Source organism: Marinomonas balearica (assembly GCF_004362145.1).
Lineage (GTDB): Bacteria > Pseudomonadota > Gammaproteobacteria > Pseudomonadales > Marinomonadaceae > Marinomonas > Marinomonas balearica.
This window is the reverse complement of sequence record NZ_SNXC01000012.1, coordinates 56,792-114,462: the sequence shown is the minus strand read 5'-3', so window position 1 is coordinate 114,462 and position 57,671 is coordinate 56,792. Positions and strand designations below refer to the sequence as shown.

Below are 57,671 nucleotides of genomic sequence, written 5' to 3'. Positions count from 1 at the left end.
TTGAATTTAGGTGTATTGATTCAGTGATGGGTGATAATCAGTTATAGCGCTAATTTACGTATATTTGAATTGTTTTTACTTCACTTGATTCTAAGGGACAAGGCGATAGAATGACGTCACGATGATTAGTTGGCCGCATGATGTATAAGCCTTGTTATACAAATACCACTTTAAAACACGCAAGCAGAGTGTTGTTTGTGTGGGTATTTGTTTTGATGGCGCCGCTTGTTATTCCCAGCACACCTGTAGTGCAAGATAACTACCTACTTGTGAGAGTGTGCAGTCTTTTAAGTGGTGTGCAGTATGTAAAACTGCCGATTGAGTCCTCTCCTGTTAGCGAGAATGCAGGCGACAGCCTGCTTACTGGCGATATCCAGAAAACGGTACCACAGAACCATCTCGATAAGATCCATGCAAATTGTAAGTGCGGTTTAAACGTAGATCATCTTTTGGTTTTGACTGCGCTGGCTGCATTTAACGATGCTAACGTTTCCGATATTTTTCTTGATGATCGTTCTATTGCTGATGCTCATCAGTCTTTTAGGTCGTATTTGTTTGGTCGTGCCCCTCCGTTGATTGTTTCGTAATTCAGCGAGACCTTTGCTCGTGACTTCGTGCAAAGGTCTCATAGCAAATATATTAATCTCATTAAGGGTATCGAAAATGTTTCGAATGATTTCTCGTGCAGTTGTACTTGTTGCGTCTGTGTTCTCTTCAATTGCTATGGCAGCGTCTTTAAATTTTGAACATCTGCAAGTGCGTGCGACGCCGCCGGGGGCGACGAACAGTGGTGGCTATATGATGGTAGAAAACTCATCTCATCATGAGCAGGCTTTAGTCGCAGTCGAAAGTGATATTGCAAAATCTATCGAGATTCACACACATGAAATGAAAGACGGTGTGATGAGTATGCGCCAAGTGGATGAAGTGATTGTGCCCGCAGGTGAAAGCGTCATGTTTCAACCTGGAGGAAATCACATCATGATCATGGGGTTACATCATGCGCTAAAAGCGGGGGATACGGTGAATTTTACTATGGTTTTGAAAAACGGTGAGAAAGTAAATGTTCAGGCTCCTATCGTTGCACCAGAAGACATTAAAAAACCAAAGCATGATATGGACATGCATAAAGACCATATGAAAATGAACGGTTCGAACGAACACAAACATCATTAAGGCTTATTAGTACTTTTCTGAGATGTTTTTAGGCAACAATAAATCGCACACTGGTGCTTATTGTTGCCTTGTTTTTTAAGGGTAAATTAAGATATATAGGGTTATTTATACAGTTTACTTATGTATACTACGCAACCAAATAATTTCTACGGAAAGAAATTGTCAATTGATAGGCGTGAATTGAAACACGGCTGATTGATAATAGTACAAAATAGGAAAGTGTCATTTTGCAGTATTACTCGTATTACCCTCGCCCTGTATTCAGTTTTAGCTCTCCAGCAACGCTTAGTTCTGAACGTGATCTGACCGCATTATTTCTTGCTGTGTATCTTAAATCTCCGTTATGGCTTCAGAGCATTCTTAGAGGATGGAATCTTTTTATGCGGTTGTTTGGTTGTCATAAATTGACATGCAGTGCCGATATTAATCTTAAGAAGTCCGCTTTGGATTATATTGAAGGAGACAGAGTGGGTCGTTTTAGAATCATACTGACTTCTACAAAAGAGATAGTACTTGAGCAAGATGAGCGCCATTTTAGTTTACGGGTCAGTCTGGTTAAGAAGCACTCTCAAACTCAAGATGAGACGAGGCAGGCTCAAGGCGCCTCGGATACACTCTTTCTTATTTCCGGCCGTGCTAAAACAAGGCTAGGAAAGCAATATCTTTCGATCACTCAGCCTTTTCTAATGTGGTTCCTTCGTCGCGCGATTTCTTCAATTCATTCTGAATCCTGTTCATCGAAATAAGGATTGAAACCTGTTTGTAAGGTATAATTCGTCTCGTTAGCGAAATCGTGATTTCGCTAACGAGACGAATTTCTGTCGGGCTGCTGAACATCGATCTGTGTCGAGATAGTAATGTGAGCCTGCTAATATAGAGACCTTTACACGAAGTCACGAGCAAAGGTCTCGCTTAACAGCTAGGGTAGAAAACGAGCGTGGTTTGTCGTCATTTCATTGTAGGCTATGGCAGCCTGATAAATTCTATAAGCCGTGCTCAAACGGGTGAATCAGGGAAAGTTTGGCCTGTAAAACTGACTGGTTATGAGCGACATTGGTCCGTGATGTCTCCCGAGTTTGGCATGAGCTCTGTCGCAGTCATAAATGCAGAGGGAAGCTGCTGTAATGGCGTATTAGTGGAAGTGCCAGAAGACCAATTTGAGTTGTTTGATGAACGAGAAAAAGGCTACCAACGCGTTCAAATTACACCAGAACGTCTTGAAGCTTACGGTGATACAGAGCTGCCAGATGGCATTTACTGGATATACGTCACGGATTGCGTCGTACTTCCTTCTCAACAATGCCCCATCGCATTGAGCTATGTTGATGTGATACTCACTGGCTGCTTTGAATTCGATGATGCCTTTCTTGAAGATCTTTTATCCTATACAAAAGGGTGGAGTGGCGTTGTGGTCAATGACCGACAGTCTCCCCGTTACCCCCGCGTTCAAACACAACTCGATACGACTTTGCTTACACCATATTTAAATCGAATTACCAAACTAACCTCTGAAGAGTTATCTGTTACCTATGAATCTTAATCCGCCAAGCCAATTACTTGAACGTTCCTTAGATCAACTAAACGGGAAGGTTTTGGTTGCGAACCCCGAAGATGACTTTCCTGTATTGCTGTCTCAACAAAGTGATGTTTTTGCATGGTGCCAGTCTCGCACTGTGTTTGATGGTCTTAGTCACCTAGGAATGAACGACGCGAAACTGCAATTTACGGCGCACTGGGTTCAACAGAATGAATCAGATCAGTTTGACCACATTATTATTTATCAGCCAAAGGCAAAAGAGCTTTTAACCTATTTGTTAGCTTGTGTATTGCCTACACTCAAAATCGGTGGTTTTGTTTGGTTGGTAGGCGACAATAAGAGCGGTGTGAAGTCGTCTGTGAAAAAGCTATCGGCGCCTCTTTCTGCCGTTGGCAAGCATGATGGTGCAAAGCACTGCTTACTGTATCAAGCGCAAAAAACAGAGGATGCAAAGGCCTTTGCCTTTGAGGATTGGATAACGCGTTGGGAACAAGACGTCGCTGGCTGTTCTTTTACTTTGTGCAGCATTCCTGGCGTCTTTGGGCATGGGAAGTTAGACAAAGGCACTGAGCTGTTACTGGACCAATTGTCTAAACACCGCTTTATGTCTGGCGTGAATCAGGCGCGTATCTTAGATTTCGGCTGTGGGGATGGGGTTATTTCAATGTGGCTTCATAAGCATACTGGAGCGAATGTAACCTCGTTGGATGACAGTGCGTTAGCGCTGAAAGCGACGCAGCTCACGTTTGAGGCGAATGGCGCAACAGAGGCTTTGACCGCGCTTGCTTCTAATGGCCTTAAAGAAGTGAAAGGACGCTTTAATTATGTGATTACAAACCCTCCATTCCATACAGGAATCAGTACAGATTACAGTGTTGCCGAGCGTTTCTTTATTGGCGTGAAGCAGCACTTAACGTTAAACGGTGAGCTTTTTGTTGTCGCTAATGATTTCTTACGGTATTCGCCTATGTTAGACGCTGCGTTGGGTGGTCACACGCGATTAGAGCGTGATAGAGGTTTCGCTGTTTATCATGCAAGGCAGCCCAAAAAATAACGGCTTCATTGACGCTGTGAGTGCAGATCTAAACAAAGCCATTTCGAGCAATCCGAAGTGGCTTTGTTTATTTCTCGTGATAGATTACTAGTGTTTGGTTGTGCTCGGATTCGGAATAAAATTGATCACGGTGGCTTCCGCTTCGGGTTGAGCAGAGTGTGGCTGATTGACTCGAGTAGGGATCTCTATTGATTGAGCTTGTACTTTTGTCGATTGCTCATCCTGATAACCGCATGCAACACACTCTCGGTATTGCTTTTCTTCTTCGTCATCTCTCCATGCGCGAATTTTATCCATTTCACTGCAGCGTGGGCAAACAGCGCCTGCAATAAAGCGTTTAGTCGTCATTGTGTACCTCGTACGCCTCTCTGAAAAAGTGCTTTTCAGAGAGGCCTGATGATTTATGCGGCGATGCCACTGTGTCTTAGAAGAGCGTCGACGCTTGGCTCACGGCCGCGGAAAGCTTTGAAAAGGTCTGCCGCAGGTTGAGAACCGCCATTTGCCAATATGGTATCACGGAAGTGAGCGCCTGTTTCAGTATTAAAAATACCGTCTTCTTCAAACTTCGAAAAGGCATCCGCCGACAAAACTTCTGCCCACTTGTAACTGTAATATCCCGCGGCATAACCTCCAGCAAAAATATGAGAGAAACTATTTTGAAAACGGTTAAACGCGGGCGGTGTTGTTACCGAAACAGTCGCTCTTACCTCGTTAATCACTGCTTGAACGTCGAGGCCTGTCTCATACTCTTTATGAATTTGGAAATCGAACAATGAGAACTCAAGTTGTCGCACCATTTGCATGGCAGATTGAAAGTTTTTCGCCGCTAACATTTTGTCTAACAAATCTTGTGGTAAAGGCTCACCCGTTTCGTGATGCGATGCAATGTAAGCGAGCGCTTCAGGCTCCCAGCACCAGTTTTCCATAAATTGGCTGGGTAACTCGACCGCATCCCATGCTACACCGTTTATACCCGAAACAGACGGCACCTCTACCTGAGTTAACATATGATGGATACCGTGGCCGAATTCGTGGAATAACGTGGTGACCTCATTGTGTGTCAGCAATGCAGGTTTATCCCCAATTGGTGGCGTAAAGTTACAGACTAAGTAAGCCACTGGGAGTTGCAACTGGTTGTCGCTTAAGCGGCGACGGACACGACATTCGTCCATCCATGCACCGCCACGTTTTCCTTCACGAGCGAATGGATCTAAATAGAAACGAGCGACATCTTGACCGTTCTTTGCAATGGTAAACATCTGAACGTCTTTATGATAAGTATCAAAGCCTGACTCTTCACGAATTTCGATATCAAACAAAGTCTCAGCGACGTGGAACAAACCACCTAGTACTTTGTTGATTGGGAAGTAGGGACGTAATGCTTCTTGAGAGATAGAGTATTTATGCTGACGTAATTTTTCTGAGTAATATCCCAAATCCCAAGCGTTTAAGTCCTCTAAACCGTGTTCTTCTTTTGCGTAGGTCTTGAGTTGATCAAGGTCGAGTTGAGCGGATGGCTTTGATTTTTCAGCGAGGTCATTAAGAAATGCTATGACTTGGTCACCACTGTCGGCCATCTTTGTGGCTACAGATAGTTCGCCGTAGTTCTCGAATCCAAGAATATGGGCTTTTTCATGACGTAGAGAAAGGATTTCGTCAATTAAAGGGCTGTTATCGAATTTACCCTCATTGCTCAATTTAGACGCTCGTGTCGCGTAAGCCGTATACATTTCTTCTCGAAGTGCGGCATTATCAGAGTAACTTAACACGGGCATATAAGATGGGAAATCCAAAGTGAACAGCCACCCTTCGTCATGACCTTTTGCTTCGGCCATTTGTTTCGCTTGCGCCAGAGCGGAGTCCGGAAGCCCAGCGAGTTTGCCCTCATCGGTGATCAATTTCGTCCAAGCTTGAGTCGCATCCAATACGTTCTCTCCAAACTTGGTTGTAAGTTCAGATAGGCGCTGGCAGATGTCTCCGTAACGTTCTTTTTTCTCGCCATCTAAACCGACACCTGATAGCTCAAGCCCTCGGATGGCTTGTTTTAATGATTCTTTTTGAGCCTGAGAATGGGTCGCTGCTGAGTCGCTCACTTCAAGGGCTTTATAAGCATCGTACAAGGCACGGTTTTGACCAATTTCCGTATAGTATTGAGTGAGTTTAGGAATGCATGCATTGTAAGCCTCTCGAATTTCAGGCGTATTCTGCACTGAATTAAGGTGGCTGACAGGAGACCAGAACTGACTGAGTTCATCATCCTGTTCATCCAATACCATGATCAAGTTATCCCAACTCGGTTTGTCTATGTTTTCTAGACACTCGGCGAGAGCTGATCGATTCTTTTCTAAAATAGCATCAAGTTGCGATTCGATTTTAGAGGGATCGACTTTTGTAAACTGAGGCAGGGTAGTCGCGCTCCAGACGGACTCAGACATAACATGGTATCCTTTTTAAATAGTTCGACAGGCGCATCGTCAGCGCAGATCTGTGTAGGTTGGCGTTGATCATATTAGAAAACTGAAAGTGGCGTACTGTCGTTGTTGGCCAAATATACATCGGCTGAATAACACAGATAACAATCAATGATCATATGTATCACAGGTTATGTTTAATAACATATGTGGTCTTGTGGTAATTTCAATGTCTGAAATGTAATTGATCTAATAAAAAAGCAGGAGTTGAAGATGGTAATGAAAGCATTCCGAGGTCATACACCTACTCTAGGAGCGCGTGTATGGGTTGATGACAGTGCCGTAGTTATAGGCGATGTGGAAATTGGCGAAGACAGCTCAGTGTGGCCTTTGGTTGCGATACGAGGCGATATGCATCGCATCCGTATCGGCAAGCGTACCAGTATTCAGGACAACTCTTGTTTACACATAACTCATGGCAGCACGTACAACCCTGATGGTTTCCCTTTAGAGATCGGAGATGATGTCACTGTGGGTCATATGGCCATGCTTCATGGTTGTACGATTGGCAACAAAGTATTGGTGGGTATGGGTTCTACTATATTAGACGGCGCCGTAATTGAAGACGAGGTCATAGTCGGGGCGGGCTCTTTAGTTCCCCCAGGCAAGCGTCTTGAATCAGGGTACTTATATTTAGGATCGCCAGCAAAGCAAGCCCGCGCTTTAACTGAAAAAGAAATAGAATACTTTAGATACAGTGGCCTTAACTACGTCAAATTAAAAGATGAATACCTTGCCGAAGCCGCGTCATCGGACTAAAAGCGACGGAACCAATTTGATCTAGCGCGCTCTAAATAGGTAATTGATAGGTGTTATTACATAAAAAATTATTATTTTGTAATAACTTCTCAAATGCTTCGTCTAATCTTTGAATAAAACGACAGGCCGAGATTTACTATGGAATCAGCGTTATCCAAAAATGAAGGGGAATTTTCCTCTGTTGGTACTTTTAGTGACCCTATTTATATGCAGGAACTGCGCAATCAGATGATTAAGTTTGCGCGCCTGCAAGTGAGGGACGAAGGACTAGCTGAAGACGCAGTGCAAGAAGCTATGCTTGCGGCCTACCAACACATCGATCGTTTTACGGGAAAAGCGGCGTTCAAAACATGGGTTTTCTCAATATTGAAAAACAAACTCATTGATCTGCTAAGAAAAGAAAAACGACATACTGCAGCGAGCCAGCTTGAAGAAGGCGAAAACCTAAACGGCGATGCGTTAATGGATGTGCTGTTTGCAAAAAATGGACATTGGAATAAAAGCGAACGCCCTCAAAAGTGGGATGACCCTGACCATGGTGTGGAAAACAACCATTTTTGGCGCGTGTTCGACGCTTGCCTAAACGAACTACCAGAGCGATACAGCCGCTTATTTATGATGCGAGAATTTCTTGAAATGGAAACGCCAGAAATTTGCGCAAATGAAGAAGTGACTGTTAGCCACCTTAATGTGACGTTATATCGAGCGCGTTTGCGACTACGCGAATGTCTTGAAGATTGCTGGTATCAGTCGGAGGCAAAACAATGATGATGAAGTGTACAGAAGCCACTCAGATGCTATCCGAGCGCCTTGACCGTAAACTCTCCACTAAGGAAAAGCTGTCGTTAGGTATGCATACGGCAATGTGTTCTCCTTGTCGTCAATTTGGCGATCAGATGAAGGAGCTGCGCGAAATAACCAAAGTCTATAAAGACCTGAATAACGTCGAAACCAAAGAATAACCAGTTCAAGTGCTCAGCCGGAGGCTGTAGAGAGTTATCTCTACTTTTTTGGTAATTTCCGGCTGAGACTGCTTTCAGAAATATTGAGGGCTTTTGCGACTTCCTTCTGTGTATCAAAGTACTGATTGGCATTCTTCACAACCAACTCTTCTACTTCTTTTAGCGCTTCTTTTATATTGACACTTTCGCCTGTAGCAGGAAGAGACAGTTTTTTAGACAGTGATTTAAGCTTTAAGTAAAACGCACGTTCACTGGAAAAGGGGATGTATTTCATTGTTCTAAATACATCGTGTTCGTCGTAGTTTCCTCGAAATATCAAAAGCATAAAGCAAATTGTAACGGATAAAATGACTGCCATGTTTATTTGAAAGCCCATTTCCATCAGGCACATCACGACAACAGCAGCTACGATTGCCGGACAAAGTGCAATTAGTACGATGATACATCTTTTTCTTGCAATGGTTTCTCTCTGCTCAACGGTACTTTTTATTAAAATTGCCAAAGATACAATTAATAGAGTCAACGCATATATTTGGAATATATAGTATAAATCTCCTGTTACGCGTGTAATAGAGGAGTTCGGCATGATGGTGTAATCTGCAACTATTCTATTGGAAAAAAGGATTATCGCGGTTAAAGAAAACGCCAAAAATAGTAGTACTTTCGCTCTTAGGAAACGAGCAGTTCTGGCAATTTCTGCACTGATTAATGCAAGGTGCAAGACCGTGAAAATGGCAGTGCAATAGTATAGTTTTAAAACTAGTAAATCATAGCCAAGTCTGAAAAAACCGATAAGTTCGAAAATACTAAGAAAAAATGTAGAGATCAAAAAAAACAAAAGGTATTTTTGTTTCCTTACGACAGGTTGAAAAAATAAAAAGATTTTTATGAGTAGTACTGTCAATGAGGGAATGATCCAGAGCATTGCTAACTCCTTTTAATGCTGTCCGAATGAGCTTAGATTGACGCTAACGAAAATAGAAAGATAGTTTTTATTTGTTGCTTTGATCGAATAAGAACTACCATAGCGTGCTGAACATTGATGAAGTGAAGCTTACTCTTTCTTTGGGAGTTTACGGCTAAGGCTACTTTCTGAAATATTTAGGATTTTGGCGACCTCTTTTTGAGTGTTGAAATATTGGCTAGTGTGCTTCACGACGAGCTCTTCTATCTCTTTTATGAGCTTTTTCATATCAACACTCGTACCGGATGCTGGGAGAGAGAATTTCATCAACAGAGCCTTAAGTTCTAAGTGGAATTTTCTTTCTCTAGAGTAGGGGATAAATCTCATCATAGTGAAGAGTTTGTGTTTGTCGTTTAGAGATATAAACACGAACAACATGAAACACGTTGACAGGGAAAAGAAGCCTGCAGCATTGATTTTATAGCCAAGCTGCATCAGAGTAATAACCAATGGGACTATTAGAAATAGCGGTAGCATCGCAATAAGGGCGATAAAGCATCTTTTCCCAGTTAGGTCTCCTCGACGACGGATACTATTTTTAACTAGAAGGAATATCGATAGTGATATAGCACCCACTGCGTATAGCTGAAAAAGAAAATAGTATTCTCCAGCGACTCTAGTAGCGGTATTGTTGTCTAAAATGACGTAGTCAGAAATGATCTGATTACTAAATAATATTGCCGACGCAAGCATACATGCTGTAATCATTGAAATGATTGGAGGTATGATACGCCTACTTTCTGATATTTCTGAGCAGGTAAGAGATATAAACAGTAGCGTTGAGACTGCAGAACAGTAGTAAAGCTTTAGAAAAATCAAGTCGTAGCCGAATCGGAAAAAGCCTAATAATTCCGACAAGTTTAAAGAGAATGCTGCCACCAAAAAATAGAAAAAGTACTTTTGTTTGACTACATTAGAGTAGAAGAATAAAAAGCACTTTATCGATAGAGCGATGGCTGATGGCAGCATCCAGATCATTTTATATCCTTAAAAAATTATTCCGCTTTGGCTAATCGTCAGCCCACTTCCTGTCCCACCTATTAGCGCTTTCTGTCCTTTTTTAGGGTTGGCTTGATAAAGGTTAAACGGAATTGTCGCTGTAGTAATGTTACCATAATCTTTATATGAAATTGGTGCAATACTAGCGGGTACTCCAGCCATTTTGCTCATTCTTAGATGAGGTTTTTCCCCAACTTGGTGACAAACAAACAATTCAATATCTTCCGGCTTCCAATCCAGTGCCGAATAAGTGCTCTGAATTAAGTTGGAATGAATTTGGACAATTTCTGAGCTTATTTGGCTCATTAACATTTGCCCTTCATAACCCCCAGTTCCAGCGACGCTGATTTTGCATAGGTTTGTGTGTTTAGCGTTGGTAGCAAAATTGAATAACTGAAAACCGCTCTCTCCTTCTCTTGGTTGGAGCACCATTGCTGCTCCAGCATCGCCTAATGTGAGGGCTCCAATTTCTTTCTTTAGACTCGCATCTTTTACCTTTAGTTTATCCACATAGTGAAAAGTAATGTCTGTTGACACTTCTCCTGTAACAACTAAAACGTACTTAGCATCACTTGCTTGCATTAAATTATTGGCAATTAGGATACTATTCATAAAGCCATGGCATGCATTTGATACGTCGAAACAAATTGCGTTGGTACAGCCCAATTCATGTTGTACTTTATGTGCAACAGCAGGTTCTATCCATTCTCTACTGATACCGCAAAAAATAACGACGTCTATTTCACTGGCGGTGATACCGCTGTTTTTTAGAGCTTCTTCTGCGGCTTTTATTGCTAGGTGACTTGGTTTCTCATCTCGTCGAGCGACTCGCCGGTTACTTATACCTACGACGTCGTCCAACCAGCTTTCAGAAATTCCATAGTTTGCTTCTGACTTGATTTCTCGCATCAGCTCTTTAGAAGTGACAATTTGCTCTGGAAGGTAAATACCTATACCTGCTATTTGACAGTTGCCTTTGATTATCATTTTTTGATCTCCGAATAATTTGCAATATTGCGGAGACGATGATCTAACGTCGGGGGATGATTCCAAAGCGGAAAGATATTGCATTGTATAAACGAAATCGTTTTAAAAACTGGATTTCATAAATGAAACTGCCAATCTAACTATATGAAATATAATAAGAAAATTATAAATTTTGTTGGTTGTTTAATTGCAAAAAATAAATTGAGAAATGGCATCAAAAAAACTTTGACTGCGTTCAAATTTAGTCTTCTACTGGGGTAGTTTTCTAGCAAATGGAGTGGCGATCAATGTTAAACAACCTGCCTTTTATTTCTTACACTAAAGACGAAATCGATCATATCCACAATACGATCATTCACCTTCTTCAATATAAAGGAGAGTGTGAATTGGTAGACATTGCGCGAACTGCAGCTATTTTGCATAAGCCACATTGGGTGGAATCTTTTTACATTCAGCTTGAACGAAATGGAATAGAGATTGATACCAATTCTATTAATTTGCGTAATGTGACAGAGCTGGTTTGGCAGAAGTATTCTCAAGGGACACCAGAAGAAGCTGCACACTATGCATTGAACTCTAATCTATTGTAGAAAGAAAAAATTCGAAAATTGTGTAATAACCGCCTAACTTGATACGACAAAGGAATGTAAAAAAGAAACAATCCTTTGTTAATTGTCTACAAGTGAGGAAATGGTTATGAATAAATCTAAAGCGTCTTTGGCTCTTGCTCTTGGTACTGCAGTAGCAATTTCAGCGGTGGCGGTTCCTGCTCAGGCTGCAAGTAAAGAAAAATGCTACGGTGTAGCATTGGCGGGTGATAATGATTGTGCTGCTGGTCCAGGCACTTCTTGTGCTGGTACCTCTAAGATGGATTATCAGGAAAATGCTTGGAAACTGGTTCCTGCTGGTACCTGTACCGAAATGAAATCTGAAACGTCTGCTACTGGTTTTGGTCAGTTAAAAGCATTTTAAAACGGGTGACTATTGATGTTTAGTCGTTTTAAGCCGAGCGGAAGTCGAACTTCCGCTTCAGGCTTTCCACTAGCACCCTCTAATGTTCAATCAGGTGTTAGCCTGAAGCCTGCTTACTATCATGATATTTTAGCGCACCGTCCTCCGGTGGGCTTCTTTGAGATACATGCTGAAAATTATTTAAGTGAAGGCGGCCCTGGACCTTTTTACCTCGAAAAAATTCGCTCGCTGTACCCTATCACCATTCACGGTGTTGGCATGTCTATTGGGTCGGAAACGCCCCTTGACCAAGAACACCTTATTCGTGTGAAATCTCTCGTTGACCGATTTGAACCCGAAGTTTTTTCCGAACATCTGGCATGGTCTTCTCATGGGCCTTCATACCTTAATGACCTTTTGCCCGTTGCGTATAACAAACGGACGCTGAATCGAGTCTGTGACCATATAGATCAACTTCAAGATCATTTAAAACGACGAATTTTGATCGAAAACCCGTCAACCTATGTCGCATTTAAAGCAAGTGATATGACAGAAATTGAGTTCATTTCCGAAATGGCCGCACGCACCGGATGTGGTTTGTTGTTAGATGTAAACAACGTGGAAGTGAGCTGCTTTAATCACGATACGAACCCTCTAGAATACCTAAATGACTTCCCTCACCATGAAGTGGGGCAAATACATTTGGCGGGCCACACGCTGGACGAAAACCCAATCCGATCTTTTAAAATTGACAGCCACGATGCTCCGATTGATCAAGGCGTGTGGTCGTTGTATCAGCATACACTTGGGTTGGTTGGTGATATGCCTACGTTGATCGAGCGCGATGGAAATTTGCCCTCGCTAGCGACGTTGCTTCAAGAAGCGGAACACGCAGATGCTTTGCGTAAATTGATTAAGAAGGAGGCAGTATGAATCAACCGAGCTTCGTGGAGTCTTTGTTAAACAACCAAGAAACGGTTGTAAATGAATTAGCCGGTGATCCTGAGGAGAACCAAGCGCGGTTCAACGTTTATCGCAATAATGTGTTTTCTTCTCTTATCGATGCTTTGGCAGATATTTTTAGTGTCTCCAGACAATTGGTTGGCGATGATTTTTTTCGGGCAATGGCACGCGTGTATATTGCTGATAATCCGCCTCAATCGCCTATATTAAATCGGTATGGTGACGCTTTCCCCGAGTTTATTTCAACGTTTGTTCCTGCCAAGAATGTCCCGTACCTATCAGAGTTAGCGAATTTAGAACGAAACCTTCTTTCTCTGACCCACTGTCCAGAATATCCAACGCTTTCACTTGATCAAGCTCGTGAGCGGCTGAGTTGTATTCAAGACCCTGCGCGACTAACGCTCGCTCTTCCCAAAACAGCTCATATTTGTCGGTATAATTTTGCAGTCGGTTCGATATGGTGGGCTCATCAACCAAAGTCTTTATTTCAATTGGCATCAACCGAAATAGAAATGCCTGAGAATGTGTTATTCGTTAAAGCTCATTTGTACGGCCAATGTTTTGTATTGAGTGAAGACGAAGCTTTTTTCCTCAATGCGTTGATGAGTGGAAAGCGATTTGAAGAGTCGATCCCAGACAGTGAAAAATTTGATTTAGGCGCATCATTAGCTAAGTTCATGGAGTGGCAAATATTTGAAGTGATTCATGAAAGCTAACGTCGTACTTTCCTTAACCCATATCCATAAATATACCGTAAGGATTTTTAAATGCTCGATAAGCTAAACAGTCAATCGATAGCGTTGTTTGAAAAGATTCCAGAATCTATAGTGTTGTTCGTGGCTCGATTTTCTTTGGCTGCGGTCTTTTGGAAATCAGGACAAACCAAAGTCGAAGGCTTTGCCTTGGATTTTATAAGCTTTAACTTTCAGTTTGGCTTGCCCAAATTGGCGGAGTCGACCGTGTTCCTTTTCGAATACGAATACGGACTTCCCCTGATCCCTCCAATGATCGCAGCGGTGTTGGCAACCATTGCAGAGCATGTATTGCCTATTTTTATTCTGTTCGGGTTCCTTACGCGTTTTGCGGCGCTTGGATTAGCCGGTATGACGCTCGTGATTCAAACCTTTGTTTACCCAGATGCTTATCCAACTCATGGTACTTGGTTGACCATTTGCCTTTTTCTAATGTTACGAGGTGCGGGTAAATTTTCGGCTGATTATTTTGCGTTTAAAAAACAGTAATGCATGAGACACAAGGCGAAGAAATAAAAACGCCCTTCTATATGAAGGGCGTTTTTTGTGCAAGTAACGGAATAGTTCCGCTATTAGCGAAACGGTTAAGGTAAACGGAACGTTGATGTTGCGCTTTGAGTTGCGTTTGCCGCACCAGTGAGATCATCAGAGAGTGTTGCCAAGGTTTTTGCGGCGATATTATTTTCTTGAGTTGTGGTCACAATATCACGGACTCGATTGGCGATTTGTTCTGCTTCTTCGGCTTGATGTTGAGCCAGCTGGTTAAGGTTATCGAGACTTTCTAAGGACTCTGCCGAGTCGTGCTCTAGTTGGCTTAAAGGCTCAACAACGCTGTCAATTTGCTCAACGCCTTGACGCATTTTTTCCTGACCGTGCTCCATTTCTTGTGATACTTTCAATGCTTGTGCACTGATGGATGTAATTATCTTGTCGATCGACTCAGTCACATTTGCTGTATTATTCGCAAGGTTACGCACCTCATCTGCGACGACAGCAAAACCTCTGCCGCTTTCCCCTGCTCGGGCGGCTTCGATGGAAGCGTTCAAAGCGAGTAAGTTCGTCTGTTCTGCAATATTGCGAATGTTTGTGACGAACTCCGCCACTTCGGCTGCGTCTTCATTGAGTTTTTCTACTGCATGAGAGGTTTCATCAATGTAACTGGCAACAGAGATGATGTCTTTGGATGTAGCAGAGATAATGGAAGAACCTTTCTGCGCAAGCTCATGCGCGGTTTGAGCTTGATTACGAGAAATCGAGACGTGTGATGCCATGCTGCGAATGTCTTCCGTGAGGCCGTTCACAGAGCCTTCTATCTCATTTGCCATACTGTCTTGGGTATGAGAGCTTGCATGAACCTGATTTACGGTCTCACCCATGTTTTCAGTTGAAGATACGACCGTTTGAGCACTAGTCTCAATGCGTTTAATCACCTCAACAAGGCCAATACGCATAGACTCTACGCTTGAAACCAGAGCTGCGAATTCACCCTTGGCCTTGATATTCGCTTTTTGGCTTAAGTCGCCTTTTGCCACATTGGCTAGAAGCGTGATGACTTGATTAAGAGGAGTAACAATGCTGTGAGTGATCAAGATCGACATGATTATGCCTGCCAATATTGCAATGAGACTGGTCACAACAGCAATGATGATGGCACTGTCCGTTTCATAAAGCGCCGCTTGTTGACGTTCTGACATCATTGAACTCTGACGTTCAGACAAACGATTTGCTTGGTCTAAGAACGTTCGAAGTGCTTGGCGAGTTGGGCCAGCCATCTGCATTTTGGCATCGGATTGTTCGCCAAATTCAATGGCTTCTACCGTTGATTGCAGCTCTGCTTGGTACGCGGTCTTTTGGGCCGATAGCGCGGCCACGAGTGTTTGGTCTTCCTCAGAGGTGACCAAATCATTCATCTCGTTCAGAATGGCATCCATACGAGCATTTCTCTGATCAATCTCTTTGTATATATCGATGCGCTGATTACGTTCCTCTAGAACAAATAAAAGCAATAAGCGACTGGCGAGGCTCTCTGCTTGAATGTTCAGTTCACTGCTGAGTTCTACCAAGGCAGCTTTTTCTTCTACAATGTCTTCCAAATGAGTATTAAGGGATTGTAGGCGAGAGATAGAAAGTCCTGAAATGACAACTAACAACACCAGCAACAGAATGTAGCTGGCTCTAAGTCGGCTCTTTATGCTCGTAAACATGACGATGGTGTACTCCTTTCGTTTAATATTCTATTAGACGAAGGATAGGCGTGATTTATAACAGTCGCGAGTTTCTTTAGGGCACTTTTCTGTTTTTTGCCGGAATTGAATAAGTGATCAAGAACAACACCGCCGCACACACTACGACGCTTGGCCCAGTGGGCGTGTCCCATTGAAACGATACCCATAATCCTGCACAGACAGACAGGCAGCCGATGATACTGGCCATTGATGCCATTTGAACGGGGGTATTAGATAATTTGCGAGCGGTCGCCGCTGGAATAATCATTAAAGAGGTAATGAGTAGCACCCCAACAATTTTCATGGCTACCGCGATCACCAAAGCGACGAGTAACATTAATAGTAAGCGAGTCGCTTCAACGGGATACCCTTCCACCTTTGCTAACTCTTCGTTGACTGTCATTGCGAGAAGCGGCTTCCAAAAAGTAATGAGAAGGAGCAATACTGCAATTCCGCCACCATAGATCCAATATAGATCGTTTTGACTGACTGCTAACAAGTCGCCAAACAGGTAGCTCATCAGGTCTATACGAACATCATCTAAAAAACTCACAGCCACCATACCTAACGATAGAGAGGAGTGTGCGAGTATGCCTAAAAGAGTGTCTGTTGCGATGATGTTTTTCTTTTGTAATGTGACAAGAGCCGCAGCCAGACCAACACACAAGACAATGATGGCCAGGTTCAAATTAACATCAAACAAAAATCCTAGCGCAACGCCAAGCAGTGCTGAGTGTGCCAGTGTATCGCCAAAGTAGGCCATACGGCGCCAAACAACAAAAGCACCAAGAGGCCCTGCTATGGCAGCAACGCCTAATCCTCCTACTAATGCTCTAAACATTAGCTCAATCATGAATGAGTCTCCGAAAAATTGGTTGTAAGACGAATTAGGTTAGTGAGAACAATTATGGGTATGTTGATGGGCATTTGTGTCTTGTTGTCCGGTTTTGATATCACCGTGTTCGTCGTGTACATGATCATGGTGATGTGAGTAGATTGCTAATGACTCTGCGCCCGGTATGCCAAATAGAGCTTGGTATGCTGGGTGGCCTTTTACGTGTTGAGGTGTGCCTGAGCAGCATACATGCTGATTGATACACACGACGGTGTCTGTTTGCGCCATGACAAGATGAAGGTCATGAGAAATCATTAGAACACCGCAGTTTAACTCGTCCCGAATACGCACAATGAGCTTGTAGAGCTCGATTTGTCCATTGACGTCGACACCCTGAACGGGTTCGTCTAACACAAGCAAGTTGGGTTTATTTAGAAGCGCTCTTGCTAATAAGACTCTTTGAGTTTCTCCACCTGACAGTACATGAACTTGAGAGTTAATGAGTGCTTCAATGCCAAGTTTTTTTAACGTTGGGAGTATGTCCTTTTTATCAACATTTCGGACGAGGCCTAAAAAATGTTTTACGGTTAACGGCAGCGTCGGATCTATATGCAGTTTCTGAGGCATATATCCAATACGTAGGTGTTCATGCCGTTTTATTTGCCCTTCTGAAGGTTTTTGCAGACCGAGTAACGTCCTGATAAGCGTGCTTTTACCGCTACCATTTGGACCAATTAAGGTTACAATTTCGCCTTGGTGCAACCGTATATCAATGTTCGACAGCAGTTTTCTTTGACCAAAAGTAATGCCGATATTCGACAGTTCTGCTAAACAAGTGCTCACTTGCATCCACCTTCGTCGTCACCATTTTGGCAGCTTGAACACAGCCCAGTTAACTCAATCGTCTCAGAGCGCAGTTGAAACCCTTGCGTGGCCGCTTTGTCTATGAGGATTTTGTGAATATCTTGATAGTCGAACTCCATAACATTCTGACACTCGTCGCAAATCAGGAAATAACCTTTATGCGGTTTGTCTGCATGAGCGCACCCTAAGTAAGCGTTCATGGATTCAACTTTATGAATGAGCCCTGCACTTAACAAAAACTCCAACGCCCGATATACGGTAGGCGGCGCTGAATTGAAGCCTTCTTCGGCCAATTTCGCAAGCAGCTGATACGCACCAAGTGGGCGATGGCTTTGCCATATCAACTCAAGCGCGCGGCGACGAACTTTTGTTAACCGTTGTCCGTGCTCCGCGCACAGAGATTCAGCGGTTTCCAGTGCTTGCTCAATGCAATGACTGTGATTGTGTTCTGACTGCGAAGTGTGGTCGTTAGAGTGTTCTGTCATATTAAAATAATGCACGACTGGTAGTAAGGTCGCTCCAAATCATTGAGGCGCTAATAACGATTAGCGCACATGAGGCAAAGTAGCCAAAGCCTTTTTGCAAACGTTGTCGCCAAATACCGTGGCTCCAATGTGTGCCAGCACCGCGTATCATAACGCTTGTAATCGCAAGTATCGAGACTGTTATAGCGGTTCCTAACGACATCGCAAGTGTTGATAGAATGCCCCATTGTAAGATGTTTGCACTCAGTGAAAACAATAGAACGAGTACCGCGCCAGAACAGGGTCGTATTCCGATGGCCGCGACCATTGCCCAAAGGCTTCGTTGTGCTGTTTTTGTTTCTGATTGTGATTCTAAACTTTGTTCATGTTCATGATGGCTGCATGTGTGGCTTGACGAATGATCATGTGAACAAATATGGCCGTCATGGCTATGTTCATGGTGGTGTAAATGATCATGGCTGTGATCGTGCCCACAACTCGATTTACCACGTATGAGACGTGACAACATCCAAACACCAATAAAACCAACCGCTGCGAAGCTCACCAGTTCAAAAAAGCGACTTATTTGTACCGCTTTCCCTGCAACTGAAAAGAGTTGAGCCATGATCAATACAACAGTGATTGCCATTAGCCCTTGTGCCATTGCGCTTAAAAAAGCAATGGAAACGCCTTTTCTTAACGGAGCTTTACTTGCCAACATATAAGAAGCGATAACCGCTTTACCGTGGCCCGGGCCTGCTGCGTGAAAAACACCATAGCCGAAGCTTACTGATACTAACGACCATAACAGTGCCATGTTTTCGCCTTTTGAAAGGCCTCGAACCGCCCCCACTAAACTGCGATGGAACTCTCGTTGATAGGTCATTATCCACTGGGTGAAATCTTGATATCCTGAAAGGTCGAACGCCCACACGCTACCTGAAGCCAACGCTAGCCCCATTCCAACTAGCCATTTCCAAGTTGTCACATTAATACCCTAAGCCTTTATGCTGTATTTTGTTTAATCTTATCCTACTGCGTTTGCAGTATTGCTCCTACTGTCACAATCTCTATAAAGAGTCATTCGTCGCGTAAAAGTTCCAAGGCTTTGAACAAGAATGTTACAAAATAACATTCTTGTTCAAAATGACAAGAATTGCAACCGTTGTTGTATTGTTCGACCGATTCAAACGAGTGCTTTTAAGCGTCTATGAGCGGTGTTAGAAAGCCCATAACGCCGCTCATGAAAATTTGTGCTGCCATAGCGGCCAGTATCAATCCTGTTATTTTCGAGAGGATATTTAATCCTGTGCGACCTAACAACTTTTCAATCAATGAGCCTGAATAGAGAATCACCAACAAGGTTGCTAACGCGAGCAGCAGACCCGCGAGTCCAATGACAAAATCCCAGCCTTGAAAATCAGCACCGTAAACGAGAACCGTACCAATGGTCGCAGGGCCAATGATAGTAGGAACCGCGAGCGGAACCACCGAGATATCATCTCGTTCTTCGGATGGCATCCCTGCGGTAACATGGTTGCGGGTGCCGTCTTTTACGAGGCTTAATGCAGACATGAACAAAAGGATCCCTGAACCAATTCGGAAAGAGTCTAAGGTAATGCCTAATACTTCAAATAAAGCGCTGCCAAAGAACAGCAATACAATAGCGATGGCTGCCGCGGCGATAATGGCTTTATTTGCTACTTTTTTCCGTGACGCGATACTTTCACCGCGGGTTAGCGCAAGAAACATGGATAAAACGAAGAAGGGGGCAAATAGGAAAAAGAACTTAATCCAAATGGAGATTAACAGGCTCATGATTTGAAGTTTCCGGTTAAGCACGGTGTGTGCTGTGTTTTCAAGAATGCAGCTCATTGATAAATGAGCTGCTGGAGAGGAAGGCTTGTGGCCACCCCTCAATTAAGAAAAGGGATTGTACGGAAAATGAGTCTAATGAAAAGACCAAGAATGAAATATGAAAGTGGAAAAGGTCGGCTTAAGGATCACACCGTAAATCGACCCAAGCTTCGATCTGGTAGGCTTCTGCATCGCGTACTGTTGGCGTGCAGGTTTCTGCCAATCGACCGGACAAATTGAGTAAGCCAGTTTCGGGAATCACCATTGCGAAATAGTTAGATTCATCACCAAACGCGAGACTTAAAGTATGGCTTTGAAGGTCTACCTGATCCGGTAAGGAGATGCCTAACGACATCTTGAGCAGCTGATCATTTACTTCTACGTCTGTTACAGTATAAGACGCAGGTGTGATCTCTTCGCCGTCTACTTGTATCCGTACAAAGTAGTTGGATTTCTCCAGATTTGTCAGGGCTTCCGCCGTATTGAATTTTTCCTGTCCGTCTAGGCTGCCATCACCATCTACGTCGAATTCAGCGATTAAGCTGGCGCTTGTAAAGAGGTCAAATTCCCAGTGCGCTGACACGGCGTCAATTGAAGGTGTGTCAATATTTAATGAGTAGTCTGAATCTACCCAAATATGGGGATGCGCCTGTGCAGTGCTGAAGCCGGCCAAAAGCAGCGTACTGGCGATAATATGACGGACAGACATTGTTTACTCCACTAAATTTGGTGTGTAACGAATTCTTGCTTCCAAGATTCGTTGCAGTTCTATTGGATCATGTTGTTGAGCTAATCGCACAGGGTCGTGTTTGGCGCCATGCCATGCTTCCAAGCGAGATAGCCAAAAACGCATCGCTGCGACTTTTTGCATGTACGGCCAAGCGTTGATTTCAGCCGCGTTTGGTTGGCGTTCGTGAATATACGCGTTTACCAAAGCATGGTATTTTTCCATGTCCAGCTCACCCGTTTCTATATCAGAGCACCAATCGTTTACAACAATGGCTAAGTCGTACATTAGCCAGCTGTAACATGCGTTATAGAAGTCGATAATAGCGGATAATTGCTCACCTTCAAATAACGTATTGTTATAAAACAAGTCACCATGAACTGTACCTTTTGGTATTTCATGGTCATGCTGCTCAATAAAGGCATCAAACTCCGCGACTTGTTCAAGCAACAGATGAGCTTGATGCGATTCAAGTTCAGGTGCCAGTTTTTTAGAAGTCTCTTGCCACCACTGAATACCTCGATGGCTCTCTCTATGATCAGAAAAATCCATTCCTGCGATATGCAGTTTCGCCAGTGCCGTTCCCATGATTTCGCATGATTCTATGGTTGTGCCGTCCAGTAATCCACCGGGGAAACAGTCAACGATGATTGCTGGGCGATCTTTTACAATTCGCAGTCGTTCGCCGTGACAATCGATTAACGCTGCGGGTACGTTAAAACCTTTATGTTTCAAGTGTGCGACAACGTCTAAGAAATAGGGCACTTCCTCATATTCAAACTCTTCAAAAAGGGTCAGAACGTATCGGCCTGTTGTGGTGGTTAGAAAGTAATTCGTGTTTTCAACGCCGCCAGAAATACCTTGAAAAGAGACTAATTCACCAAGGTAGTAGTCAGCGACTAAGTCGCGCATGTCTGAGTCCGTGAGGGAAGTGTAAACGGCCAAGTTGTAATACCTAAATCGAGTGTTGTGTGAGAATGACGCTTATAAGGTTGCTAATGCTCCACAATTGAAATCCAAAGGTCAATTCGTTACAGCGAGAAAATGGCATTTCGTAGAGGATTTTTCACAATATGAGCTAGTATAAAAAATGAAATAGGGGCAAAGGGTGTTTGATAAATGGAATACTCAAGTATTCAGTATGAATCTCTTGTTAATGCTACGTATAGAATATTGGCAGGTGGCATCGCGTGTAGCGTGTTTGTGATTGCGTATTATGCGCTTTACCCACCCCAATACAAAGCCTACGCTGTAAGCGGTTATTATGCCCTTACCGTTTTGGGAGGCTTGCGTGTGTATGCGTATTTTGCCCCAAAAAACCGCACATTATGGATTGCATCTGCTCTAAAATTTGTTTTCCTGACAACGTTTATTCCATTGACTTGGTACTTTGTGATTGGGGCATGGATGGGGGAATGGCGGCTAGTAGACAGTTTTCCTCCGATCACCGCGTTTATTATTGTTACCAGCATCGTTGTGCTGACATTGCTGCATACCAAAACTGCGATTTTGGGAGTTGGCGTTAGTTGGTTGGTGCAGGCGTTTCCAGTCCTTTCCTATTTAGTCTTTCACCTTGATGAACTTTTAAGCCCTCGTGGAATAGAGCTATTAGTCGCATTTGGACCAACAAGCTTCTTTATCTTTGTGATTATACCTCATCAAAAAGAGCTGTATTTCAAGTACCAACAGTTATCAACAAACATCAGCCGCGCTATGAGGGATGCAGACCGAGACAGCCTAACCGACCTATTGAATCGTCGAGGCGTTGAACGCTGGATAAATGCAATGCCTCTAGAGACTTCAGTCGCAGTGATTTTGGCTGATGTTGATCATTTTCAGCATCTGAATGAAGTGAAAGGCTATGAAGCAGGGGATCGAGCGTTGGTAGAAATAGCGTCGCGGCTTCGAGTCGTTTACGACGGCCCATTTCGGTTAGCTCGGTGGGCGGGTGAAACGTTTCTAATTGTTTTAATTAACCCCGATCAAGAGCGTATTAAAAATGAAGCGGACACATTCCGACGCGCGTTAGATTCAATACCCTATAAAGAAGAGCTTGGTCATCATGTCACCTTGAGCTTGGGGGTCTCCCGAATTAGCGGCTTGTCGGATTTTTCTCTCGTGCTCAAAGAAGCGGAAGAGGCGATGCGTTTCTCAATACGAAATGGAAGAAATCGAACCTCCTTTTATTCTCAAATGGACGAAAAATCGACTTATTCTTCTGAGTAAGCTACCTCAACTTTTACAAGAGCACTCAATGAAAGATACCCCGCTTGGTTTTGAAAAAGCGTTTAAAAGGATGGTTGCTGCAGGACTTGGATGTACCTCATTCATGTTGCTGTTCTACTCCTTATTTCCGCCAGAATTGGAGTCGCATTGGATTGGGGCACTTTATGCGTTCTCTACGCTCGTAGTTCTGTGGGGGGTGTTGCGGTTTTGTCCTCGGTCGAAAATGAAATGGGCGATCATTTGGTTACAGTTTACGTTTTTAACATCGTTTATCCCCATATCCTGGCAATTCGTTATAAAAGCTTGGAACCAACATCTGAGTTTAGTAGAGCATTTTCCACCTATTATGCCATTTATTATTGTGACATCAGCGTTGCTGTTGTTGCTAATGAACGTAGGGAGGCTGCCTTATTATATTATTGCTAATTGGTTTTTAATCGCGGTTCCCATGCTTACTTATTTGATATTTCATCCGTCAGAATTGAATACGCCAAGAGGTCTTGAGTTATTGTTTGCATTTGGTCCGACAAGTTTATTTTTCATTCTTGTCGTACCTTATCAACTGTCTTATGCGAACAAATATCATCGGATGTTGGCTGTTTTGCAGCGAACTCAAAATGAAGCAGATCGAGATTATTTAACAGATCTACGCAATCAAAGAGGTTTGAAAGAATGGAGAAAAAGGGTCACCTCTAGTGCGAATATCGTTGTATTAAAATTGGGCGTGGAAAACTTCGCTCATTTAAAGGCCACTTTCGGGTATGCGGTGGCAGATCGTATCTTGATCGAATTTGCTTCACGACTGCGCATCGTTTATCAAGGCAGTCACGGACTGGCTCGATGGCGAGGCGAAGAGTTTCTAGCGGTATTAGTGAACCCAGAGGCGGATGAAATAGAGAATATCGCCGATGATTTTCATTCTTGGCTCGGAGCGACAGGTTATAAAGGTATCGACAGAGAGAGCATTTTAGTCAACATCGGAGTCTCAGATATGGGAAACCTGACAGAATTTGACCAACTGCAAAAGCAAGCAGACTGGGCGCTTCGTTGTTCGAAAAAGAACGGCATTGATCAAGTGTGTTTTCATTTTGAATGCCAATCAAGCATTGATTGTCCAACATTATCTTAGCGATTTCTCTGTGATTACAAAGCGGAGGTGACTTTCTGATATCTTCTAACGGTCGTAATGCCCTCTTTTGACCACATGAATATTGCGCTGCCTGCTATGGGTCGTGAGTGGGCTTATGTTAATCTATAGCCAATTTCTAATGACTAATTTTGTAACCTGTTTTTGAGTCACTTTTGTTGAAGTGTCTTTGGGTTATTTGCGAGGATTTTCCATGTCGGATCAGACAAATACAGCGCCAATGGTATTGGTTGATGGCTCTTCTTATTTATATCGAGCTTTTCACGCTATCCCACCTTTAACCACCAGTGAGGGACAACCAACCAATGCGGCTCGTGGTGTTATTAGCATGATCCGCAGCCTAATCGGCAAATACCCTGAATCGCCAATAGTGGTGATATTCGATGCCAAAGGCAAAACCTTCCGTGATGAAATCTACAGTGAATACAAGGCACAGCGTCCACCGATGCCAGATGATCTTCGTCTTCAAATTGAACCGATCCATCGAATGATCGAAGCCATGGGCTTGCCGCTGGTCATTATCGAAGGCGTGGAAGCTGATGATGTTATTGGTACGATTGCCAAGCAAGTGGGTGAGGCTGGCCGAGAGGTGATCGTCTCAACAGGCGATAAAGACATGGCTCAGTTGGTTACAGATAAAGTAACCCTTGTGAATACCATGACAGATACGGTAATGGACATACCTGGCGTTAAAGATAAGTTCGGAATCCCCCCTGAACTTATTATCGATTACCTTGCGTTGATGGGCGATAAAGTCGACAACATTCCTGGTGTACCGGGAGTGGGCGAAAAAACCGCCCTTGCGTTACTGCAAGGTATTGGCAGTATTAAAGAGATCTACGAACGTTTAGATGATATTGCAGCATTGGGTTTTCGTGGTTCAAAAACCATGGCTAAGAAGATGGAAGACAACCGAGACATGGCGGAGCTTTCATACACATTGGCGACGATAAAGTGCGATGTAGAATTACCCTTTGACATGCATGCGTTGAAAAACGAGCCGATCAACAAAGAAGTACTACGTGAGTGGTTTCAGAAGCTGGAATTCAAAACCTGGCTACGTGATATAGACAAAGCGCCGACCGCTGGTGGCGCAGCAAGCGCGAGCGATTCCGATGAAGCAGAGGATGTTCCGGCCGCCAACGACGTGGAAATTCAATACGAAACGGTATTCGACAAAGAACGTTTTAATCAGTGGTTGGAACAACTCAATCAAGCCGACCTTGTTGCATTTGATACTGAAACGACGTCTCTTAACTATATGGAAGCCGAGTTAGTCGGCGTTTCCATTGCCATTGAAGCGGGTAAAGCCGCGTACATTCCAGTGGCACACGATTACGAAGACGCACCAGAGCAGTTAGACCGAGACTGGGTTCTTGAGCAACTAAAACCTTGGCTTGAAGATAACGGCAAGGCGAAAGTAGGTCAGCACCTTAAATACGATGCAAACGTACTGAATAACTATGACATCACACTGCGTGGCATCAAATTCGATACCATGCTTGAATCGTATGTCTTCAATTCAACAGGCACTCGTCATGACATGGACAGTTTATCGTCTAAGTTCCTTGGGCATTCTACGGTTAAATTTGAAGACATCGCAGGAAAAGGCGCTAAACAGAAGACCTTCAATCAAATCGACCTTGAACAAGCGGCATTTTACGCGGCGGAAGATGCAGACATCACACTACGTTTGCATCAAGCTATTCTGCCTAAGCTTGAGAAAACACCAGAGCTTGTTAGCGTGTTCACTGATATTGAGCTGCCTCTTGTGCCTGTTCTGGCAAAAATGGAGCAAACAGGCGCATTAATTGATCCTGATCGTCTTCATACTCAAAGTGCTGAAATTGCATCACGCCTACAAGAAGTGGAAATCAAAGCGCACGAAGAAGCAGGGCAAGCATTTAACCTAAGCTCACCCAAACAGCTTCAAGAAATCTTGTTCGAAAAACAGGGATTGCCAATCATTAAGAAGACGCCAAAAGGTCAGCCTTCTACTGCGGAACCGATTCTGCAAGAATTGGCTGAGAACTATGAACTGCCTCGCCTTATTATGGAACACCGCAGTCTGGCAAAACTGAAATCGACTTATACTGATAAATTGCCAGAAATGATTCAACATACGGGCCGCATTCATACCTCATACCATCAAGCAGTAACCGCGACAGGGCGTTTGTCTTCCACTGATCCAAACCTACAGAATATTCCAATTCGTACTCAAGAAGGCCGTCGTATTCGTCAGGCATTTGTTGCGCCAGAAGGGCATAAACTCCTAGCGGCCGATTACTCTCAGATCGAGCTTCGCATCATGGCACATTTATCACAAGATAAAGGGTTACTCGATGCCTTTGCTCATGATGAAGACGTTCATAAAGCAACCGCAGCGGAAGTCTTCGAAGTTGCCGTAGAGGACGTGAGCACTGAACAGCGACGCCGAGCTAAGGCCATTAACTTTGGTCTGATTTACGGCATGTCGGCATTTGGTTTGGCGAAGCAGCTCGGCATTAGCCGCCCCGAAGCGCAAAAATACGTACAACGTTATTTCGAGCGTTACCCCGGCGTTCGCACCTACATGGAAACAACGCGCGAAAACGCCAAAGAGAAAGGCTACGTAGAAACCATCTTTGGCCGTCGTTTGTACCTGCCTGAAATCAAAGCGCGTAACGCCATGATGCGACAAGCGGCAGAGCGCACCGCGATCAACGCACCGATGCAAGGCTCCGCAGCCGATATCATCAAACGCGCCATGATCAAAATGCACGATTGGCTGGCTGAAACCGACCTAGACGTCAAAATGATCATGCAAGTACACGATGAATTAATCTTCGAAGTTGCTGAAAAAGACCTTGAAGCGGCACAGGCTAAAATCATCGACATCATGCAAAATACCACTGAAATCGACGTGCCTTTGCTGGTGGAAGCAGGGTTAGGTGACAACTGGGATGAGGCGCACTAAAGCGCCTTTTGATACCTCAGTAGAGCTTTTTGTTTGCGATACTTGAGTCATGTCGAAAATATTAGAACCGCGTAGCTTAAACTATGCGGTTTTTTTATATTCGAATTTGGTGTGTCTGAAAGTTGGCTTGTATATACAACTTGATTTTAGGTTACTATACCAGCCTTCTTAATAGGAGGCTGCTTAGTGACTAAAACACATCAAATTACCCCATCAAGTTCGTTCAAGCGGATGCCGTGGAAAAACGGTTTAGGTGAAACTCTGGAAATTATTCGAGTGGAAGATGAACAAGGCGTTCTGTTTCGTATCAGTCAGGCATCGGTTGTAGAAGACGGTTTGTTTTCCGATTTCTCGGGCTTGCAGCGCACTTTGGTCTTGTTGTCAGGCAAAGGCATGATGCTTTCCTATTCGGGCGAATTTAACGGTGAGGATGTGCTACAAGCTCCGCTAGATATCGCTTGCTTCTATGGCGGAGACGAAACCAATGCAACACTTCATAACGGTGCGATTGAGGATCTAAACATCATGGTTCGAAAGCACTCGCTTAATGCCGATGTTCAACCCATTAGTGGCTCATGTGATGTTGCTTTTGAAGTATCGCAGTCTTCAGTATTTAAGGGAATTTATGCTTTGGATGCAGGTGAGTTTCTAGATTCTGAATCGCACAGAAAAACGTGTGTGCCAGCAGGGGCGTTTGTGTCGCTTAAGAATGAACAATCGGTTGCCATCAATTGGCAACGAGGTCGAGCGATCGCCATTCATATTAAATCTCTGTAACGAATGTAAGAAATTAGCCGTATTAAACGACAAATGCCTATTCATTAAATGAAAGGAGCTGCTGAGATGCGCAGTTTAGCTTTATCTCTAGTTTTGTTAATGCCATTTTCAATCTTTGCTCAAGCGCCAGTCAGTACGAGCTATTGGAGCAACACTGCGATTGGTGGCCACGATACGACCGCTTATTATCAATCCGAATTAGAGCGTCCGGCCCGCTTGGTGGAAGGAAACAAGCATTTTAGCGTGCAATGGAATGGAGCAGATTGGCATTTCGCCTCACAAGCATCGGCCGATAAATTTGCCATGAACCCTTCTTTATATGTGCCCAGTTACAATGGTTTTTGTGCCAACGCATTGAGTCTTGGTGAAGGTAAAATCCGCACCGATGGTTCTGTATGGGAATTTTTCGACGATACCCTTTATCTTTTTTATGCAGAACGCGGTCGCCAGCGTTGGTTAAACGGTGATTGGCATCAATATAAAGCACAGGCAGATAACGCCTGGCAGGCGATTGTTTCTGAGTAACAACTTTCCCAGCTAAGTTACTGTTTGCGTGTTGTTTTCATGGGTATTTTTATACCACTCGCGAGCAACACTCCAAAGCACACTAAGATCATGCCAAGTAAAGAGGCCTGAGTCAGTTGCTCTCCTAAAAGTGGAGCGGCTGCCAGCCCCACGAAGACAGGCGCTAAAGACCCAATGGCTGAGCTGCGTTCCGCTCCAATTTTGTTGATTGCGTAACCGTAAGAGAACCCAGCTAAAAGCCCTGCACAAACGGATTGTATCAATGCTTGGCTTACTATGAAGGTAACAGGTGTATCGGCAAAGCCACTTTGCACGATACCTAATGCATACAGCATGAGCAAAACGACAGTTGAAACCAGACTTAAAAAACCAGCAATGGCCAGCGGCGGTAATCCTATCATTCGAAAGCAAACTGAAAATACCGTCCAAAATACGGCAGCGATTAGAAAAATAAGGTCGCCTTTCCAGTATTCTGTATTCCCTCCGATAAAGGCTAATGTGAGTAACGCGGTAATCCCAAGGCCAATACAGGCGACGCCAACCGTTTTTTGCTTACTGAATTTTTCTTTGAAAATGACGATGGCAATCAAAGCAATAAACAGCGGTGTCATACCGGTAATGATAAGCCCAGCATGCGATGCTGGAGAGTAAGCTGCCCCCCAACTGCATAAATAAAAGAAAGGAACGCCTGCGCCCACAAGTATGCCCAACAGCAGTATTTTGGGAGTGGCCATGATTCTTCGCCATTCTTTTAGAAAAAAGGGAAAGAGCAATACCGCAGCGGGGCCATAACGTAACAAAGCCAGATCGAAGGAGGTCAGTGCTGATGTTGCACCTGCACGCATAGCAATAAAAAAGCCACTCCAAATCAACGTCGTAAAGACAGACGCCGCAATACCCAATTTAAATTCCCAACCACTTGCAAATGTAAAATGCGCTGGCGTTTGTACTGAAGCGGTTGTGGTCATTTTAGACTCCCTAAGTTCGATGAATTTGACGGAGCTTTACCTAATAGTTTGGAACCCCGTATTGCTCTAAATTATTAGGTAAAGTGAGGGCGCATGTCCTTGCTATTTTTGCCCTAAAATTGTTTTGAAATGGCATGTCATGCTAAAAATAGAGAGTTTTTATAGTAAAGAGACCAATTTGATGATTAATAAGACGGATGCGGAAATATTAAAGCGATTGCAACAGGATGGTCGTCTTTCAAATGTTGAGCTTGCTGAAGGCATTAACCTTTCCCCTTCTCCTTGTTTACGGCGAGTTAAAAACTTGGAGTCAGAAGGCGTGATAACGGGCTATAGCGCAGTGATAGATCGAGAAAAGGTCGGCTATGGGATGACTGTTTTTGTTGATGTCTCTTTAGAAAGTCATAAAGAGTTTGCTTCGGCTGAGTTCGAGGCTTCAGTTGTTGTTTTGGAAAATGTTATCCATTGCCACGAGGTGTCAGGCGTATCCGATTATCGTTTAGAAATCGTAGTGCAAGATTTAAAAGGGTATGAGGTCGTACTCAAACAAATTCAGCAATTGCCCTATATCAAAGATATTCAAAGCAACTTTGCCATTCGGACGGTTAAATCAGGCGCTCCTATCCCGCTATAAGTAACGATAAACAGGGGCACTTTCTGTGCCTTATTCGCTTTAATGTTCAATGCGACGCGACAACGTCCAGTGCTTTGCAGTAGCGCAGATCTTTATGACTCATTTCTCTGAATGACATATCAAACGCAATTCTAAATTTTAACACTTCTCAATTGCACCAAAGGTGTTCGTACGTTCTCGACCTTTGGTTCGTTTTAACGCATTCCAATGCAATTTCTTTATATAAATTGTTCAACTTTACACGTCATTGAAAATATAACCATCTGAAATATAGAACAATTATTTCTTTTTCGTCGACCTGGTCTGAAAATTGACTCATCGGTCAGGTTTGGAGTCTCTTATTTCGGTATTTGAAAGGATGACCCAGTGCCGTAATACCCCTTTCACATACAAATAATAGGATGAAGTGTGCAAATAGGACGCACGAATAGGAGGGATCCAAACTTGTTTAATTGACCTAAAGGAAAAGAACCATGAAAAGATCGGTACTCTATTTGTCAGCCGCGATGCTTTATTCCTCGCTGTCTTACTCTGATATTTTAATTTCCGAGGTGCTGTATGACACACCGGGAACAGACAGCAGTGAAGAGTGGATAGAGCTTTATAATCCGGGTTGTGACGCTGTAAGTTTGAGTAACTACAGCTTGGAAGATAATGGCTCTAGCTTCGCACTTTCTGGATCCATCGAAGCGGGTGGTTATATCACGATCGCTCGCAGCTCAAGCGGTTTTAATGCTCTTTACAGTGATACTCCGGATATCTCTGGAATGTCATTGTCACTTGGGAACAGCGGGGATTGGGTTGAGTTGAGCAACAGTTCCGGTGTTGTGGACTTAGTCGCATGGGAAAATAAAGTGTCTGGTTGGGATATCAGTGCGCGTTATGTGTCCATTTATCGAACCAGCAGTTCAGATACGGATTCTGTCTCGGATTGGAGTGTAAGTGGATCCGATTCGCCGGGAACAGGAACATTAACGCAAGATTGTGCGGGAGGTTCCGGATCATCTAACTCAGGCTCTAATTCGCAAATTAATGAAGCTGATTATTACGCGGATGCAATCGGGTTATCGGGGAGCGCTTTAAAAACTGCGTTGCAAGGTATCATCAGTGCGAACCATACCAAGCTGACTTACAAAGAAGTCTGGACGGCCTTGCAGTACACAGATGAAGACCCTAACAACACAGATAATGTGATCTTAATTTATTCAGGGCGCAGCGCTGATAAAGACGATCGCGATGGCACCACGGGCTCTGATAATGACAGCTGGAACCGAGAACATATTTGGGCGAAGTCGTTAGGCTTTCCAAGTACCGGGCAGTATGGTTATACCGACATACATCACTTACGCCCTGCGGATAAAACAGTAAACAGCTCGCGTGGAAATAAAAGCTTCGATGATGGCGGAAGTGCGCAGGGTGAAGCCGCAAACACCTTTGCGGACAGTGATTCGTGGGAGCCTAGAGATGAAGTCAAAGGAGATGTTGCTCGTATGATCTTTTATATGGAAGCTCGTTACGATGGCAGTGATGGAAATATGCCGGATTTGGAAATAGTGAACAGCACCAGTGTCTCGTCTGGTGATCCTAATATCGGTGTACTCTGTGCATTGTATTCATGGAACGACGAAGATCCCGTTGATTCATTTGAGCAAAGACGGAATGATCGTGTGCAGGAATGGCAAGGCAACCGAAACCCATTTATTGATAATCCTCAATGGATAGAAAGCATTTGGGGTGCAGATTGTAATTGATGTTGTCTGTTAGATAATGTCTATAGGTTCTTCTTAAGAGGAGCCTATATTTTACAGAGGCTCTTATTCTTGGTATTTATCCCCAATTCTTCACGAATATGGAACATTTGTACTCAGCGGCTTCCTTCATTCAGTTTTCTGTTTTAGTATCTCTTTATTTAGCTTACGCGCTTTTATTAGAGTCGCGATAAGTCGAATTTCCACAGTTTTGATTCGATAGGAAAATAGAATGGCAGCGTTTGGTAGCGTGTTCATGCCCAAGATGGCATTGGCAACTTTTGAAAACAACCAATGGACTGATGCAGACATCGTATCTTCAGACAGTATTCAAATGCACCCAGGTGCGCATGTATTACATTATTCTAGTACATGTTTTGAGGGTCTAAAGGCGTTTCGTCACGAGGATGGCAGTGTTCATGTTTTCCGTATGGATCAAAATATTAAACGATTGGCGCAAAGCAGCCGTTTGTTAGAGTTGCCTGAAATCAATGAAGAGCAGGTTGCTCAAATGATCAAGGATGTCGTTACCGAGTTTGCAGAAGAAGTTCCAGCGCCTCCAGGCTCAATGTACATTCGCCCGACGCACTTCGGAACAGAAGCTGCAGTAGGTAAAGCCGCAGCGCCTTCTTTAACGTCTATGTTGTACATTTTGTTATCTCCAGTCGGTGATTACTTTGCTGGAGGCTCACGTGCTCTGCGTCTTCTATTGGATGAAACTGGAATGCGTTGTGCGCCGCACATGGGCATGATCAAAAGCGGTGGTAACTATGCCAGTGCATTGCAACCTACGATGCAAGCGAAAGCGGAAGTAGAGGCCGATCAGGTTCTTTTCTGTCCGAATGGCGATGTTACTGAAACGGGTGCAGCAAACTTCTTATTGGTTGATGGCAATGAAATTATCACCAAAGCGCTTGATGCATCGTTCCTACATGGTGTGACGCGTTCGAGCATTTTGTCTCTTGCTGAAGATTTGGGTATGACCGTAACCGAGCGAGATTTCACGGTAACTGAGTTACTTGAACGTGCCGCTAAACCGGGCGTGGAAGCGATGCTTTCTGGAACGGCAGCCGTGCTTACTTCAGTCGGTACCTTGATCCACAATGGTAAAGAGCACAAAGTGGGATCGGGTGAAATGGGCCCAACAGCGCAAAAATTACGCCAAGCACTGAATGATATCCAGTGGGGTAAAGCACCAGATACTCACAATTGGTTAACTAAAATCGCGTAAATTTTCTCATGCGTGATGTGTAAAAAAGCCGAATATTTTTATGAAATATTCGGCTTTTTTCGTTTAGATCTCTGAGTTTTGCTTATTTGGCTCTGCTTAACAGCAGATCGCGATAAGCGTAACCGCTTCGCTTAACCGTACGTTGTTGTGTTTCGTAATCAACATACGTTAGACCAAAGCGTTTGCTGTAGCCTTCTGCCCATTCAAAATTGTCCATTAGGCTCCATGCAAAGTAGCCACGAATGTCCACACCTGCTTCAATCGCGTCGTTCACGGCATTTATGTGTCCGTGTAAATAACGCACTCGCTGATCGTCATCCACCTCGCCTGCTTTTAGCTCGTCAGCACACGCAGCACCATTTTCAGTAATGAACATAGGAGGCAGGTTATATTGCTTGTTTAGGTTAATGAGCAGTTCACTGAAAGCGTGAGGTGCAACTTCCCATCCGATGTCGGTATATTCAACGCCTTCTTTTTTGATATCACGATAAAGGTTTTGTTCGTCATACTCATTATGATTACAGGTGTAGAAGTTCATTCCCATAAAATCGATGGGTTGAGAAATGATGTCCATGTCACCGGGTAGAACATTCGGCAGATAATGAGGCAACACTTTTTCTAAAAGCTTAGGGTATTGAGCGTTTAAGATTGGCTCGATAAAGAACTGATTATCAAGTGTTTCTCGCACAAGCGCCGCGAATTGATCCTCGGCTTTGTCGCTGGCAGCGTAGGTCCTGTTCATGTTTAATACAATGCCTACATCGCTGTTGGGGCAATTCTTGCGAATCACGGGCACGGCCATTCCGTGAGCGAGCAAAATGTGATGAGCGGCTTGACGGCCGTATTCCGGTTTGGCAAGACCGGGTGCGTGAACACCCACCTCATAACCTAAGAGAGCGGCGCAAAATGGTTCGTTAAACGTCGCCCAAGAATCAACCCAACTTCCTAACTCTTTTGTGACAAGGTCTGCATACTCAACAAATCGGTAAGCTGTTTCTCTATTTAGCCAACCACCTTTGTCTTCTAAATGCTGTGGCAGATCCCAATGGTAGAGCGTCGCGTAGACCTTAAGGCCATTTGCCTTAAGTTCTTCCATTAGATTTCGGTAAAAATTAAGCCCTTTTTCATTCGGCTTGCCTTGCTCGTCCATCACTCGTGGCCAAGCTATTGAAAGACGATATGCATCTACCCCCAAACTTTTAATCAGTTGTACATCTTCTTTCCAAAGGTGATAGTGATCGCAAGCAACGGAGCCATCGTCACCGTTTAGTACTTTTCCTGGAGTGGCGCAAAAGGTATCCCAAATACAAGGCAGACGCCCATCTTCAGTGTTTGCGCCTTCTATTTGAAATGACGCGGTGGCAACACCAAATGTGAAATTTGGTTTTAACATGATGGAATTGTCTGGCAATGTAATGCTCATAGGACACCTCTCTGGCTGAAACGTTATTGTTTGCTGAAAGGTATGTAGATAAACGGATTTGGTCAATGACAATGCATTGGCTTTAGATAAATCTAGGAAATTAAGCTTTTATTAAGATCGCCCTAAGTAAGTTTTCGAGGCCGTTTATTTGTGAGGAAATATTCTGTGCTGTTAGCCAACATACAGCATGGGCGTTAATCCTGGATTGCTGTTTAAATATTTTAAAAAACGAGATTTTAGTTCTGATGGTAAGGTTTCGGGTGCTACTTCTACAAAATGATTCTTAAGATAAAACGGCACGACGTTTGCGAGCGCAAAGCAATATGTTGATTTGCTTGCCAATGCTTCTTGAACGCCTTCCAAGAGGTTTTTGCCAAGCCCTCGTTGTCTTTTATCTGGGTGCGTTACCATTGCAGTGAGCAGTTGAGTGTCATCACTAATGGGTTTGAGCCTTAGAGCGGCTAATATATGTGCGCCGTCTTTTATGACCCAAATAGGTTCGGATTTATTGGGCTTTCCACTTGGGTAGTGAGCTTGATAAAACTTTTTAACGAGAGGGAACCAAAGAGGTAGCACTTTGATCGGTGTATACTTAGAAGTCACGTGTCTTGCCGAAGTTAGTGATTTAACTTAGATAGGATATCATAGTCAAAAGATTGCTAATATCACTATGGAGAAAAGGTGTGTTCAGTCGATTCTATATCTTAATCATACTCTCATTATGCGTTTCAAAGGTGTGGGCTTCAGACCCATATATTATCGAAAAGGGTGAAGCGTTTTCCTCCTATCAGGCGCGAGTGAAACACTATCTTCAGGAAAATAAAGAGTGGGTTAACCCAACAAATAAAGAAATCGAAACGAACGCGGTATTGCCTCAACAATGGGAGCCGGATGCAAGCTGTAATTCAGCGGATATAGGTAAGCACGGTGTTCTGATGTTTCATGGCTTATCGGACTCGCCATTTTCTGTGCGAGATACGGCAATGGCATTGGCTGCACAATGTCTACGTGTGAGGGTTATGCTGCTCCCGGGTCATGGAACAAAACAAGAAGATTTATTGAATGTATCACGGGAGGACTGGCGACAAACGGTTGCCGCTTCTTTTGCGCATTTCAGTAACGAGGTTGATCATGTGTTTGTTGCAGGGTTCTCTACAGGGGGTGCTTTGGTCACTGAGTTTGCTTGGAAAAATCCAGAGAAAGTGAGCGGCGTCATTCTTCTGTCGCCTTTGTTTAAGATCAACACCAGTATTGATTGGCTAAGCCCTTTTGTTTCGGTATTTACGGATTGGCTGGATAGAAATAAGACCGATGATTATGCTAAATATGCATCGATTCCGACACCTGCGATTGTAGAAGCTTATCGCATTGCGAAAGAGGTGCGTGCGCTTGTGCGTGATAATCCGAAAGACATTCCTGTTTTCATTGCGATGTCTGAAGAAGATGCAACGGTAGATTCATCGGTAACATTGAAGTTGTTTGATCAGTCGATGATCGGGGAATCGAGTCAAATGTTATTGTACAGTAGGACGCAAAAAGCAGCTCAAACCAACAGAAAGGCTGTAGTGAATACGTACTGGCCAGAGCAAAAAATTATAGGTCTTTCCCATATGGGAGTCATAGGAAACCCTAGTAACCCTTATTATGGTGAAAAAGGCAGTTACCGAATTTGTGATTGGCATCGCTCGGATGAGGCGCGTTATAAAAAGTGTCAAAGTGCCAAAGAGAATTGGTATGGGGAGCGAAGTGATGAGCTGTTATCGAAAAGTGATGTGGCAGGTCGCATTTCGTGGAACCCTCAATTCAAAAACCTGATGAACTATATCGGTTCCTTCATCCGAGCTCATTCGGTTGAATAGAGTAATTGGGTGACATAAACGCTCGCGTTAATTAATTGGAGAGGATAATGAGTAGAAAAGTGGAAGTGTTGCTAAGAGCGTTAACGCCTGAGCAGGTTTCTTTATACCATGAGCAAGGCTATTTGGTTGTGGAAGGAGCTGTTTCCGCTAATACTTGTGACCAATTAAAATCCAGAATCAGTGAAATGTTGGATGTATTTGACCCGGATAGCATCCGATCTATCTTTACGACGAAAGAACAAAGTCGCCAAACGGACAATTATTTTTTAGAATCCGCTGAGAATATATCGTACTTTTTTGAAGAAGAAGCATTTGACGACGACGGTGAGTTGAAGCAAGACAAAAGTTTGTCTATCAATAAAATTGGCCATGCGTTACATGATAAAGACGTTTTGTTTTCGGATTTTTCTTTGCATCCATCATGGGGGAGTATTCTTCACCAGCTTGGAATGAAACAGCCCTTGGCGGCGCAATCCATGTATATATTTAAACAGCCAAATATCGGCGGAGAGGTGAATTGTCATCAAGACAGTACCTTTTTGTTTACTAAGCCAATGAGTGTAATTGGTTTGTGGTTCGCGATAGAAGATGCCACATTGGAAAATGGTTGTCTCTGGGGTGTTCCTGGAGGGCACAAGCAAGGGCTTGAGAAACGCTTTGAACGGGTTTCAGAAGGCAGTACGAAAATGCAAATGACGAAACTGGCGGATGTGGCGTGGGATAAAGAGGCGCTTCTCTCGTTAGAAGTGCCAAAAGGCTCGTTAGTGATCCTAAATGGAGAGTTTCCTCATTTAAGTTATGCAAACCGCTCGAAAAGATCGAGGCATGCTTATGCGTTACATGCTGTTGATGGCGAGTGTGAGTACCCAGAAAGTAACTGGCTATTACGTCAGAATCGTTCCTTTCCAAGATTTAGACAAAATAATTAAAAGAAGAGAAAAACAGACATGCGAGAGATTCTTGCCTTACTGAGCGACAGCCAATTTCATTCCGGAGAAGAACTAGGTAAAGAGATCGGCGTATCAAGAGCTGCGATTTGGAAAAAGCTTAAAAAGCTGGAAGGAATTGGGGTGCGGGTGCATTCTGTTAAGGGGCGCGGATACCGCATTCCCAAAAAACTGACCTTGTTAGAAGAGGTGTTGCTACGCGATCAAGGGTTGGATTCTAACGTCTTTGTTGATATCCAATTTGAGACAGGATCAACCAACGGTGACTTAAAGCAGCATATAAATAAGAATGGCGCGTTACCTGCGTTATTCGTATGTGAAAGACAGTTGCAAGGTAAGGGTAGGCGAGGGCGTAGCTGGGAAAGTGGCGTCGCGCGTAATGTTATCATGTCATTTGCGTATGAATTTGATGGCGGCGCAAATGTTGTTGAAGGGTTGAGTTTAGCTGTAGGTGTTGCGGTAGCAAATGTACTTGAAGGGCTTGGTGTTTCCGGCGTAGGCTTGAAATGGCCAAATGATGTACAAGTCGATGGTAAGAAAATTGCCGGCATTTTGCTTGAAATGGTTGCTGATCAGGATGCGTGTCAGGTCATTATCGGTATTGGCTTGAACGTAGAGATGCTGGATAGCGAAATGGCGACGATAGATCAGCCTTGGACAGACCTTGCCTCAAAGCTATCGGAGACGCCTGATCGCAATTTATTACTTGCTCGATTAACCAATGAATTGATGACTGTGTGTGATAACTTTTCAAAGGGGAAAGGAATCGCGCATTATCAGAACTTGTGGCAAAAGCACGACGTGATGCTCAATCAACGAGTGACTGTTACAAGTGTAGGGAATCAAGTTAAAGGCGTTGCGCGCGGGATAGATGTTCATGGTGCGCTCTTGCTTGAGCGTGATGGTAAAGTGGAATCCCTTTATGGGGGTGAAGTGAGTGTACGAAAACAAAGCTAACAAACGGGCTACCAAAGTATTGGTTGTGGACGCTGGGAACACTCGTCTGAAGTGGACGGCGTTCGACGGTGATACCGTCATTGGAAAGGTATACGACAGCGAGCCTCATAGTTTCGAGGATTTCTATCCCGAAGTCATATATTTCGCTAGTGTACGTTCCAATGAACAAAATGCCATGCTACATGCCGATATTCAAGCTGCTTATCCTGATGTTGAGTGGCTTCCAATTGTGGCCACCTCTCAGGCGCGTAATGTAAAAAACTCATACGAAGAACCGCAACGGCTTGGTGTTGACCGTTGGTTGTCATCCATCGCTGCTTATCATGAAGCGGGGACGGCCTGTCTAATTATTGATGCAGGTACAGCGATAAAAGCCGACTTTGTGAGCGCTGAAGGAGTGCATCTCGGTGGGTACATTGTCCCCGGATTGAAGATTATGAAAGATGTGTTGGTTAAGAATACTGCGCGAATTCGCTATGATAAAAGTGAAGTGTCCGATGAGAGGCAGATACCCAATAATACCGCGGGTGCTGTCGAGCTTGGATGCAAGGAAATGGCAATTGGTTTTGTGGAGAGGCTTATTCGTCAGCATTCCGATTATACTTGGTTTGCAACGGGTGGCGAAGGTGAGGCTTTAATTGTTGCCGCAGGTGCAAAGTGTATCTGTGATGAGCACTTGGTGGCAAAGGGTGCGAAGTTGGTGGGTGATGAATTAATTGAGAATCGAAAAACATGAGATGGTTGTTTTTATTAGTCGTTCTGATTAACGCGGGATTTTTTAGTTGGCATAGTTTTTCTCAAGACCAGCGACAAGGTGGAGAAGAGAAAGTATATGCGCCACCTGTTGGAACCAAAATTGCGCTCATGTCAGAGCCCTTAGAAGAGAAGCCTGAGAAACCAGCTCAGATAGAAATAGCTCAGCGCCGAGAGGCTCTGAGTCGCTTAGAGAGTCGGTTGCAAGAGGCTGTCGAAGATGCGGAGTCAGGAGGTCTGAATGTGGCGATATCAAACGAGGCCGCTACGAGGTCTAGCCCACAGTCGTTGACGGAATCAGGAGATGCATCGTGTCGGATGATAGAGACCGAGAGAGAGAAAGATCATAAAGTAATCTTAGCGTCGTTAGATGTTCAAGGGTGGTCTTACTCTGAGACGCAGACGATCGGCGAACGCGACAAATATTGGCTATATATCCCAGCGCCAGAGACACGAGCGGAAGCGAACAAAGTAGTGAAAGACCTTAAAGCTAAAAGTGTTGATAGCTTTATAATAAATCGCGGTGAAATGAAAAATAGAATTTCGTTGGGGTTGTACTCTTCAATAAAGAGGGCAAAACAAGCAGCGGCTTCTATCAAATTGAGAACAAATTACGACGTAGAGTTATTTGAGCATAAACGTAAAGTAAGCCTCTATGTTGTTGATATTAAGACTTTGATAACGGATCAGTTGTTCAAAAAATGGCTAGAAATTCTAGAAACGGAGCCTTCTTTAATAAAAATTGAAAAAAAGTCTTGTTAGAGCTTGCATTTAGATAAACGATTCATATAATTGCTTCCACCTTTTGGGGCAGTAGCGAAAGCTACGAGAGACAGTGCGAGTTGTCTGTATTTGTGGAGGGGTTCCCGAGTGGCCAAAGGGAGCAGATTGTAAATCTGCCACGAAAGTTTCGGTGGTTCGAATCCACCTCCCTCCACCATTAATGCGGGTATGGTATAGTGGCTATTACCTCAGCCTTCCAAGCTGAAGAGGCGGGTTCGATTCCCGCTACCCGCTCCAAACTCCACGATTGTGCTCATGTAGCTCAGTTGGTAGAGCACACCCTTGGTAAGGGTGAGGTCGGCAGTTCAAATCTGCTCATGAGCTCCAGCATTTCTAAATGCATGTAAATAGGTGGTATTGACCGCCTTTTTTATTGTCTGTTTTTTGGGCGAATACCCTTGCAAAGCTAAACGCAAACCGGTATCATCCTCCGCCCATACGATTGTAGGCCAGTAGTTCAATTGGTAGAGCACCGGTTTCCAAAACCGGCTGTTGGGGGTTCGAGTCCCTCCTGGCCTGCCAAATTTCGTATCCTATATCTAAGCTAGGGATCACCTAAAGTATGAGTTCGAATACAGAAGCTCAAGAGTCTCGCGGAGACCTATTTAAGTGGGCGATTGTTGTTCTGCTGGTTGCAGCAGGCGTAGTTGGTAATAATTATTTTTCTGCTGAATCGTTGCTGTATCGCTTAATTGCGGTATTGGTATTAGCGATTGCGGCGGTTTTTGTTGCATTGCAAACTGTCAAAGGGAAGGCGTTTTTTACTTTGGCTAAAGAAGCTAAAGCAGAAATTAGGCGTGTAGTATGGCCAACTCGTCAAGAGACGGTTCAGACTACGTTGATCGTCTTGGCAGTTGTTATATTTATGTCTCTCGTGCTGTGGGGGGTTGATTCTCTCCTTGGTTGGATCGTTTCTGCAGTAATAGGTTAGGAGTTGGTCGTGACTAAGCGATGGTATGTGGTACAAGCGTACTCGGGATATGAAAAGCATGTGATGCGCGCGCTTACAGAGCGTGTGCAACTTATGTCGATGGAAGATTTATTCGGCGATATCTTAGTGCCTACTGAAGAAGTGGTTGAGATTCGTGACGGTAAAAAGCGCAAGAGCGAACGTAAGTTCTATCCGGGCTACGTGTTAGTGCAAATGGATATGAATGACGACTCTTGGCATTTGGTTAAGGGTACATCGCGCGTGCTTGGCTTTATTGGCGGCACGGCAGATAAACCTTCTCCTATCACTCAACGTGAAGCGGATGCAATATTGCAACGTGTTAACGAGGGTGTTGATAAGCCTCGTCCTAAGACATTGTTTGAAGTGGGTGAGGTCGTTCGTGTTAACGAAGGGCCGTTCGCAGACTTTAATGGTGTGGTTGAAGAGGTTGATTACGATAAGAGCCGAATTAAAGTGGCAGTATTGATCTTTGGTCGATCTACCCCTGTTGATTTGGAATTCAGTCAGGTTGAGAAAGCCTGATTTTGTAAACGGGTAGCCTGATTTATTTAGGCGGTGACCCATCTGGAGTAAATAATGGCTAAAAAAGTCCAAGCTTACATCAAGCTACAAGTTAAAGCGGGTCAAGCGAACCCAAGTCCACCAGTAGGTCCAGCTCTTGGTCAACATGGTGTGAATATCATGGAATTCTGTAAAGCATTCAACGCTAAAACACAAGGTGTTGAACCAGGTCTTCCTACACCAGTAATCATTACTGTATACGCTGACCGTAGTTTTACATTCGAAACTAAATCGACTCCAGCATCTGTTCTTCTTAAGAAAGCAGCAGGTCTGAAAAGCGGTTCTCCACGTCCTAACACTCAGAAAGTAGGTACGGTAACTCGTGCACAACTTGAAGAGATTGTTAATGCTAAGCAGGAAGATTTGACTGCTTCTGATATGGATGCTGCTGTACGTACTATCGCAGGTAGTGCGCGCTCTATGGGTCTAGATGTTGAGGGTGTTGAATAATGGCTAAGCTAACTAAGCGCGCTCGCTTGATCGCAGAAAAAGTTGAAGCGACTAAATTGTACTCTGTAGAAGAAGCGGTTGCTCTTCTAGATGAACTTTCTACTGTGAAGTTCAAAGAGTCTGTTGATGTTGCTGTTAATCTAGGTGTTGATCCTCGTAAATCTGATCAGGTTGTACGTGGTTCTACTGTTTTGCCACACGGTACTGGTAAAGATGTACGTGTTGCTGTATTTGCTCAAGGCGCGAACGCAGAAGCTGCTAAAGAAGCAGGTGCTGACATCGTAGGTTTTGATGACCTAGCTGAACAAGTAAAAGCGGGTAACCTAGATTTTGACGTGGTTATTGCTTCTCCAGATGCAATGCGCGTTGTTGGTCAATTAGGTCAGGTGTTGGGTCCTCGTGGTCTTATGCCTAACCCTAAAGTTGGTACAGTTACTCCTGACGTTGCTACTGCAGTTAAGAATGCAAAAGCAGGTCAGGCTCGTTACCGTACTGACAAAAATGGTATTGTTCACGCAGGTGTTGGCTCTATCGGCTTCACTGCGGACGCTATCAAAGGTAACTTGGAAGCGCTTCTTAGCGACCTACGTCGTGCTAAGCCAGCTTCTTCTAAAGGTATCTTTATGAAGAAAGTGACTTTGTCCTCTACAATGGGACCAGGTCTAGTAATTGATTTAGGTGCATTGAGCTTCTAAGTCGAGCTTGAGGGTCTGTATGGCATTTGTCATATAGGCCGTCAAAGACCGTAGGAACGAAAGTTTAATTAAACGTTGAGAAATGTTTTTCCTGCGCAGATGGTGTGGCCCGATTCAGATTTAACTGGATCCAACTCACCAGTAAAGTACTCCGAGTAATCGGAGAGTTGGTAAAACTAGGGACTTGTCCCTGCTAATCCAGGAGAAAACCAGTGGCATTAGGTCTAGAAGACAAAAAAGCCATTGTCGCCGAAGTTAGCGAAGCTGCCCAAGGCGCATTGTCTGCGGTTGTAGCTGATTCTCGCGGTGTTACCGTGGGTGATATGACTGCACTTCGCAAACAAGCACGTGAAGCTGGCGTATACGTACGTGTTGTACGTAACACTCTAGCTCGCCGCGCTGTTGATGGCACTGACTTCGAATGCTTAAAAGATAGCTTCGTAGGTCCTACGTTAATTGCTTTCTCTAACGAACACCCAGGTGCGGCTGCTCGTTTGTTGAAAGAATTTGCGAAAGGCAACGATGCATTTGAAGTTAAAGCATTGGCGTTCAACGGTGAGTTGATCGCAGCAGGCGACATTGATCGTTTGGCAACACTGCCAACATACGACGAAGCTATCGCGAAGTTGATGAGCGTACTACAGGGTGCTACAAGCAAACTGGTTCGTACTCTTGCGGCTGTACGCGAGCAGAAAGAGCAAGAAGCTGCGTAAATTTATACGCGCTCTTGATACACTTATTTTGTTTTATTGCCCTCGGGCAATTATTAAAGAATGCTAGGAAATCTGAGTCATGGCTCTAACTAAAGAAGATATCATCAATGCAGTAGCAGAAATGTCTGTAATGGACGTTGTTGAACTTATTGAAGCAATGGAAGAAAAATTCGGTGTAACTGCAGCTGCTGCAGTTGTAGCTGGCCCTGCTGCTGAAGCTGGCGCTGCTGCTGAAGCTCAAACTGAATTCGACGTTGTTCTAACTGCTGTTGGCGACAAGAAAGTTAACGTAATCAAAGCTGTACGTGCAGCAACTGGTCTTGGCTTGAAAGAAGCTAAAGGCATGGTTGACGGCGCTCCTGCTACAGTTAAAGAAGGCGTATCTAAAGAAGAAGCAGATGAGCTTAAAGCTGCTCTTGAAGAAGCTGGTGCATCTGTCGAAGTTAAATAATGACAGAAACTGTTCCAGAATTCGGCCTTTAGTCGAATTGGCTGGTGGCATTTTGCCACCGGCCTTTTTGGGTTTCTAAGCCCAAATAAAACGAAAGAATTTTTTATTGGGAGAAAACTCTCCCATTATTTGGTAAGGCCTTATCTAGGCCTTTTGCGTCAATGTGCACAAGCTGGGGAATGCTGATGGCTTACTCATACACTGAGAAAAAACGTATCCGTAAGGATTTCGGTAAACTGCCGCCCGTTTTGGATGTGCCATACTTGCTGGCAATTCAGCTTGAATCCTACCGTAAATTTCTGCAAGAAGGTAAAGATCTTGCAGGGCGTGAGGAATTAGGTCTACATGGGGCCTTTAAATCTGTCTTTCCAATGGTCAGCTTTTCCGGCAATGCGGCTCTAGAGTATGTCGATTACCGATTAGGCAAACCTGTTTTTGATGTAAAAGAGTGTCAACTGCGTGGCGTGACCTATGCAGCTCCTTTACGCGTTCGTGTAAGACTTATCATTTATGATAAAGAATCTTCGAACAAGGCAATTAAAGACATCCGTGAGCAAGAAGTGTACATGGGTGAAATTCCACTCATGACTGAAAACGGTACCTTTGTTATCAATGGTACAGAACGTGTAATTGTTTCTCAGTTGCACCGTTCACCTGGTGTGTTCTTCGACCACGATCGTGGTAAGACTCACTCATCAGGTAAGCTTCTACACTCTGCTCGTGTTATTCCTTACCGTGGTTCATGGTTGGACTTCGAGTTTGATCCAAAAGACTGCGTATTCGTTCGTATCGACCGCCGTCGTAAATTACCTGTTTCTATTTTGCTACGTGCATTGGGTTACAACACTGAAGAAATTCTAGGTACTTTCTTCGATACCGTTCGTTTCTATCTTAATAAAGATGGTTTCGAAATGGATCTTGTTGCAAGTCGTCTACGTGGTGAAACTGCGCTGTTTGATATTGTAGATAACAACGGCGAAGTAATTGTAGAAGAAGGTCGTCGTATCACTGCTAAACATATCCGTGCAATGGATAAAGCAGGTCTAGAGCGCCTTTCTATTCCGCTAGAATATATCCTGGGTAAAGTGTCCGCTAAAAACCTAGTACACCCTGCGACGGGTGAACTAATTGCAGAAGCAAACACAGAGATGTCTGTTGATTTGTTAGAAGCTTTAGTAGGTGCAGGAATCACAGAAATTGATGTCTTGTACACTAATGATTTGGATCACGGTCCATTCATTTCTGACACTTTGCGCATCGACCCAACGAACAACCAGTTGGAAGCATTGGTAGAAATCTACCGTATGATGCGTCCTGGCGAGCCGCCAACTAAAGAATCAGCTGAAGGTTTGTTCCAAGGTTTGTTCTTCGCAGAAGAGCGTTACGATCTATCTGGTGTAGGTCGTATGAAATTCAACCGTCGTTTAGGACGTGATGAAGATAAAGGTCCAGGCATTCTGGACAATGAAGACATCATCGACGTGCTGAAGACTTTGTTGGATATCCGTAACGGTAACGGAATGGTTGATGATATCGACCACTTGGGTAACCGTCGCGTACGTTCTGTCGGTGAAATGGCTGAAAACCAGTTCCGCGTTGGTCTTGTTCGTGTTGAGCGTGCTGTCAAAGAGCGTTTGTCTATGGCGGAAGCTGATGGCCTTATGCCTCAGGATCTGCTAAATGCTAAGCCAGTTGCAGCAGCAATCAAAGAATTCTTTGGTTCCAGCCAATTGTCTCAGTTTATGGATCAAAACAACCCGCTTTCTGAGGTTACTCATAAGCGTCGTGTTTCTGCGCTTGGCCCCGGTGGTTTGACACGTGAACGTGCTGGCTTTGAAGTACGTGACGTACATGCAACGCACTACGGTCGTGTTTGTCCTATCGAGACTCCTGAGGGACCAAACATCGGTTTGATCAACTCTTTGTCTACTTATGCTCGTACGAACAGTTACGGTTTCCTTGAAACTCCGTACCGTAAAGTTGTAGACGGCAAAATGACAGATGAGACGGTTTACGTTTCCGCTATTGATGAGGCGAAGTACGTAATCGCACAAGCATCTGTCAATGTTGATAAAGAAGGCCGATTGGTTGATGAGCTAGTTCAGGTGCGTCATATGCACGAAACTACCTTGTTGCCAAAAGAAAAAGTAAACCTGATGGACGTATCTCCTCGTCAGGTCGTTTCTGTTGCTGCGTCTTTGATTCCGTTCCTTGAGCACGATGATGCTAACCGAGCGTTGATGGGATCGAACATGCAACGTCAGGCTGTTCCAACATTAAAGGCTGATAAGCCAGTTGTTGGTACTGGTATGGAACGCAACGTAGCGAAAGACTCTGGTGTATGTATCGTTGCTCGTCGCGGCGGTGTAATCGAGTCTGTTGATGCAAGTCGTATCGTCGTTCGCGTTAACTCTGAAGAGACGCTTGCGGGTGAAGCAGGTGTAGATATTTACAACCTGACTAAATACGTTCGCTCTAACCAAAATACATGTATTAACCAGCGTACTCTTGTACTGAAAGGTGAGAGAGTTGCATCTGGCGATATCATGGCTGATGGTCCTTCTGTTGATATGGGTGATTTGGCGTTGGGCCAAAACATGCGTATTGCCTTCATGCCTTGGAATGGTTTCAACTTCGAGGATTCCATCCTTGTTTCTGAACGTGTTGTAGAAGAAGATCGATTTACTTCTATTCACATTCAAGAGCTTACATGTGTTGCGCGTGATACTAAGCTTGGGCCTGAAGAAATTACTGCGGATATTCCAAACGTTGGTGAAGGTGCGCTGTCTAAACTTGATTCTTCTGGTGTTGTTTACATCGGTGCAGAAGTAGAGCCTGGCGATATTCTGGTTGGTAAAGTAACACCTAAAGGTGAAACTCAACTGACTCCAGAAGAGAAGCTATTGCGCGCTATCTTCGGTGAAAAAGCGTCTGATGTTAAAGATACATCTCAGCGCGTTAAAACCGGTACTCGCGGTACAGTTATTGACGTTCAAGTCTTCACTCGTGACGGCATTGAAAAAGACGACCGTGCTAAGGCAATTGAGAAATCTCAGTTGGATCAAGTACGTAAGGATCTTAATGAAGAGTTCCGTATCGTCGAGAAAGCAACGTTTGAGCGTTTAGCTGAAACCTTAGTTGGTCAACAGGCTGAAGGCGGTCCTGGTCTTGCTCGCAATGCGATCATTACTGAAGACTATCTTGCTAATTTAGATCACCCTGAGTGGTTTAAGATTCGTGTATCAAACGAAGAAGCTACCGAGCAACTTGAGAAAGCTCAAGCAGCGTTGATAGAGCGCCGTAAAGAGCTGGATGCTAAGTTCGAAGATAAGAAGCGTAAGCTTCAGACTGGCGATGATTTGGCTCCGGGTGTACTTAAGATTGTTAAAGTTTACGTTGCTATTAAGCGTCGTATTCAGCCGGGTGATAAAATGGCCGGCCGTCACGGTAACAAGGGTGTAATTTCTAAAATTATGCCAGTTGAAGATATGCCTTATGACGAAAACGGCGATCCAGTAGACATCGTTCTTAACCCGCTAGGTGTTCCGTCTCGAATGAACGTTGGTCAGGTTCTTGAGACTCACTTAGGTGCAGCTGCTAAAGGCCTTGGTCGCAAGATCAACGAGATGATTCAGGTTGAGCGTGAGAAAGCAGAAACCGTTCAGGAACTGCGTTCTTTCCTTGGTGAAGTGTATAACGGACACGAGGATGGATTGCGTCCAGCGCGTTCTGAAGATCTAGACAGCTTCACAGATGAAGAAATCATGACATTGGCATCGAACCTTAAAGGTGGTGTTCCAATGGCATCTGGTGCATTTGATGGTGCGAAAGAAGCAGAGATCAAGCGTATGCTACGTTTGGCTGGCTTGAACGAAAGCGGTCAAATCAAGTTGTTCAACGGTCGTACAGGTGATGCATTTGAGCGTCCAGTAACTGTAGGTTACATGTACATGCTGAAATTGAACCACTTGGTAGACGACAAAATGCACGCTCGTTCTACGGGATCTTACAGTCTGGTAACACAGCAGCCGTTGGGTGGTAAAGCTCAATTCGGTGGTCAGCGTTTCGGTGAGATGGAGGTATGGGCACTTGAAGCATACGGTGCGGCTTACACTCTACAAGAAATGTTGACAGTTAAGTCTGATGACGTAAATGGTCGAACTAAGATGTATAAAAACATCGTAGATGGCGATCATCGTATGGAACCAGGCATGCCAGAATCCTTCAACGTATTGGTTAAAGAGATCCGCTCTCTTGGTATCGATATCGAGTTGGAAAACGATTAAGCACGAATCACATTTGACCTGCTGGGGAGCGCGGCTCCCCAGCCTTACGAGTGGGGCGAATATACATGAAAGACTTATTAGGTCTTCTAAAATCACAGGGACAATCTGACGAGTTTGATTCGATTCGTATCGGTCTGGCTTCTCCAGATATGATTCGTTCGTGGTCTTACGGCGAAGTTAAAAAGCCTGAGACGATCAACTACCGTACGTTCAAACCAGAACGTGACGGATTGTTCTGTGCAAAAATCTTTGGTCCTATTAAGGACTATGAATGTTTGTGTGGTAAATACAAACGTTTGAAACACCGTGGTGTCATTTGTGAGAAGTGTGGCGTTGAAGTTGCTCTGTCTAAAGTGCGCCGTGAGCGTATGGGACATATTGAACTAGCGTCTCCAGTTGCTCATATTTGGTTCCTAAAATCTCTACCGTCTCGTATCGGTCTTATCCTTGATATGACGTTACGTGATATTGAACGAGTGCTTTACTTTGAATCTTTCATCGTAATTGACCCAGGCATGACAACGCTTGATAAAGGTCAGCTGTTAAACGATGAGCAGTACTTTGAAGCACTAGAAGAATTCGGTGATGAATTTGACGCTCGCATGGGTGCTGAAGCGATCCAAATGTTGCTACGCGACATGGATATGGCTGAAGAAATTAATACTATGCGTGAAGAGTTGAATGCTACCAATTCTGAAACTCGTATTAAGAAGCTTTCTAAGCGTTTGAAGTTGATCGAAGCGTTCCACAACTCTGGCAATAATCCAGAGTGGATGGTGCTTGAAGTTCTTCCAGTTCTTCCACCAGATCTTCGTCCTCTTGTACCGCTAGAGGGTGGACGTTTCGCTACGTCTGACTTGAACGATTTGTACCGTCGAGTTATTAACCGTAACAACCGTTTGAAGCGTCTTCTAGAGCTTGCGGCACCAGACATCATCGTACGTAACGAAAAGCGTATGTTGCAAGAGTCTGTTGATGCGTTGCTTGATAATGGTCGTCGTGGACGTGCGATTACTGGTTCTAACAAGCGCCCTCTGAAATCTTTGGCTGACATGATCAAAGGTAAGCAAGGTCGTTTCCGTCAGAACTTGCTTGGTAAGCGTGTAGACTACTCTGGTCGTTCTGTAATTACAGTAGGTCCATCTTTACGTCTTCACCAGTGTGGTCTTCCTAAGAAAATGGCGCTTGAATTGTTTAAGCCATTCATTTTCTCTAAGTTAGAGCTACGCGGTATGGCAACAACCATTAAAGCTGCGAAGAAAATGGTTGAGCGTGAGACGTCGGAAGTTTGGGATATCCTGGATGAAGTTATCCGCGAACACCCAGTTATGCTTAACCGTGCACCTACATTGCACCGTTTGGGTATTCAGGCATTTGAACCCATGCTTATCGAAGGTAAAGCGATTCAGTTGCACCCATTAGTGTGTGCGGCTTATAACGCTGACTTTGACGGTGACCAAATGGCCGTACACGTTCCTCTAACAATTGAAGCTCAGTTAGAAGCACGTGCATTGATGATGTCTACAAACAACATCTTGTCTCCAGCGAATGGTGAGCCAATCATCGTTCCTTCTCAAGACGTTGTATTGGGTCTTTACTACATGACTCGAGACAAAATCAATGCAAAAGGTGAAGGCATGGCCTTCGCTGATATTAAAGAAGTTCACCGTGCGTATGGTGCAAAACAAGTTGAATTGCACGCTAAAGTAAAAGTTCGCGTAAGCGAAGTAGATACAACGCTAGAGGGTGAGAAAATCCCTTCTACTTTTATTGCAGATACAACCGTTGGACGTGCTTTGTTGTTTGATGTTGTTCCTGATGGCCTTCCATTCTCAGTTGTTAACCAACCGATGAAGAAGAAAGCAATTTCGAATCTGATCAACGAGTGTTACCGCAAAGTTGGCTTAAAAGAAACATGTATCTTTGCTGATCAATTGATGTACACAGGCTTCCAATACGCTACTGCTTCTGGTTCGTCAGTAGGTGTAGATGATTTCGTTATTCCACCAGAGAAAGCAGAAATAATTTCTCGTGCGGAAGAAGAAGTTAAAGAGGTTGAGTATCAATTTGCTGATGGTCTTGTAACACAAGGCGAGAAATACAACAAAGTGATCGACCTTTGGTCTCGTACAAACGAAACCGTAACCGATGCCATGATGAAAAACTTGGCAAAAGAGACTGTTGTAAACAAAGAGGGTGAAGAGGTTGAACAACAATCTTTTAACTCGGTTTACATGATGGCAGACTCCGGTGCCCGTGGTAGTGTCGCTCAGATGCGTCAGCTAGGCGGTATGCGTGGTTTGATGGCGAAACCGGATGGATCGATCATCGAGACACCGATCACTGCGAACTTCCGTGAAGGTCTATCGGTACTTCAGTACTTTACCTCGACTCACGGTGCTCGTAAGGGTCTTGCCGATACGGCACTGAAAACAGCAAACTCTGGTTACCTAACGCGTCGTCTAGTTGACGTGGCACAAGATTTGGTAATAACAGAAGTTGATTGTGGTTCTACAGACGGTATTACCGTAAATGCCATGATTGAAGGGGGCGATGTAGTTGTTCCTCTAGGTCAGCGTGTATTGGGTCGTGTCGTTGCTCAAGATGTAATGGATACCAAAGGTGAGCTTGTTCTTGCTGCAGGTACTTTGATTGATGAGCATCATATTCGCACAATCGAGTCTGCGGGTGTCGACGAAATGATCGTTCGCTCTGTTATCACATGTGATACTAAACACGGTGTGTGTGGCAAGTGTTACGGTCGTGATTTGGCGCGTGGACATTTGGTTAATATTGGTGAAGCGATTGGTGTTGTGGCTGCACAGTCAATCGGTGAGCCTGGTACACAGCTGACAATGCGTACGTTCCACATCGGTGGTGCGGCATCTCGAGCGTCTGCTGTAGACAGTGTTCAAGTGAAGAGTGCTGGTACTGTTCGTTTCCATAAAATGAAGAGTATTGAACGTGAAAACGGCCAATTGGTTGTGGCTTCTCGTTCTTCTGAATTGGCAATTGCTGATGAGGCGGGTCGTGAGAAAGAGCGTTATAAGCTTCCTTATGGTGCTGTACTAAGTGTGGTTGAAGGTGATTCAGTGACTGCGGGTCAAGTCGTAGCTAACTGGGATCCTCATACACACCCAATCGTATCTGAGACACAAGGTCGCCTTGAGTTCTCTGGTATGGAAGAGAACGTTACTATTCGTCGCCAATCTGACGAAATGACGGGCTTAACTACGATTGAAGTATTGGAAATGAGGGATCGTCCTTCAGCGGGCAAAGATTTACGACCTATCATTGCGGTTGTAGATGAAGCCGGTAATCCGGTAATGATTCCGGGAACCGATTCTCCAGTTCAATACATGTTGCCAGAGAAAGCTTTGTTAAGCTTGGATCATGGTGCAACTATCAAGTCTGGTGAAGTCTTAGCGCGTATTCCTCAAGAATCGCAGGGTAACAAGGATATCACGGGTGGTCTGCCACGAGTGGCTGACTTGTTTGAAGCTCGTCGTCCGAAAGATCCAGCTATTATGGCGGAAGCAACGGGTGTTGTTAGTTTTGGTAAGGAAACGAAAGGTAAGATTCGTTTGGTTATCAATCCTCAAGACGGCAGCGACCCAATTGAAACTCTGATTCCAAAATGGCGTCAAATCAACATCTTTGATGGTGAGGAAGTAGCTAAGGGTGAAATTATTGCGGATGGTCCTTTAAATCCACATGATATTTTACGTCTTAAAGGTGTAGAGCCTCTAGCTGACTACATCACTATGGAGATTCAAGAAGTTTACCGCCTACAAGGTGTTGTGATTAACGATAAGCACATTGAAGTTATCGTTCGTCAGATGCTGCGTAAAGTGGATGTGGGTGAGGCCGGTGATACCGATCTTATCCAAGGTGACCAAATTGAATACACTCAATTGTTGGATGCGAACGAAGCTGCAGAAGCAGAAGGTAAGTTCCCATCGAAATTTGAGCGTGTGCTACTTGGTATCACGAAAGCTTCTTTGGCAACCGAATCCTTCATCTCTGCAGCGTCGTTCCAAGAGACGACTCGTGTATTGACCGAGGGTGCGGTAACCGGTAAGAAAGACCACTTACGTGGTCTGAAAGAAAACGTTGTAGTAGGTCGCCTAATCCCAGCGGGTACAGGTTTGGCATACCACAGCGAGCGCAAGAATAAGAAAGAACTTGCGCAAGCAGCGAAAGAAGGAAGTGCTACTGTTAGTGCTTCTGATGTCGAAGAAGCACTAAGTGCCGCTCTAAAAGACTAAATTTGCTGATTTAGGCAAAGGGAGGTGATTTTTTAGTCGCCTCCCTATTGACTGTTTTATAGGCGCAAATTACACTTGCGCCTCCTTAATTTTGGCGATATCCGCCATAAGTATTGGATTTGTGGAGCTTGTATAATGGCAACCGTTAACCAGTTGGTTCGTAAACCACGTAAACGTAAAGTGGCAAAAAGTGACGTACCTGCGTTACAAGCTTGTCCGCAACGCCGCGGCGTCTGCACACGTGTATACACTACTACGCCTAAAAAGCCTAACTCGGCTTTGCGTAAAGTATGTCGTGTTCGCTTGACGAACGGCTTTGAAGTAACTTCCTACATCGGTGGTGAAGGTCACAACCTGCAAGAACACAGCGTAGTGCTGATTCGTGGCGGTCGTGTAAAAGACCTTCCAGGTGTTCGTTATCACACAGTTCGTGGTAGCTTGGATACTTCAGGCGTACAAAATCGTAAACAGGGCCGTTCTAAGTACGGTACTAAACGTCCTAAGTAAGTTTAAGTTCTTAACTTAAATTTATTTCATCGTTTAGAAACATAATTTTATTAAAGTAAGGCCGAGCAGATTATATAGTTTGTCTCGGGCTAACCTGAAGAGGACATAGACATGCCTAGAAGACGCGTCGTCGCGAAGCGTGAAGTACTTCCAGATCCTAAGCACGGAAGTCAACTTCTTGCTAAATTCATCAACCATGTAATGGTTAGTGGCAAGAAATCTGTAGCAGAAAGCATTGTTTACAAAGCGCTAGACACTGTTGCAACACGCTCAAAAACTGAAGATCCAATGTCGGTCTTCGAAAAAGCCCTAGAATCAATCCAGCCAATGGTAGAGGTTAAGTCTCGCCGTGTGGGTGGTGCGACTTATCAAGTACCTGTAGAGGTTCGTCCAGCTCGCCGCGCAGCTCTTTCTATGCGTTGGTTGGTAGACGCTTCTCGTAAGCGTGGTGAAAAATCCATGGCTTTACGTCTTGCTGGCGAAATTCTAGATGCTGCTGAGAACAAAGGTTCTGCTGTTAAGAAACGTGAAGACGTTCATCGCATGGCAGAAGCTAACAAAGCATTCTCGCACTACCGATTCTAATCGTCCGGAGAGACAAACAAAGTGGCACGTAAAACTCCCATCAACCGCTATCGTAATATCGGTATTTGTGCACACGTTGATGCTGGAAAAACGACTACAACTGAGCGCGTTCTTTTTTATACTGGTCTATCTCATAAAATTGGTGAGGTGCACGATGGTGCAGCTACTATGGATTGGATGGAGCAGGAACAGGAGCGCGGTATCACTATCACTTCAGCGGCAACGACTTGCTTCTGGAGTGGTATGAGTCAGCAGTTTGATCAGCACCGAATCAATATTATTGATACGCCAGGACACGTAGACTTCACTATCGAAGTGGAGCGTTCATTACGTGTGTTGGACGGTGCCGTCGTGGTTCTTTGTGGCTCTTCGGGTGTTCAGCCTCAAACTGAAACAGTATGGCGTCAAGCAAACAAGTACGAGGTTCCTCGTATGGTGTTTGTTAACAAAATGGACCGTACTGGAGCCGACTTCTTCAGTGTTGTGGAGCAGATGAAAGATCGCTTAAATGCGAATGCTGTTCCAATTCAAATCAACATTGGTACCGAAGAAGGTTTTAAAGGTGTTGTTGATCTTGTACTCATGAAAGCAATTATGTGGAATGAGTCGGATCAGGGCATGACCTATGAGTTGGAAGAAATTCCAGCGGAATTGGTTGAAGAGGCTCAAACGTGGCGCGAGCAAATGCTCGAGGCTGCGGCTGAAGCGAATGAAGAACTCATGGATAAGTACCTTGAAGAAGGTGATTTATCTGTAGAGGAAATCAAAGCTGGCTTGCGTCAGCGTACTTTGGCAAATGAATTGGTGCTCGTAACTTGTGGTTCTGCATTCAAAAACAAAGGCGTTCAAGCTGTGCTTGATGCTGTTGTTGAGTACATGCCTTCACCACTGGAAGTGAAAGCGATTGAGGGTACTGAGGAAGATAGTGAAACTGTTGTTAGCCGAGAAGCTGACGACGAAGCTCCATTTGCTTCCTTAGCCTTTAAGATTGCAACAGATCCTTTTGTTGGGTCTTTGACTTTCGTACGAGTATACTCCGGCGTATTGAGCTCCGGAGATGCGGTCTACAATTCCGTGAAACAGAAGCGTGAACGAGTAGGTCGTATGGTGCAAATGCACTCTAACGATAGACAAGAGATCAAAGAAGTCCGCGCAGGAGATATTGCTGCGTTGATCGGCATGAAAGATGTGACGACCGGTGACACGCTTTGTGATCAGAAAAATGTTGTTGTGTTAGAGCGCATGGAGTTTCCAGAGCCTGTTATTTCTGTTGCGGTTGAGCCTCGTTCTCAAGCGGATCAAGAAAAAATGGGTATTGCGCTGGGTAAACTGGCGCAAGAAGATCCGTCTTTCAGGGTGGAAACGCATGAAGAGACAGGTCAAACAATTATATCCGGTATGGGCGAATTGCATCTCGACATTATTGTTGATCGTATGCGTCGTGAGTTTAAAGTTGAGGCTAACATTGGTAATCCTCAAGTTTCTTACCGGGAAAAAATTCGCAAAGAAGTGGAAGTTAACCACAAATTTGTGCGTCAATCTGGTGGTCGTGGACAATATGGCCACGTTGTTATGAAACTGATTCCTTCAGATGATGAAGGTCTTGAGTTTGTTAACGAGATTGTTGGTGGTGTTATTCCTAAGGAATATATACCAGCAGTAGAGAAAGGCATCGCAGAGCAAATGAAAAACGGTGTTGTCGCAGGATACCCTTTATTGGGTCTTAAGGTGATACTGTTTGATGGTTCCTACCATGATGTTGACTCTAACGAAATGGCCTTTAAAATTGCAGCTTCTCAAGGTTTGAAGAAGGGTGCGGCGGATGCCAACCCTTGTGTACTTGAACCAGTAATGAAGGTAGAAGTTGTAACTCCTGAAGAGTACATGGGGGACGTAATGGGAGACCTGAATCGTCGTCGTGGTCTTGTTCAGGGAATGGACGATTCCTCATCAGGGAAAATTATTCGAGCAGAAGTGCCATTAGGTGAAATGTTCGGATATGCAACTGATGTGCGTAGCTTGTCGCAAGGTCGTGCAAGTTATGCAATGGAATTCCTAAAGTACGCTGAAGCGCCAGCTAGTGTGGCAGACGCGATCATCAAATATGAAAATTAATCATCATACTTACTAATATTTAAGGTGTTTGTATCATGGCAAAAGAAAAGTTCGAACGTAGTAAACCACACGTTAACGTTGGTACAATCGGTCACGTTGACCACGGTAAAACTACTCTAACCGCAGCTCTAACTCGCGTATGTGCAGAAGTATTCGGTGGCGAAGCTGTTGCATTTGACGGTATCGATAACGCTCCTGAAGAGCGTGAGCGTGGTATCACAATCGCAACGTCTCACGTTGAGTATGATTCTACAGAACGTCACTACGCACACGTAGACTGCCCTGGGCACGCTGACTATGTTAAAAACATGATCACTGGTGCTGCTCAAATGGACGGCGCGATCCTAGTATGTGGTGCGACTGACGGCCCTATGCCTCAGACTCGTGAGCACATCCTTCTTTCTCGTCAAGTAGGTGTACCATACATCGTAGTATTCCTAAACAAAGCAGACCTTCTTGCTGAAGACTGTGGCGGTGCTGACTCTGAAGAATACGCAGAAATGCTTGAGTTGGTAGAAATGGAATTGCGTGATCTTCTATCTGAGTATGACTTCCCAGGTGATGACACTCCAATCATCCCAGGTTCTGCTCTAATGGCGTTGAATGGCGAAGATGACAACGAAATGGGTACAACTGCTGTTAAGACTCTAGTTGAAACTCTAGACTCTTACATCCCTGAGCCAGAGCGTGCTATCGATGGTGCATTCATCATGCCTATCGAGGACGTATTCTCTATCCAGGGTCGTGGTACTGTTGTTACTGGTCGTGTTGAGCGCGGTATCATCAATACTGGTGACGAAGTAGAAATCGTAGGTATCAAAGATACTACTAAATCTACTTGTACTGGTGTTGAGATGTTCCGTAAGCTTCTTGACGAAGGTCGTGCTGGTGAGAACATTGGTGCACTTCTACGTGGTACTAAGCGTGATGAAGTTCAACGTGGTCAAGTATTGTCTGCTCCAGGTTCTATCAATCCTCACACTGAGTTCGAAGCAGAAGTATACGTGCTAGGTAAAGATGAAGGTGGTCGTCACACTCCATTCTTCAAAGGTTACCGTCCACAGTTCTACTTCCGTACTACAGACGTAACAGGTGCTTGTGAGCTTCCTGAAGGCGTTGAAATGGTTATGCCTGGTGATAACATCCAGATGACTGTTACTCTAATTCACCCAATCGCAATGGACGAAGGTCTTCGTTTTGCGATCCGTGAAGGTGGCCGTACTGTAGGTGCTGGTGTTGTAGCTAAAGTACTTAAGTAATCGATTCTTAGAATCTTTTATTTAACTAGCTAAAAAGGGCTGCTCGATATATCGAGCAGCCCTTTTTGTTTTTTGACCTAATTTTTAGCTTTGTAAAGTTGGTTACTTGACAACCAATTTCATAGTGGCTAGAATTCGCCGTCCTTAAAAAAGGATGGTGGCTCAAAAAGTATACAGTTTGAGTCGCTCAAAACATTGTATTTGGAGTTGGAAATGCAAAGCCAAAAAATCCGTATTCGTTTGAAAGCATTTGATCACCGTCTGATTGATGCTTCAACGCAAGAGATTGTGGACACTGCTAAGCGCACTGGCGCTCAGGTACGTGGTCCTATTCCGCTTCCTACTCGCAAAGAACGTTATACAGTGTTGATTTCTCCTCACGTAAACAAAGATGCACGTGATCAATACGAAATCCGCACACACAAACGTGTTCTAGATATCGTTGAGCCAACAGAAAAAACTGTTGACGCTCTAATGAAGCTAGATCTTGCGGCAGGCGTGGAAGTACAAATTTCTTTGGGTTAATTCTCAAAGATTTAGGGGTGCGATAACCAGCTGGTAATCAGTTGGCCTAAGCACATTAGTGGAATGGCCTGGAATGGTCAGCCGTAGCGGGTGATAGCCCCGTACACAACTGGCAAACGAGGTAAAAAATGGCTATTCAATTAGTCGGACGCAAAGCCGGAATGACACGTATCTTCAATGAAGATGGTGTATCCGTGCCAGTAACCGTCATCGAGGTTGAACCGAACCGCGTAACGCAGGTTAAAACTACAGACACTGACGGCTATAGCGCTGTTCAAGTAACTGTTGGTGAGCGCCGTGCAAATCGTGTAAACAAAGCAGCTGCAGGTCACTTTGCAAAAGCGAATGTTGAAGCGGGTCGTGGTTTATGGGAGTTCCGCCTGTCAGGTGGCGAAAAAGAAATCAATGTTGGTGATGAACTAACAGTTGCTGATTTCGAGTCTGTAGCCGTAGTTGACGTAATTGGTCAATCTAAAGGTAAAGGCTTCCAAGGTGCCGTTAAACGTCACAATTTCCGTACGCAAGATGCGACACACGGTAACTCATTGTCTCACCGTGCTCCTGGTTCTATTGGCCAATGTCAAACACCTGGTCGTGTTTGGAAAGGCAAAAGAATGGCAGGTCACATGGGCGCAGCTCAAGTAACTACACAATCTCTAGAAGTTGTTCGTGTAGATGCAGAGCGTAACCTTATCCTTGTAAAAGGTGCGGTTCCTGGCGCTACTAACGGTGATGTTGTTCTTCAACCAGCTGTTAAAGCACGCTAAGAGAGGTAGACAATGAACTTGAATTTGACAGGTGCAGAGGGAACGGTTGAAGTTTC

General features: G+C 44.3%; 57 protein-coding genes and 4 tRNA genes (1 of these 61 cut by a window edge). 45 read left to right on the top strand and 16 right to left on the bottom strand.

All coding sequences use genetic code 11. The features are described from left to right. Window positions 1-137 precede the first annotated feature (137 nt). From DFP79_RS10340 to DFP79_RS10320, 5 genes are all read left to right on the top strand, one after another. Window positions 138-587, top strand: coding sequence for a hypothetical protein (locus DFP79_RS10340; RefSeq protein ID WP_166637688.1), 450 nt, complete (start codon window positions 138-140; stop codon window positions 585-587). A gap of 76 nt (window positions 588-663) precedes the next feature. Beyond that, complete coding sequence (locus DFP79_RS10335) at window positions 664-1,176, top strand: copper chaperone PCu(A)C (protein ID WP_133503875.1); 513 nt, start codon at window positions 664-666, stop codon at window positions 1,174-1,176. Window positions 1,177-1,403: 227 nt separating this feature from the next. After that, window positions 1,404-1,922: a DUF2867 domain-containing protein gene (locus DFP79_RS10330; protein ID WP_166637687.1), complete on the top strand. Its 519-nt coding sequence runs from the start codon at window positions 1,404-1,406 to the stop codon at window positions 1,920-1,922. Window positions 1,923-2,113: 191 nt separating this feature from the next. Further along, entirely contained in the window at window positions 2,114-2,716 is a 603-nt protein-coding gene (locus DFP79_RS10325; protein WP_133503873.1) for a gamma-glutamylcyclotransferase family protein, read from the top strand. After that, window positions 2,706-3,767, top strand: coding sequence for a class I SAM-dependent methyltransferase (locus DFP79_RS10320; protein WP_133503872.1), 1,062 nt, complete (start codon window positions 2,706-2,708; stop codon window positions 3,765-3,767). Before DFP79_RS10325 ends, DFP79_RS10320 begins: the two co-directional genes overlap by 11 nt. A gap of 87 nt (window positions 3,768-3,854) precedes the next feature. On the opposite strand, the gene DFP79_RS10315 is transcribed toward DFP79_RS10320, so the two are convergent. Together DFP79_RS10315 and prlC are read right to left on the bottom strand one after the other, a co-directional pair. Beyond that, the gene (locus DFP79_RS10315; RefSeq protein ID WP_133503871.1) at window positions 3,855-4,115 is read right to left on the bottom strand and encodes a YheV family putative zinc ribbon protein; all 261 of its coding nucleotides are present in this window, start codon (window positions 4,113-4,115) and stop codon (window positions 3,855-3,857) included. Between the two features lie 53 nt (window positions 4,116-4,168). After that, window positions 4,169-6,202 carry an oligopeptidase A gene (gene prlC / locus DFP79_RS10310; RefSeq protein ID WP_133503870.1) on the bottom strand — a complete coding sequence of 678 codons (2,034 nt, stop codon included), beginning with the start codon at window positions 6,200-6,202 and terminating at the stop codon, window positions 4,169-4,171. Window positions 6,203-6,451: 249 nt separating this feature from the next. Here prlC and DFP79_RS10305 point away from each other — a divergent pair, with 249 nt between their 5' ends. From DFP79_RS10305 to DFP79_RS10295, 3 genes are all read left to right on the top strand, one after another. Further along, window positions 6,452-6,997, top strand: a complete 546-nt coding sequence (locus DFP79_RS10305; RefSeq protein WP_133503869.1) for a gamma carbonic anhydrase family protein — start codon at window positions 6,452-6,454, stop codon at window positions 6,995-6,997. Between the two features lie 138 nt (window positions 6,998-7,135). After that, the gene (locus DFP79_RS10300) at window positions 7,136-7,765 is read left to right on the top strand and encodes an RNA polymerase factor sigma-70 (RefSeq protein WP_133503868.1); all 630 of its coding nucleotides are present in this window, start codon (window positions 7,136-7,138) and stop codon (window positions 7,763-7,765) included. Then, a complete protein-coding gene (locus DFP79_RS10295; RefSeq protein WP_208111412.1) occupies window positions 7,762-7,959 on the top strand; it encodes a zf-HC2 domain-containing protein in 198 nt (65 codons plus the stop codon). Before DFP79_RS10300 ends, DFP79_RS10295 begins: the two co-directional genes overlap by 4 nt. Window positions 7,960-7,999: 40 nt before the next feature. Here the strand turns inward: DFP79_RS10295 and DFP79_RS10290 are convergent, their stop codons facing one another. From DFP79_RS10290 to DFP79_RS10280, 3 genes are all read right to left on the bottom strand, one after another. Next, window positions 8,000-8,884 (bottom strand): histidine kinase N-terminal 7TM domain-containing protein, encoded by an 885-nt coding sequence (locus DFP79_RS10290; protein ID WP_133503867.1) that lies wholly within the window; start codon window positions 8,882-8,884, stop codon window positions 8,000-8,002. Between the two features lie 129 nt (window positions 8,885-9,013). Then, window positions 9,014-9,901 (bottom strand): hypothetical protein, encoded by an 888-nt coding sequence (locus tag DFP79_RS10285; protein ID WP_133503866.1) that lies wholly within the window; start codon window positions 9,899-9,901, stop codon window positions 9,014-9,016. 9 nt (window positions 9,902-9,910) lie between these two features. Next, window positions 9,911-10,909 carry a ketoacyl-ACP synthase III gene (locus tag DFP79_RS10280; RefSeq protein WP_166637686.1) on the bottom strand — a complete coding sequence of 333 codons (999 nt, stop codon included), beginning with the start codon at window positions 10,907-10,909 and terminating at the stop codon, window positions 9,911-9,913. Between the two features lie 287 nt (window positions 10,910-11,196). Here DFP79_RS10280 and DFP79_RS10275 point away from each other — a divergent pair, with 287 nt between their 5' ends. From DFP79_RS10275 to DFP79_RS10255, 5 genes are all read left to right on the top strand, one after another. Further along, window positions 11,197-11,499, top strand: a complete 303-nt coding sequence (locus DFP79_RS10275) for a hypothetical protein (RefSeq protein ID WP_133503864.1) — start codon at window positions 11,197-11,199, stop codon at window positions 11,497-11,499. Between the two features lie 106 nt (window positions 11,500-11,605). Continuing rightward, window positions 11,606-11,881, top strand: a complete 276-nt coding sequence (locus tag DFP79_RS10270; RefSeq protein ID WP_133503863.1) for a BufA1 family periplasmic bufferin-type metallophore — start codon at window positions 11,606-11,608, stop codon at window positions 11,879-11,881. Window positions 11,882-11,896: 15 nt separating this feature from the next. Then, entirely contained in the window at window positions 11,897-12,793 is an 897-nt protein-coding gene (gene bufB / locus DFP79_RS10265) for an MNIO family bufferin maturase (protein ID WP_133503862.1), read from the top strand. Further along, complete coding sequence (locus tag DFP79_RS10260; RefSeq protein ID WP_133503861.1) at window positions 12,790-13,539, top strand: HvfC/BufC N-terminal domain-containing protein; 750 nt, start codon at window positions 12,790-12,792, stop codon at window positions 13,537-13,539. Before bufB ends, DFP79_RS10260 begins: the two co-directional genes overlap by 4 nt. 51 nt (window positions 13,540-13,590) lie before the next feature. Then, entirely contained in the window at window positions 13,591-14,064 is a 474-nt protein-coding gene (locus tag DFP79_RS10255; protein ID WP_133503860.1) for a DoxX family protein, read from the top strand. 95 nt (window positions 14,065-14,159) lie between these two features. On the opposite strand, the gene DFP79_RS10250 is transcribed toward DFP79_RS10255, so the two are convergent. From DFP79_RS10250 to DFP79_RS10215, 8 genes are all read right to left on the bottom strand, one after another. After that, window positions 14,160-15,779, bottom strand: coding sequence for a methyl-accepting chemotaxis protein (locus DFP79_RS10250; RefSeq protein ID WP_133503859.1), 1,620 nt, complete (start codon window positions 15,777-15,779; stop codon window positions 14,160-14,162). Between the two features lie 76 nt (window positions 15,780-15,855). Then, window positions 15,856-16,653 carry a zinc ABC transporter permease subunit ZnuB gene (gene znuB, locus DFP79_RS10245; RefSeq protein ID WP_133503858.1) on the bottom strand — a complete coding sequence of 266 codons (798 nt, stop codon included), beginning with the start codon at window positions 16,651-16,653 and terminating at the stop codon, window positions 15,856-15,858. A gap of 39 nt (window positions 16,654-16,692) precedes the next feature. Continuing rightward, on the bottom strand, window positions 16,693-17,484 hold the full coding sequence (znuC, locus tag DFP79_RS10240) for a zinc ABC transporter ATP-binding protein ZnuC (protein ID WP_133503857.1): 792 nt from the start codon (window positions 17,482-17,484) through the stop codon (window positions 16,693-16,695). Further along, window positions 17,475-17,984, bottom strand: a complete 510-nt coding sequence (locus tag DFP79_RS10235) for a Fur family transcriptional regulator (protein ID WP_133503856.1) — start codon at window positions 17,982-17,984, stop codon at window positions 17,475-17,477. Before DFP79_RS10235 ends, znuC begins: the two co-directional genes overlap by 10 nt. Window position 17,985: 1 nt before the next feature. Beyond that, window positions 17,986-18,951, bottom strand: a complete 966-nt coding sequence (locus DFP79_RS10230) for a nickel/cobalt transporter (RefSeq protein ID WP_133503855.1) — start codon at window positions 18,949-18,951, stop codon at window positions 17,986-17,988. Between the two features lie 212 nt (window positions 18,952-19,163). After that, the gene (locus DFP79_RS10225; RefSeq protein ID WP_133503854.1) at window positions 19,164-19,781 is read right to left on the bottom strand and encodes a MarC family protein; all 618 of its coding nucleotides are present in this window, start codon (window positions 19,779-19,781) and stop codon (window positions 19,164-19,166) included. Window positions 19,782-19,959: 178 nt separating this feature from the next. Further along, entirely contained in the window at window positions 19,960-20,529 is a 570-nt protein-coding gene (locus tag DFP79_RS10220) for a DUF1007 family protein (protein ID WP_133503853.1), read from the bottom strand. Window positions 20,530-20,532: 3 nt separating this feature from the next. Continuing rightward, window positions 20,533-21,492, bottom strand: a complete 960-nt coding sequence (locus DFP79_RS10215) for a homoserine kinase (protein WP_133503852.1) — start codon at window positions 21,490-21,492, stop codon at window positions 20,533-20,535. A 174-nt stretch (window positions 21,493-21,666) separates the two neighbouring features. Between DFP79_RS10215 and DFP79_RS10210 the strand changes: the two genes are divergently transcribed. The 5 genes from DFP79_RS10210 to DFP79_RS10190 all read left to right on the top strand — a co-directional run bounded on the left by DFP79_RS10210 (window position 21,667) and on the right by DFP79_RS10190 (window position 28,178). Then, on the top strand, window positions 21,667-22,773 hold the full coding sequence (locus DFP79_RS10210) for a GGDEF domain-containing protein (protein ID WP_133503851.1): 1,107 nt from the start codon (window positions 21,667-21,669) through the stop codon (window positions 22,771-22,773). Between the two features lie 28 nt (window positions 22,774-22,801). After that, the gene (locus DFP79_RS10205; RefSeq protein WP_166637685.1) at window positions 22,802-23,902 is read left to right on the top strand and encodes a GGDEF domain-containing protein; all 1,101 of its coding nucleotides are present in this window, start codon (window positions 22,802-22,804) and stop codon (window positions 23,900-23,902) included. 211 nt (window positions 23,903-24,113) lie between these two features. Further along, the gene (polA, locus tag DFP79_RS10200; protein WP_133503849.1) at window positions 24,114-26,876 is read left to right on the top strand and encodes a DNA polymerase I; all 2,763 of its coding nucleotides are present in this window, start codon (window positions 24,114-24,116) and stop codon (window positions 26,874-26,876) included. A 186-nt stretch (window positions 26,877-27,062) separates the two neighbouring features. After that, entirely contained in the window at window positions 27,063-27,653 is a 591-nt protein-coding gene (locus tag DFP79_RS10195) for a HutD/Ves family protein (RefSeq protein WP_133503848.1), read from the top strand. 66 nt (window positions 27,654-27,719) lie between these two features. Beyond that, the gene (locus tag DFP79_RS10190; RefSeq protein WP_133503847.1) at window positions 27,720-28,178 is read left to right on the top strand and encodes a YHS domain-containing (seleno)protein; all 459 of its coding nucleotides are present in this window, start codon (window positions 27,720-27,722) and stop codon (window positions 28,176-28,178) included. Between the two features lie 17 nt (window positions 28,179-28,195). On the opposite strand, the gene DFP79_RS10185 is transcribed toward DFP79_RS10190, so the two are convergent. Further along, complete coding sequence (locus tag DFP79_RS10185; protein ID WP_133503846.1) at window positions 28,196-29,146, bottom strand: DMT family transporter; 951 nt, start codon at window positions 29,144-29,146, stop codon at window positions 28,196-28,198. A 181-nt stretch (window positions 29,147-29,327) separates the two neighbouring features. On the opposite strand from DFP79_RS10185, the gene DFP79_RS10180 reads away from it, so the two are divergent. The 3 genes from DFP79_RS10180 (at window position 29,328) to DFP79_RS10170 (ending at window position 32,759) form a co-directional block, all read left to right on the top strand. Further along, on the top strand, window positions 29,328-29,780 hold the full coding sequence (locus DFP79_RS10180) for an Lrp/AsnC family transcriptional regulator (RefSeq protein WP_166637684.1): 453 nt from the start codon (window positions 29,328-29,330) through the stop codon (window positions 29,778-29,780). A gap of 473 nt (window positions 29,781-30,253) precedes the next feature. Beyond that, a complete protein-coding gene (locus DFP79_RS10175) occupies window positions 30,254-31,531 on the top strand; it encodes an endonuclease (protein ID WP_133503845.1) in 1,278 nt (425 codons plus the stop codon). Between the two features lie 229 nt (window positions 31,532-31,760). Continuing rightward, on the top strand, window positions 31,761-32,759 hold the full coding sequence (locus DFP79_RS10170; RefSeq protein ID WP_133503844.1) for a branched-chain amino acid aminotransferase: 999 nt from the start codon (window positions 31,761-31,763) through the stop codon (window positions 32,757-32,759). Window positions 32,760-32,841: 82 nt separating this feature from the next. Here DFP79_RS10170 and DFP79_RS10165 read toward each other — a convergent pair whose 3' ends face one another. Both DFP79_RS10165 and DFP79_RS10160 read right to left on the bottom strand, forming a co-directional pair. Continuing rightward, window positions 32,842-34,182, bottom strand: coding sequence for a GH1 family beta-glucosidase (locus DFP79_RS10165; protein ID WP_133503843.1), 1,341 nt, complete (start codon window positions 34,180-34,182; stop codon window positions 32,842-32,844). A gap of 171 nt (window positions 34,183-34,353) precedes the next feature. Continuing rightward, entirely contained in the window at window positions 34,354-34,785 is a 432-nt protein-coding gene (locus tag DFP79_RS10160; RefSeq protein ID WP_133503842.1) for a GNAT family N-acetyltransferase, read from the bottom strand. A gap of 80 nt (window positions 34,786-34,865) precedes the next feature. On the opposite strand from DFP79_RS10160, the gene DFP79_RS10155 reads away from it, so the two are divergent. The 24 genes from DFP79_RS10155 to rplD form a co-directional block, all read left to right on the top strand. Further along, entirely contained in the window at window positions 34,866-36,041 is a 1,176-nt protein-coding gene (locus tag DFP79_RS10155; protein WP_133503841.1) for an alpha/beta hydrolase, read from the top strand. Window positions 36,042-36,088: 47 nt separating this feature from the next. Continuing rightward, window positions 36,089-36,970, top strand: coding sequence for a phytanoyl-CoA dioxygenase family protein (locus tag DFP79_RS10150; protein WP_133503840.1), 882 nt, complete (start codon window positions 36,089-36,091; stop codon window positions 36,968-36,970). Window positions 36,971-36,988: 18 nt separating this feature from the next. Then, a complete protein-coding gene (locus DFP79_RS10145; protein ID WP_133503839.1) occupies window positions 36,989-37,945 on the top strand; it encodes a biotin--[acetyl-CoA-carboxylase] ligase in 957 nt (318 codons plus the stop codon). Next, the gene (locus DFP79_RS10140) at window positions 37,926-38,681 is read left to right on the top strand and encodes a type III pantothenate kinase (RefSeq protein WP_133503838.1); all 756 of its coding nucleotides are present in this window, start codon (window positions 37,926-37,928) and stop codon (window positions 38,679-38,681) included. The genes DFP79_RS10145 and DFP79_RS10140 overlap by 20 nt, the downstream gene beginning before the upstream one ends. Continuing rightward, window positions 38,678-39,460 carry an SPOR domain-containing protein gene (locus tag DFP79_RS10135; RefSeq protein WP_133503837.1) on the top strand — a complete coding sequence of 261 codons (783 nt, stop codon included), beginning with the start codon at window positions 38,678-38,680 and terminating at the stop codon, window positions 39,458-39,460. Before DFP79_RS10140 ends, DFP79_RS10135 begins: the two co-directional genes overlap by 4 nt. 94 nt (window positions 39,461-39,554) lie before the next feature. Then, window positions 39,555-39,638, top strand: a tRNA-Tyr gene (locus tag DFP79_RS10130). 5 nt (window positions 39,639-39,643) lie between these two features. Continuing rightward, a tRNA-Gly gene (locus DFP79_RS10125) sits at window positions 39,644-39,718 on the top strand. Window positions 39,719-39,732: 14 nt separating this feature from the next. Further along, window positions 39,733-39,808, top strand: a tRNA-Thr gene (locus DFP79_RS10120). Window positions 39,809-39,927: 119 nt separating this feature from the next. Then, window positions 39,928-40,003 (top strand) — tRNA-Trp (locus DFP79_RS10115). Window positions 40,004-40,043: 40 nt separating this feature from the next. Next, window positions 40,044-40,412: a preprotein translocase subunit SecE gene (gene secE / locus DFP79_RS10110; RefSeq protein ID WP_133503836.1), complete on the top strand. Its 369-nt coding sequence runs from the start codon at window positions 40,044-40,046 to the stop codon at window positions 40,410-40,412. A gap of 9 nt (window positions 40,413-40,421) precedes the next feature. Next, window positions 40,422-40,955 (top strand): transcription termination/antitermination protein NusG, encoded by a 534-nt coding sequence (gene nusG, locus DFP79_RS10105; protein WP_133503835.1) that lies wholly within the window; start codon window positions 40,422-40,424, stop codon window positions 40,953-40,955. A 54-nt stretch (window positions 40,956-41,009) separates the two neighbouring features. Continuing rightward, the gene (rplK, locus tag DFP79_RS10100; protein WP_133503834.1) at window positions 41,010-41,444 is read left to right on the top strand and encodes a 50S ribosomal protein L11; all 435 of its coding nucleotides are present in this window, start codon (window positions 41,010-41,012) and stop codon (window positions 41,442-41,444) included. Further along, entirely contained in the window at window positions 41,444-42,139 is a 696-nt protein-coding gene (rplA, locus tag DFP79_RS10095) for a 50S ribosomal protein L1 (RefSeq protein WP_133503833.1), read from the top strand. The genes rplK and rplA overlap by 1 nt, the downstream gene beginning before the upstream one ends. A gap of 212 nt (window positions 42,140-42,351) precedes the next feature. After that, the gene (rplJ, locus tag DFP79_RS10090; RefSeq protein ID WP_133503832.1) at window positions 42,352-42,852 is read left to right on the top strand and encodes a 50S ribosomal protein L10; all 501 of its coding nucleotides are present in this window, start codon (window positions 42,352-42,354) and stop codon (window positions 42,850-42,852) included. A 79-nt stretch (window positions 42,853-42,931) separates the two neighbouring features. Then, complete coding sequence (gene rplL, locus DFP79_RS10085) at window positions 42,932-43,303, top strand: 50S ribosomal protein L7/L12 (protein WP_133503831.1); 372 nt, start codon at window positions 42,932-42,934, stop codon at window positions 43,301-43,303. Between the two features lie 185 nt (window positions 43,304-43,488). Further along, the gene (gene rpoB / locus DFP79_RS10080) at window positions 43,489-47,589 is read left to right on the top strand and encodes a DNA-directed RNA polymerase subunit beta (RefSeq protein ID WP_133503830.1); all 4,101 of its coding nucleotides are present in this window, start codon (window positions 43,489-43,491) and stop codon (window positions 47,587-47,589) included. A 65-nt stretch (window positions 47,590-47,654) separates the two neighbouring features. Continuing rightward, window positions 47,655-51,857 (top strand): DNA-directed RNA polymerase subunit beta', encoded by a 4,203-nt coding sequence (gene rpoC, locus DFP79_RS10075; protein ID WP_133503829.1) that lies wholly within the window; start codon window positions 47,655-47,657, stop codon window positions 51,855-51,857. A 135-nt stretch (window positions 51,858-51,992) separates the two neighbouring features. Next, window positions 51,993-52,364: a 30S ribosomal protein S12 gene (rpsL, locus tag DFP79_RS10070; protein WP_013659444.1), complete on the top strand. Its 372-nt coding sequence runs from the start codon at window positions 51,993-51,995 to the stop codon at window positions 52,362-52,364. Between the two features lie 111 nt (window positions 52,365-52,475). Beyond that, on the top strand, window positions 52,476-52,949 hold the full coding sequence (gene rpsG, locus DFP79_RS10065) for a 30S ribosomal protein S7 (RefSeq protein ID WP_133503828.1): 474 nt from the start codon (window positions 52,476-52,478) through the stop codon (window positions 52,947-52,949). A 21-nt stretch (window positions 52,950-52,970) separates the two neighbouring features. Continuing rightward, complete coding sequence (gene fusA / locus DFP79_RS10060; RefSeq protein WP_133503827.1) at window positions 52,971-55,064, top strand: elongation factor G; 2,094 nt, start codon at window positions 52,971-52,973, stop codon at window positions 55,062-55,064. Between the two features lie 35 nt (window positions 55,065-55,099). Further along, window positions 55,100-56,323 carry an elongation factor Tu gene (gene tuf / locus DFP79_RS10055; RefSeq protein ID WP_133503826.1) on the top strand — a complete coding sequence of 408 codons (1,224 nt, stop codon included), beginning with the start codon at window positions 55,100-55,102 and terminating at the stop codon, window positions 56,321-56,323. Window positions 56,324-56,536: 213 nt separating this feature from the next. Then, window positions 56,537-56,848 carry a 30S ribosomal protein S10 gene (gene rpsJ, locus DFP79_RS10050; protein WP_012071937.1) on the top strand — a complete coding sequence of 104 codons (312 nt, stop codon included), beginning with the start codon at window positions 56,537-56,539 and terminating at the stop codon, window positions 56,846-56,848. Between the two features lie 128 nt (window positions 56,849-56,976). Further along, window positions 56,977-57,615, top strand: a complete 639-nt coding sequence (rplC, locus tag DFP79_RS10045; protein WP_133503825.1) for a 50S ribosomal protein L3 — start codon at window positions 56,977-56,979, stop codon at window positions 57,613-57,615. Window positions 57,616-57,627: 12 nt separating this feature from the next. After that, window positions 57,628-57,671, top strand: the start of a protein-coding gene (gene rplD, locus DFP79_RS10040) for a 50S ribosomal protein L4 (RefSeq protein ID WP_133503824.1). It continues 562 nt past the right edge of the window; 44 of the gene's 606 nt are visible here — the first part of the coding sequence; it begins with the start codon at window positions 57,628-57,630; its stop codon lies off the right edge, out of view.

Bases quoted from the DNA above. Each gene is read 5' to 3' on its own strand.
- rpsG (WP_133503828.1), top strand. From the start codon at position 52,476: ATGCCTAGAAGACGCGTCGTCGCGAAGCGTGAAGTACTTCCAGATCCT.
- DFP79_RS10300 (WP_133503868.1), top strand. From the start codon at position 7,136: ATGGAATCAGCGTTATCCAAAAATGAAGGGGAATTTTCCTCTGTTGGT.
- DFP79_RS10270 (WP_133503863.1), top strand. From the start codon at position 11,606: ATGAATAAATCTAAAGCGTCTTTGGCTCTTGCTCTTGGTACTGCAGTA.
- DFP79_RS10260 (WP_133503861.1), top strand. From the start codon at position 12,790: ATGAATCAACCGAGCTTCGTGGAGTCTTTGTTAAACAACCAAGAAACG.
- rplL (WP_133503831.1), top strand. From the start codon at position 42,932: ATGGCTCTAACTAAAGAAGATATCATCAATGCAGTAGCAGAAATGTCT.
- DFP79_RS10175 (WP_133503845.1), top strand. From the start codon at position 30,254: ATGAAAAGATCGGTACTCTATTTGTCAGCCGCGATGCTTTATTCCTCG.
- rpsL (WP_013659444.1), top strand. From the start codon at position 51,993: ATGGCAACCGTTAACCAGTTGGTTCGTAAACCACGTAAACGTAAAGTG.
- rplC (WP_133503825.1), top strand. From the start codon at position 56,977: ATGGCTATTCAATTAGTCGGACGCAAAGCCGGAATGACACGTATCTTC.
- znuB (WP_133503858.1), bottom strand. From the start codon at position 16,653: ATGATTGAGCTAATGTTTAGAGCATTAGTAGGAGGATTAGGCGTTGCT.
- DFP79_RS10170 (WP_133503844.1), top strand. From the start codon at position 31,761: ATGGCAGCGTTTGGTAGCGTGTTCATGCCCAAGATGGCATTGGCAACT.
- DFP79_RS10280 (WP_166637686.1), bottom strand. From the start codon at position 10,909: ATGATAATCAAAGGCAACTGTCAAATAGCAGGTATAGGTATTTACCTT.
- znuC (WP_133503857.1), bottom strand. From the start codon at position 17,484: ATGCAAGTGAGCACTTGTTTAGCAGAACTGTCGAATATCGGCATTACT.
- DFP79_RS10320 (WP_133503872.1), top strand. From the start codon at position 2,706: ATGAATCTTAATCCGCCAAGCCAATTACTTGAACGTTCCTTAGATCAA.
- rplK (WP_133503834.1), top strand. From the start codon at position 41,010: ATGGCTAAAAAAGTCCAAGCTTACATCAAGCTACAAGTTAAAGCGGGT.
- prlC (WP_133503870.1), bottom strand. From the start codon at position 6,202: ATGTCTGAGTCCGTCTGGAGCGCGACTACCCTGCCTCAGTTTACAAAA.
- polA (WP_133503849.1), top strand. From the start codon at position 24,114: ATGTCGGATCAGACAAATACAGCGCCAATGGTATTGGTTGATGGCTCT.
- tuf (WP_133503826.1), top strand. From the start codon at position 55,100: ATGGCAAAAGAAAAGTTCGAACGTAGTAAACCACACGTTAACGTTGGT.
- bufB (WP_133503862.1), top strand. From the start codon at position 11,897: ATGTTTAGTCGTTTTAAGCCGAGCGGAAGTCGAACTTCCGCTTCAGGC.
- DFP79_RS10340 (WP_166637688.1), top strand. From the start codon at position 138: ATGATGTATAAGCCTTGTTATACAAATACCACTTTAAAACACGCAAGC.
- DFP79_RS10285 (WP_133503866.1), bottom strand. From the start codon at position 9,901: ATGATCTGGATGCTGCCATCAGCCATCGCTCTATCGATAAAGTGCTTT.
- DFP79_RS10225 (WP_133503854.1), bottom strand. From the start codon at position 19,781: ATGAGCCTGTTAATCTCCATTTGGATTAAGTTCTTTTTCCTATTTGCC.
- DFP79_RS10220 (WP_133503853.1), bottom strand. From the start codon at position 20,529: ATGTCTGTCCGTCATATTATCGCCAGTACGCTGCTTTTGGCCGGCTTC.
- DFP79_RS10235 (WP_133503856.1), bottom strand. From the start codon at position 17,984: ATGACAGAACACTCTAACGACCACACTTCGCAGTCAGAACACAATCAC.
- rplA (WP_133503833.1), top strand. From the start codon at position 41,444: ATGGCTAAGCTAACTAAGCGCGCTCGCTTGATCGCAGAAAAAGTTGAA.
- DFP79_RS10165 (WP_133503843.1), bottom strand. From the start codon at position 34,182: ATGAGCATTACATTGCCAGACAATTCCATCATGTTAAAACCAAATTTC.
- DFP79_RS10150 (WP_133503840.1), top strand. From the start codon at position 36,089: ATGAGTAGAAAAGTGGAAGTGTTGCTAAGAGCGTTAACGCCTGAGCAG.
- DFP79_RS10210 (WP_133503851.1), top strand. From the start codon at position 21,667: ATGGAATACTCAAGTATTCAGTATGAATCTCTTGTTAATGCTACGTAT.
- DFP79_RS10145 (WP_133503839.1), top strand. From the start codon at position 36,989: ATGCGAGAGATTCTTGCCTTACTGAGCGACAGCCAATTTCATTCCGGA.
- DFP79_RS10185 (WP_133503846.1), bottom strand. From the start codon at position 29,146: ATGACCACAACCGCTTCAGTACAAACGCCAGCGCATTTTACATTTGCA.
- rpsJ (WP_012071937.1), top strand. From the start codon at position 56,537: ATGCAAAGCCAAAAAATCCGTATTCGTTTGAAAGCATTTGATCACCGT.
- DFP79_RS10205 (WP_166637685.1), top strand. From the start codon at position 22,802: ATGAAAGATACCCCGCTTGGTTTTGAAAAAGCGTTTAAAAGGATGGTT.
- DFP79_RS10250 (WP_133503859.1), bottom strand. From the start codon at position 15,779: ATGTTTACGAGCATAAAGAGCCGACTTAGAGCCAGCTACATTCTGTTG.
- secE (WP_133503836.1), top strand. From the start codon at position 40,044: ATGAGTTCGAATACAGAAGCTCAAGAGTCTCGCGGAGACCTATTTAAG.
- DFP79_RS10290 (WP_133503867.1), bottom strand. From the start codon at position 8,884: ATGCTCTGGATCATTCCCTCATTGACAGTACTACTCATAAAAATCTTT.
- rpoB (WP_133503830.1), top strand. From the start codon at position 43,489: ATGGCTTACTCATACACTGAGAAAAAACGTATCCGTAAGGATTTCGGT.
- rpoC (WP_133503829.1), top strand. From the start codon at position 47,655: ATGAAAGACTTATTAGGTCTTCTAAAATCACAGGGACAATCTGACGAG.
- DFP79_RS10305 (WP_133503869.1), top strand. From the start codon at position 6,452: ATGGTAATGAAAGCATTCCGAGGTCATACACCTACTCTAGGAGCGCGT.
- DFP79_RS10180 (WP_166637684.1), top strand. From the start codon at position 29,328: ATGATTAATAAGACGGATGCGGAAATATTAAAGCGATTGCAACAGGAT.
- DFP79_RS10315 (WP_133503871.1), bottom strand. From the start codon at position 4,115: ATGACGACTAAACGCTTTATTGCAGGCGCTGTTTGCCCACGCTGCAGT.
- DFP79_RS10295 (WP_208111412.1), top strand. From the start codon at position 7,762: ATGATGATGAAGTGTACAGAAGCCACTCAGATGCTATCCGAGCGCCTT.
- DFP79_RS10190 (WP_133503847.1), top strand. From the start codon at position 27,720: ATGCGCAGTTTAGCTTTATCTCTAGTTTTGTTAATGCCATTTTCAATC.
- DFP79_RS10255 (WP_133503860.1), top strand. From the start codon at position 13,591: ATGCTCGATAAGCTAAACAGTCAATCGATAGCGTTGTTTGAAAAGATT.
- DFP79_RS10335 (WP_133503875.1), top strand. From the start codon at position 664: ATGTTTCGAATGATTTCTCGTGCAGTTGTACTTGTTGCGTCTGTGTTC.
- DFP79_RS10135 (WP_133503837.1), top strand. From the start codon at position 38,678: ATGAGATGGTTGTTTTTATTAGTCGTTCTGATTAACGCGGGATTTTTT.
- DFP79_RS10275 (WP_133503864.1), top strand. From the start codon at position 11,197: ATGTTAAACAACCTGCCTTTTATTTCTTACACTAAAGACGAAATCGAT.